Origin of the sequence: Micromonospora sp. NPDC126480 (assembly GCF_040302465.1) — a bacterium.
Classification (GTDB): domain Bacteria; phylum Actinomycetota; class Actinomycetes; order Mycobacteriales; family Micromonosporaceae; genus Micromonospora.
This window is the reverse complement of record NZ_JBEORU010000028.1, coordinates 54,879-96,887: the sequence shown is the minus strand read 5'-3', so window position 1 is coordinate 96,887 and position 42,009 is coordinate 54,879. Positions and strand designations below refer to the sequence as shown.

Sequence of the window (42,009 nt, the reverse complement as noted above, 5' to 3'; positions counted from 1 at the left end):
TTGGTCGTCTTGAAGGATCGACGCGATGGCCGTCTCTTATCTACGCAACACGCCCATCACGGGCAAGTCGTACACCACTTCCGTGGACGCAACCAACCTGCGGGGCGCTGACCCTGGATATCGAGAGAGGCGCGTGGCGGTCGCGGTGATCGACGAGGATGATCGTCTCGTGGTTCGCCGGCGGGCTGAGCCTTGGTCAGTCGCAGGCCTGGAGCCTTGCGCGAGTTCGGGCGCCGCCGGTTGCGGGGCGAACGGCTTGTGAGATGTCGTGCGGCAAGCACTGTCCATTAGGGCGTCGCGCCTCGCTGTGATTCATGACAGGGAGGAGCAACGGTGGTAGCGGTGGCGTGTGGCATCGACTGGGCCCAGGATCACCATGATGTAGCTGTCGTTGACGAGATGGGCGTGGTGCTGGCATCGGTCAGGATCAACGACGACGCCGCCGGCCTCAGCCACGTTCTGGCGCTGCTGGCCGAGCATGATCCGGCTGGCGGACGGCTTCCGGTGGCGATCGAGACGAGCCAGGGACTCCTGGTGGCTGGTCTCCGGGCCGCGGGCCGCCAGGTGTTCGCGATCAATCCCTTGGCCGTGTCGCGTTATCGGGACAGGTATCGGGCCTCGCGGGGCAAGTCGGACGCGTTCGACGCGATGGTGTTGGCGAACATCCTGCGCACTGATGCGACCGCGCATCGGCCGCTGCCCGCCGACAGCGAGCTTCTGCAGTCACTGCGGGTCCTGACCCGGGCTCAGCAGGACGCCGCCTGGGACCAGGTCACGCTCACCAACCGGATCCGGACGCTGCTGCGGATGTTCTTCCCCGCCGCCCTGGCAGCGTTCGAGCGCGGCGGACGGCACCGGCTCGACTCGCCGGCAGCCCGTGCGATCCTCGCCGCAGCGCCGACGCCGACGGTGGCCGCCGCGCTGACGCCCACCGAGCTCGCGGAGTTGCTGCGCACCGCTGGCCGCCAGCGCGGCATTGCCGCCGAGGCGGACAAGCTGCACGGCATCCTCCGCAGCGAGCAGATGCGCCAACCAGCCGCCGTCGAGCAGGCCATGGGCCTGCACCTTCAAGGCCTGGTGCGGCAACTCGACGCGGTCTGCCAGACGCTTCATCAGCTGGAGCAGCGCATCGACGAGGTATTCACCGCCCACCCCGATGCGAAGATCGTCACCAGCATCCCCGGTCTCGGTGCGCAGCTCGGCGCCCGGCTGCTGGCCGAAATCGGCGACGACCGCAGCCGCTTCGCCGACGCCCGGGCGCTACGCGCCTTCGCCGGCGCCGCACCAGTAACCCGCGCCTCGGGCAAAAGCAGCTTCGTGCACGCCCGCCGCGCCAAGAACGACCGGATCGCCGCCACCGGATACGTGTGGGCGCTGGCCGCGATCAGGCATGACTCCCACTGGAACGCCCGCTACCGATCCCGCCGCGCCGCCGGCGACAGGCACGTCGCCGCCCTGCGGCGCCTGTTCCACCTCATGCTCGGCAAGCTGCACCACTGCCTACGCCATAACACCCTCTACGACCCCGGCAAGGCTTTCGCCGCGACCACTGCCTCCAAGGCTTGACAGCCACCGTTGGTGAGATGTCTCGATCCACTCGAAGATGGCGTTGGCCAGTTCCTGGCGGGTTTGCCAGGGCTGGCGGTCGAGCAGTTCGAGTTGCATCGAGCCGAAGAACGACTCGACCATGCTGTTGTCGTAGCAATCGCCGATGGAGCCCATGGAGCCGAGCAGCCCGGCGGTGCGCAGCCGCTGCCCGAAGGCCCAGCTGGTGTATTGACTGCCGTGGTCGGAGTGGACCACGGTCTGCCCCTCCGCGGGGTGCCGTCGCCAGCGGGCCATGTCGAGGGCGTCGATCACCAGCTCGGAGCGCAGGTGATCGGCGATCGACCAGCCCACGACTCGGCGGGCGAAGACGTCCAGCACCACGGCGCAGTACACCCAGCCGTTCTGGGTGCGGTGCTGGGTGATGTCGGTGACCCACAGCGCGTCCGGCCGGTCGGCGATGAACCGCCGGTTGACCAGATCCGCCGACGGCGATGCGTGCGGGTCGCGCACGGTGCAGCCTTTGCGGCGGCGCCGGTAGACGCCCTGCAGACCGGCATGGCGCATGAGCCGCTCGACGCGCTTGCGGCCGCACCGCACCCCGGCGGCCATGCGCAACTCGGCGTGCACCCGCGGCGACCCGTAGGTGCCCCGCGACATCTGATGGATCTCACCGATCAGCTCACCGAGCGCCTGATCAGCCGTTTCACGCGGTGAGACGGCCGGCCGCGCCAGTCGTAGTAACCCGACGTCGACACCTCGAGGACCCGGCACGCCACCGCCACCGCGATCCCGCCGGCGGCGAGATCGGCGACGACCGGGTAGATCATTTTGGGAGGACGTTCTCCCGCGCGAAGTAGGCCGCGGCCCGGCGCAGGATCTCGTTCTCCACCTCCAGGCGCCGCTTCTCCTTACGCAACGCCGCGAGCTCTTTGCGCTCGTCGCTGGTCAAGCCCTCGCGCTTACCGTCGTCGGTGTCGGCCTGGGCCAGCCAGTTCCGCAGACACGACTCGGAGATCCCCAAGTCCTTGGCGATCTTCCGGATGGGCTTGTCCCGCAGCCGAGCCAACTCGACCGCGCGCTGACGAAACTCCGGCGGGTGTGGTGCGGGCATCCGAACTCCTCCCTCGGCGACCAGTGTCGCCTCAGCTCAGGCGTCCGGGAAACCGGGGGAAGCTCACAGCCGGCTATGGGGCTGGCCTAGGTATCGGCTCGACCTGTCTGGCCGGTTCTTTATCCCCCGAGCGCCCTGGTATCCCTTGTCCGCGAGGGTAATCACGTCCGCGTTGGTCAGCGCGTCGATGATGCCATGGATGCGGGCGGCGGTGAGGTCGTGTGCCGAGCCGGGTAGCGCCGCTGAGGCCCACACGAGCCGACCGGCGGCGTCGGTGAGGACCTGGACGTTGACGCCATGGCTTGTGTTTGCCTGAGGAGTACGGCTTCTGGTCCGCCACGCGGCCGATCGGAATCAGCGTGCCGTCCGATCACGTACGCCAGGCGGCGGATGCGCCTCATCGCGGTGGCCAGGTCCTCGGCGCCTGCGGCGAGCAGCATGATCGCCTCCCGGACGTAGCACCAGGCGGTGGCGACATCGACGGCCATCCCGGCGGTGAGCCGGGCGTAGGTGTCGCCGTTGCGCAGGTGCGCCAGGGCGAGCAGCGCCTCCCGGCCCGGGCCGAGGCGCCGCCACCGGCTTCGGTGCTGGGTGCGGTGCGCTCGGATGCGTTCGGCGAGGTGGTTCAGGGTGCGGCTGGACAGCGGGATCGTGGAGAGGTAAGACAGCACAGGCGAGGCTCTCAGTCGGGGCATCTAATCTTGGTCGACTGCTGTCTTACCTAGCGCCTCACCCTCATCGATCTCCGAGCTCGCCGCACCCGCCCTGAGCTGCAAGATCAGCTTGGAAAGGCTCCAATGGTTGATCATTCCGGCCTGGTGTGAGTCGCTGGGCGTGCGGTAGCCGCCGATCGGTGGTCGGCTTGCTCCCGTAGCGGCGACGGGGACACTACGGATCAGATGGTTAGGGGTTCCAGCCCCTTTGGGCCGCCCCACACGATCAAAGCCGTGACGAGCGGAGACGCGGGCGGGTCACTGTCTGCACGTGGGCGATGCCACCCTGGTTCAAGCAGTCAAGCACCAGGTCGTACACCTGCTGGTAAAAGTCTGCCGAGTCCGCGTCTGCTCGTACCGTCACCTCGATGGGCGTGTACTGGGCGAGGGGAATGGTGCTGCCCGCGTACGAGAAGTTCATCCCGTCGGTGGTCCAGATCTGGAGCCGCTCGGTCTTGTTCCACTCAAACCGGACCCTGACCTCGTACTCACCGAGTCCCAGACGGTCGCTTGCCTCACGGATCAGGCCCATAAAGTCTGCGATCGCCACCTCGACGTCTCGCGACTCGACGACATGGTCATCGTTGTACTCCGTGCTCGAACGCCGGTGACCGCCGACCGCTGCCGCGAGGCTCACTGAGCCGTTGTCGTGGATGCTGATCCAGGCTTCCTTCCAGCGTTGGCTGTCGCCGTCGATCATGGGTCTTGCCGTCCATCGGCGGAGCCCGGGGCGGGGGTTGTTCCGGTCGACGTTCTCAATCGGGTGCGGGCTGCCTCGCCCGACGTAGACGAGGGCGTTCTTGCTCGCCTCCTCGAACGCCATCCTGGCTGCCGTCTGATCTGGCCGGTTCGTGAGCGCCGACGGCAGTCGCGGGTGCGCTACTGCCACGATCCAGGCGGGGCTGTCGGGTGAGCGCATGGCGGCCGACTCGGCGTAGAGCTTGTCGAGCACCTCGGTGGATCGCCGGCGTTCGTCGAAGCGCGCTCGGTACATCGCCTCGATCTGACGCTCTTTCATCCAGACGGTGTCTGCGTCGTTGCGGATGGGTGCGCCGAAGTACTCCTTCTTGTAGATCAGATGCGGGCCGTCGACACTGGGCGGGATCACGACCACTACGCACTGGTTGCCCGGTTCGCCGAGCTGAAGTACCTCGAGCCCGAAGACCGGCGGGCTGATCGCCGTCACGGCGGCGCTGCGCAGGCCGCGCTCATAGACCTCAGTCAGCTCGCCGGTGTCCTTGCGTCCGGTGGCTGTCTTCTGTACTTCGGTGACGCCGAAGACCAGTGTGCCGCCACCGCTGTTGGCCATGGCAGCAACGTCCTTGGGGAAGTCGGAGTTCGGGATCGCGCCGAGCGGCGGCAGCTCGGATTTCCAGTCCAGGTCGTCCGTTTCGCGGAGGCCCTGAGCGATGGCGCGGTCGATCATCTCGCCTGTGAGCGGACCGGACGGATCGCCGAGGTAGCGATGGAGCGATGTGAAGGTCATCGAGGTACACCTACCAATTGCGGCTGGTCAGGTAATCCGAGTCCGGTGTGGTCACCAGCGACCTCTGCGACGTTTCGAACTTGTCGAGGATCTTCTTAAGCCTCTCGATGGTGTGCTCGGACTTGGACTGTCGGGCGTACGCGAGCACCAGCTCGCGGTCGTAGGCACCAGCTGCTGCGAGATCCTTGAGGAAGCTGAGGGTCACGAGCTCATCGGTGCCCTTGGTCCAGCCGTTGTGTCCCTCGGACACGATGCCCTCCAACACCTTGGAGATCTCGGCGCTCAGACCCGCGTCCATGACCTCGCCAGTGACGACGTTGTACGCGCCACGAAGCCTCGCCCAAGCGTCAAACTCGCTAGGGATCCACTCGACGAGCACCACCACGCTCCGATCCAGGCGCTGGATCTTCTCCATAACCTTGTAGGTCGGGCACCAGGCAAGGACCACGCCGCCATCTTGTGGGTGGCCGCTCCGCTCGGTCACGATGTCGAGCTTGGCGAGTTCGGGGTGGTGAGTCGCCGAGTTCTTGTCGGGCGCTACGACCGTCAGATGGGCGCTGCGCTCGCGCGCTACAGCAAGGCCGAGCCGCTTGCCAGGCTGGATCGTGTCCGTTTCGGTGCAACGCGGCACGTAGATGTAGCGATGCCTAAGCACCTCTTCCAGCTGGCCCGACACAGCAGCTCCCTCCAGGTCGTTCTGCTCAGGGAGGCTAGACGGCACCTCCGACAGTTCCAGCACAGCCCCGAACAGGCCCGGAAACCGTCACCGACCAGCCGCCTCGGTCGTCCACCTCAACGGACTCGCCGTCAACGCCGCCCTCACTGAGCTCGTCGCCTGGCTCACCGGTGCGCGCCCGCCCGCCGCCTGGCTCGACATCGACCTGCTCGGCACCACCAAGCGGCCCGGCATGCAGATCGGCCCGCGACCACCGGCGATCGCGACCCTGGATGCGTCGACTGCGGCGGTTCAACCACATGAAGACCGCCGTCGCGAAGCTCAATGACACACCCACATCGTGACCCGGCATGACGCCATCATCGACGGACATCAAGGTGGCCGTCATCAGCCGACTCACGTCGGCCAGGCAAGCGCGAAGCCGCCGGTCGAGCAAGACGGACATTGGAAGGAGGTGAGAGACATGGCGAAGAACACCGGACGCGGACACCGCGTCGGCGCGGTCAAGAAGCGTAGCGAGTTCAAGGTCGGCACGACCTGGTTCAAACGCGACACCACCACCGGCCGCATCCTCAACGGCAGCGCGAAGCAGCACAAGGGCGTCCGCAACGAGAAGTGACAGGCCGCCGGCGGCGCTTCCGGGTGCCGTCGGCTGCCTATCCGCCGACGGCACCGCGCCGCCACCTGTACCGATCGACTCTCTCTACAGATCGGGGGACGGGCGAGTCCGGCGATGAGCCCGAGCACGAGGCCCAGCACCAGTAACGAAGACCACTTCAGCTCGAGACCCGGTTATCCCAGGTGCAGCCGTTATGCCACGCCAGCGCAGCAGAACTTGTACTTGCGACCGCTGGCACATGCGCACGGCCGGTACGGTCCCTCCTGGTACGTCGAGGCGTTCCCGTCCACCGATGGCCCGCCGGGGACGAAGTCGACCAGCATCGAGCCGGAACTGACGACAACGTTCATGCCGGCCTCCGCCGGGATGCCCCAGTTCCGGTCACCCGGTTGGTCCGGCCCGGGGATGGCCGGCTGGTCACGGGCGGGCAGTTCGCGCGCTGCCCGGCGACCGTGCCGCGCCAGTGTCGTCCAAACGGTGGCGGAGGTCTGGTTCTGGCCGGCTTCGAGTTTCCGCTTGACCATTTCGATGATCGTGGTGGTGGCGACGGCAGCCGCGCCGCCGGTGGGAAACATCGTCTCCGCGACGATGCCGGCACCGAGGGCGAAGGCGTCTCCGCCGTACCGGACGCCGATGCGCGACAGCGCTCCCCGGTCGGCGTCACGGCGGGCGGCGTCGACCAGTGGCCGCAACGTCGCATCCTCGCGGTCGCGCAGGTACGTCGTGCGTTCCTGCGGCGGGGCGGCGGGCAGCTCGCCGTACGTCTCATAGAGCTGGCGGCGGAACTCGCCGAAGTTGTCGTCGTCGTGGACGGCGGCAACCACCTTCGCGTTCAGACCGTGGAAGATCGGGACGTCCGAGGCGATCAGCAACTGGGCCACCCGTGCTTCAGCGGGGGCGAGGCCGGCACCCACCCGATCGCACAGGAACTCCTCGAACGGGAATGGGGCACAGTACGTCGCACCGGTCTGCGACGCGAACATAAACTCCCGTGCGAAGTAACGCACGCCGTGCTCGATGGCGGCACGCAGCTGCGTCTCCCGGTCACCTCCGGCGAAGACGAACGTTCCTCGCAGGTTGTCCGCCGTCGCCACGTCAGCTGGGGAGAAGCGGCTCGTTACGGCGTAGGGATCGGTGATCTGCTCCATGATCGCGGCGATCAGATCGCGCACCTGCGCGTCCTCGCATCGGTGCAGCGCAGCGGCCGGGACGATGCTGACGATGCCGCGCTCGACCAGCGGCTTGAGAGCGAGCAATCCCGGTACGGCATTGCCGAGGAAGGCCCGCGTCTCCGCGACGTTCGCCCGGCCGTCCTCGCTCAGGTATCCCGGCCGCCCGGCCATCGGACGCTCCAGGTAGTACTGGTCGGCCGAGAACCAGTCCGAGATCGGATCACGGACGACGACGTGCCGGGCGTAGAGCAGAGACGTCAGGATCAGATCGCTGGACTCGACGTAGAACGGGTTAGCCGACGGCCATCCGCCAAGGTAGGTGGCCTCACGCGCCGGTGCGGCGACGGCCGCGTCGCAGTAGCGGCGGACCTCCTCGCCGAACGCCATCAGCTCGGTGCCGGGTACCCGGGAGAAGTCCACGCGGCCGTCGCGGCCCGCGTAGTTCTCCACCACATCGATGATCGAGACCACGATGACGAACATACGTTTGATCACGGGGTTCAACCAATACCAGGTACGGCATCGCATACTCACGGGTGATCGCCAACCGGAACGGCGACGCGCACCGGCGACCACGAGCAGCGTCGAGAATCGGCGGCCGCGCCGACGCTGCTCTCCGGTGCCCTCGGGCGGCTCACGGCGTATGCCGCCACCATATGGTCGGCCGTCACGGCGGGCACGGGCCGGGCGACGACGCCAGGGGGACAAGCCAGCCGTGAGCGTTTGACCGTGGGTCAGGAGCGGGCGCACTCGACGGGGTGGAGACGACCCGCCGCACCCCGTCGGTCCACAGGTCGGTGTCCGCGGCCACCGCCCGGATCGCTCGCTTCAGTAGGGGTAGCGTCCCGCGTAGTCGCTTGTTGTACCCGGAGTGGCCCGGCAGGCAGGGAACCGCCCTGGGCAGATGCGCGGGCACGAAACGGAGCCAGCGAGCCTCGGACCGCACTCCGAGCAACATCTGCGCCACGGCCAGCACGAGTATCCGGGTCCCAGATTCGGGTACACCTCCCTGCGCTGCCGCACCAGCTAGCCCCTGAGGCACTCAGCCGCTTCTAGAACAAATGTACTAGTTGCCCTTGAATACTCCTCTCGTCGGTTTCACCCCTTGCGAGATGAGGTCTTCACAGGGTATCGTTGCGATTTTCTCAAGATCGGCTTAAGATGGACGCATGGCCGTCAGTCGTGAGCTCCTCGCCGACCGTATCCGTGCGGCAATGAATGAGGCTGGGATGACCCAGCAACAGCTCGCGGATTCCATCGATATCGATGCATCGGCCCTCTCCCGGGCTCTGTCCTGTCAGCGCAACTTCAAGTCCCTGGAGGTCGCACTGATTGCTGAGACGCTCCGCGTCTCAGTCCAGTCCCTCCTGTCAGAGCAGGAGCAGCCAGCCGTCCTCTTGGCGGCTCGCGCTCAGCCAGACACCTCACCGGCGTTGGCGTCAGCCTTGGCTCGGACAGAGGAGTATGTCGAGCTCGATCGCCTTCTGGCTGACCTTGGCTTCGCTTGGGCGGCTGCCCTAGGAGGTACGCCTGAGGAGGTCATGGGTAGCCCGCACCAGCAGGGCGCCGTGCTGAGTGTTCAGTTGAGGTCCCAGCTTGGGGTGGGGGATGAAGTCTTTCCCTATGAGCTGTCCGACTTCGCAGATCTACTTGAAAAGCGGCTTGGGATAGACATCGGATTCGAGCCACTTCCTGCCGGGCTTGATGGGCTTAGCGTGTCAAGTGGCGGTTTCCGCCTCGCACTAGTCAACAGCGGCATCTCCGCCACTCGACAGCGCTTCACCTTAGCTCACGAGATCGGTCATCTTTTTACGGGCGATTCCCAAGCTCTGCGAATCGACGAGAACGTCTTTGGCCGCAAGAACCCGGACGAAGAGCGCGCAAACGCTTTTGCAGCTGCATTCCTGATGCCAGAAGATGCGCTCAAGGCTGCGGTCCCCCGAGGCTATGTCTCTGAAGACCTGGTGGCGGAGCTTTTGAGCCGATATGGCGTGAGCCTGGACGCACTTGCGTTTCGCCTACACAATATCGGAGTAATCAATGCTGCGGGCCGGGATAGGATTCGTTCCATGTCCTCGACTCGCATCGCGCTGCGCAGCGGACGAACCAGCGACCTTCAAGCACGTGGCGATAGACGAGTACCGGGTAATCTGCTTTACAGGTCGGTTGAGGCTTATGTCCAAGGCAAGATCAGTGTAAAGCCGCTCGCCAGGCTGCTTTCGGTCGAACCTGATCAGTTGCTTGACGAACTTGCCCCGTTCCGACGGCGCGATCGAAAGGCGACCGAATCGCTGGAGCCTGCTCTGTGAGTGCCAGGGTTGGGGACGTCTACTTCGATACGTGCACCCTTTCCAACTTCGCGGCCGTCGATCGCCTCGACCTGCTAGAAGAACGGTACGGCTATAGGACGCGGTGGACTGAGACTGTCCGCCTCGAAGTGAAGAGGGGCGTGCGCTCAAGCCCGTACCTTCAACGCGTTTTGGACGCGACATGGCTCGGCGATCCTCTCGAAATCGAAGGAACAACTGCAGCCTTGACTGAAATTGACAATATTCGCCGAGGGCTTGGCGGCACAGCAGACAAACCATTGGAACATTTGGGCGAGGCCGAGATCATCTATTATATTGAAAGCGTGGACCCCTCCGGCACTTTCATATCTGACGATTATTCAGCCCTCGATTTCGCCGCAGCCAGGGGCATCGCCACCATAGACACGCGCAGGATCCTTGAGGAGTGCCACTCCTTAGGAGAAATCGGCTGCCCTGACGCTTTCCGCCTTATGCAGGAGATGCAGTCGCACGATCGTATGGTCCGCGTTCCTGCAAGCCATATGGCGGTATGCCCCAGCTAACGAATAGCAGCCGAAGCGGATCCTTCCCGCGTCCGTGGTCGGGCCGACCGGCAACTCCTCGCCGGACTCGTCGTCAACCAACACCCCGCAACACCACGCGACGAGTACGGCCGGCTCCACACCATCCTCTACAACTCCGCCCGCACCGGCCTCGCCGCGCAGAACCGGACCGGCCATCCCGACATCGCTCAATACCTCATCGGACGAGTTAGCTGGGTCGGTCATCACCAACCGGCACCCGCAGCCAAACTCGCCACGCTGCTGGCCCAGCACTTGCGGCACCGTAAACTGACGCGGCGCGGCAACTTCACCTGATCACGGCATGGACGCGTCGCACCGACCGAAGCATGTCCTGAGCAGGACTTACGCCCGCCCTGCTGATCTTCAGCAAGCGAGCACAGCAACGCCCGCGTGCGACCCATTAACGCGAATACGAAATAGGAACCGGCAGGTCATCAGCCTATGGGTACAGATAGAGCGTCGTCTTAGGAAACCGATGCTCTATCCCCTGAGCTACGAGGGCGTGAGGGCCTAGTCTAGCGACCTGCGGGTTCACCCGGGTGGCAGGGAGTGGCCAGGGTTCACCTGCGTCACCCGGACCTGGGTTCGCCCAGCCCACAAGCACACGGCGTACACATCAGCAAAATCGGTACCCCGGAGCGACCTTGAAGCACGCCGGTGGCCTGTCCGGGCTGCGATGCGGTGACGGGCCGGGTGCTCGGGTATCACCAGCGGACCCTCGCGGACCTGTCGGTCGATGCCCGGCCGGTGGTGCTGCTGGCTGCCTGCATCGCTGTGGTGCTGGCCGTCCCAGGGGTGGCGCCGGCGTCGATGTCGGCCTGGCGCAGCCACTTGAACAAGGTCATCGGGTGCACCCCGAAGTCCTTCACGATCTGCTCGACCGTCACGCCTGGCTCGCGGCCACGAGCGACACGCACCACGTCATCCCGGAACTCTCGGGGGTAAGGCTTCGGCACAGCGACATCCTTCCAGCCCGCCACCAGGGCAACCCATCTCAGATGTCACCTATCGGTGCAGCAGACCCGCTCGTCGTAGCGGCGGATGATGTGGTGCAGCGAAAACTGCGACGTGAGTAAGACGGCCCCTGATCTGCCAGCTTGACAAGGACATGCCGATGACGGCCGTTCGGCCGCGACGGTCAGGTGCCGAGCGCAAGGGCTCTCGACCCGTTGCGGCGCCGCCTCGTCGGATTACGTTCACCGAGACGGCGCCGCAAACGCCCCACACCGCTCGGGTCACGCTCGCTTCGTGAAGGCGGAACGCGCCCACAGGTAGCCGACGAGGGCGATCGCCACGCACCAGGCGACGGCGACGGCCGCGTCGTTGGTGTCGGGCGCGCTGTCGAGCAGCCCGCGCACGGTCTCGATGATCGGCGTGAAGGGTTGGTACTCGGCGAACTGCCGCAGGCCCGGGCCCATCTTCTCCGCCGGTACGATCGCGCTGCTGAAGAACGGCAGCATGACCAGCGGCACGGCGGCCATGCCCGCTGTCTCCGGCGACTTCGCCGACAGTCCCAGCGCGACCGTGAACCAGCCCGCCGCGAACGCGAGCAGAACGACGACGCCACCCACGGCGAGCCAGTCGGTCAGACTCGCCTCCGGGCTGAACCCCAGCAGGAAGGCCACTCCGACGAGCGCCGCGATGGCGATCAGGTTGGTCAGCACGCTGGTGATGACGTGGCCGGTCAGCACCGCGCCGCGGGAGACGTCCATGGCCTTGAACCGGTTGATGATGCCCTTGGTCATGTCGGAGTTCACCGCCGTCGCGGTGGCTCCCAACCCGTAGCAGACGGCCAGCAGGATCAGGCCCGGCGTCGCGTAGTCGATGTAGTCCACGCCGACGCTGAAGGCGTCGCCGAACATGTACACGAACATCAGCATGATGATGATCGGCATCAGGACGGCGTTGAACACCGAGGTCGGGTTCCGGGTGAGGTGTTTGAGGTTGCGGCGCAGCATGACCAGCGAGTGGGACTGGGTGCTCATTTCGTGTCGACCTCCGTGGCGTGGCCGGTCAGGGCGAGGAAAACGTCGTCGAGGTCCGGGGTGCGCACGGAGCACTCCTCGGCGCTGAGGGAGTGCTCGTCGAGCCGGTCCAGCAGGGCCCGCAGTGACTTCGTGCCGCCGTCGGCGGGCACCCGCAGGGCCAGCGCGTCGTCGTCTCGGGTGGCCTCGGGGAAGATCCCCGCGGCGGCGTCGAGTTCGGCGGCGGTGGAGAACCGCAGCCGTACGTGTGTTCCGGGGATGAGGCGCTTGAGTTCTTCCGGCGTGCCCTGGGCGACCAGGCGGCCCTGGTCGAGCACCGCCAGGCGGTCGGCGAGTTGGTCGGCCTCCTCCAGGTACTGCGTGGTGAGGAAGATGGTCGCGCCGTCGTCGACCAGGTCACGCACGATCGACCACATGGTGCGGCGGCTGCGCGGGTCCAGGCCCGTCGTCGGCTCGTCGAGGAAGATGATCCGCGGATCGCCGACCAGCGTCATCGCCAGGTCGAGCTTGCGGCGCATGCCCCCGGAGTAGGTGGAGGTCGGCTTGTCCGCCGAGGCGGTCAGCTCGAACCGGTCCAGCAGGTCCGCCACGATCCGCGCGCCGCCGCCGGCGACCCTGCGGTTGAGGTCCACCATCAGCTGGAGGTTCTCGCGTCCGGTCAGCAGCTCGTCGACGGCCGCGAACTGGCCGGTGACGCCGATGGCCGCGCGGACCGCCTTGGCGTCGGTGGCAATGTCGTGGCCGGCGACCCGGACCGCGCCGCCGTCGGCCTGCACCAGCGTGGTCAGCACGTTCACCGTCGTCGTCTTGCCCGCGCCGTTGGGGCCGAGCAGACAGAACACCGTGCCGGCGTGGACGTCGAAGTCGACGCCGTCGAGGACGGTCTTGTCCTTGTACGCCTTGCGCAGGCCGGAGACCGAGATCGCCGGGGTCGTCACGTGGTCACCTCCGGGGTGGCCTCGGCGGCGTCGAGCGCCGCGATGATCTTGTTGGTCATGTCGGCGACGGTGGGATCGGGTGCGCCCTGCCGGGTACGGACGGCCGCGTCGAGGGCGACGACGACGGTGCGGCGGAAGTTGTCGGCCTCGGCCGGAGCCTGCTCGGCGAGCAGGCGCATCGCCTCGGTCAGGGCGGGCAGAACGCGGTCGGCGATCTGGGCCACCGACCTGCCGCCCAGGTCAATACGCGTGGACTTCTCCGCGAGCACGTGCCCGACCAGGCCGGTTGCCGAGGCCAGGGCGATGGACCCGCTGGTGGCGATCTTGTGGGGTGAGCCGCCGGCGGCTCCGGCGGCCGACAGCAGTGTGACCGCACCGTACGCGGCCGTGCGAAGCGTGAGTTTGTCCTGGGTGGAAAGGTTGACGGACACGGTGGTGAGCTCCTTGATGTTGACGTGGGCAGGTGGCGAACGCCGGGTGGCGGCTCGGGATCACCGGGCGGGTCTCGGCTCCCGACCGGGGCGGCCCACGTCCGGGGGCGGACAGGATCTTTCATGACAAACCTCTCTTCATCGGGCACGGATCGGCCCGGACGTGCCACTGGATCGGAGTCAGGGCCGCCGGTTACGGCAGGGTGAGTTCGTAGCGGAGACGCCGTCCGAGAGGGCGGAAGCCCAGGTGTCGACGCAGGGCGACCAGGTCGGAGTCCTCGTCGGCGGTGCGGGTCTCGATCTCCTCGACGTGTGGATGGATCTCGCGTAGTCGGGTGAGCAGAGCGGCGTTGACCCACAGCCCCAGCCGCCGTCCGCGATGACCGACGAGCACGGCAGGGCCGTACTGGCGAGCGCGACGCTGCGACGGTGCTCCCGTCATTGCCGCTACATAGGCGACCACGCCGCCGTCCGCCTCGGCGGTGCTCACCACCGCGTTACCCGGTCGGCTCGGATACCGGAGTAGTTGCTCGACGCTGTTCGCGCCAGTCGGGCCCCCGGTCCAGTGACGCAGCCGGTATCCGGGGTGCTCGACGTCGACCAACTCACCCAGCCAGGCATGGTGAATATCTCGGTAGGCGAGCAGGCCATGGATCCTGGATCCGGTGCGCCGAAATCCGTGCCGCTCGCAGAACGACTGCGCGGCGGAATCCGGGGCGGTCTCAACGATCAGCCGCCGTCCCACGGCGTGTGCAGCGACGGCGGCCAGCAGCCGCGATCCGATCCCCCGTCGACGCCACTGTGGCTGTACATACAGGTTCAGATCAAGGGTGCCCGGCTGCAGGGCGGTCGGCGGTGGCAGTTCGTACTCGAACGGCATGACCGGACGTAGATCGGCGACCCCGGCCACCGAACCGGGCGACGTCACAGCGTGCCAGTGTGGGGTCCCGAGATGATCCGGCGCCGCCACGATGTCGATCACGCTTTCGCTCATGCGTCCACCATCGCCCGGCCGCCCCGGCCGAACAACGCAGAAGATTGCATCGCCGCATTAGCCAGCGGTGATCGATCGACGACGGACCCGCGACGGCCGGTGGTCCGAGCCACGCTCGTGCCACCCGTTCTCGTCGCGGCCGTAGACTGCCCAGTTCGAGGCCGCGATGATCGGAGATAGGGCCATCTGGTGGAACTGCGCGACATCGAGATCTTCCTGACGCTGGCCGAAGAGCTTCACTTCGGGCGCACGGCCGAGCGTTTGCACGTGTCCCAGTCGCGGGTCAGTCAGTCGATCAAACAGCAGGAACGCCGGATCGGCGGGGGCCTGTTCGAGCGTACGAGCCGCGCCGTTCGACTCACCCCGCTCGGCGAACGGTTACGCGACCGCCTCCGCGCCGGCTACAGCGAGATCATCTCCGGCATCGAGGAGGCCGCCGCCACCGCACGCGGCCAGGCCGGCACGCTGACCGTCGGCACCATGGCCACCCACTACCGGTCGGTCGAGGCCGTCCTCGACCTGTTCCGGCAGCGGCACCCGCAGTGCAAGCTGCGCCTGCGCGAAATCCTGCCGACCGACCCGCTCGGGCCGCTGCGGGCCGGTTCGGTCGACATCGGGATTCTCTGGCTGCCCATCCGCGAGCCCGACCTCACGGTCGGGCCGGTCCTGCACCGCGAGGAACTGGTGCTGGCGGTGGCCGCCGGTCATCCGCTGGCCAGCCGGGGCAGCGTCGAGTTGGAGGATCTCGGCGATCACCCGGTGGTCTACCCCGAGGGACCCATTCCCGACTACGTGTGGGAGGCGCACACCCCGTCCACCACCCCGGCCGGGCGGCCCGTCCGGCGCGGACTGGGCATCGTCACCCTCGAGGAGGCCTTCCAAGCGATCGCCGGCGGCAGCGTCGTGTCCCCGATCGGATCGGACGTGGAAGCTACCCGGCAACGAGGCGACATCACCTTCCTGCCCATCACCGACGGACCGGTGCTGCACTACGCGCCGGTGTGGCGCAACGACGGAGAGAACGCTCTGGTACGCGCCTTCGTCCAGGCCGCCACGGAGGCACAGCGAACGACATAGCCGGCCCGACGCCGCCCTTTCCACCGCCAAGCCGTGACTGCGGCTCCACGCCGGCCGAGCGCTGGACAATCTCGTGCCGCCGTCCACGAACCGCAAATCGAAAGCCAAGGTCCCCGCAGATCGATGCTGGTACGCCTGCTTGCGGCCAGGTCCGCGACCATCATCACCGCGAACTCCCTCGAATCCGCCCTCGGACTGAGCCGACCGACGATCGCCCGCTACCTCCAGGCCCTGTAAGAAATCTTCCTGATAAAGCGGATCCCGGGCTGGTCCCGCAACCTGGGCACCCGCGCCACCGCCGCGTCGAAACTGATCTTCGTCGACTCGGGCATCGCCGCCAACGAGATCGCGACCGACGCCCGGGCAATACTCCGGCCGGGCGCACCGTTCGGCCCGCTGCTCGAATCATTTGTCCTGTCCGAGCTGTCCCGACAACTCACTTGGTCCGAGCAGTTCGTCGACCTGTCCCACTACCGCGACCAGAGCAGGTACGAAGTCGACGTGGTGCTCGAGAACCGAGCGCTGTTCGCCCAGCCCAAGACCACAACCGGAGCACACGACCCCGGTCTGCGACCGGCGGTCGGCCGCAGTGACTGCGTTGGCACCGGTTGACCCGGTTGGCATCCGCTGGAGCACGCACAGCCATCCCCCACTCCCGATCCTGCGGGCACGGCAACTCCAGCCTCTCGCCATCGCCGGCAGTAAGGTTCTCCCGGTTTGCCGGAGGGTTACCTGGCTCCGGTGGGCTCAGGCTGAACGATACCCGTTTCGTCCTGTCGGGCCTGGTGGGTGTGCCAGGCGGTCTCGTACTCGTCTGGGGATCGCCAGCCGAGGTCTTCCTGTATGTGGCGGGTCTGCACGGGCATGGGTGCGCTCTCATGAGCGCCATTCGCCCGCATGTCGCATCCGGGACACAATGCGGGGCTGGTGCAGTGATCCACCTAGACTGAGGTGGACAGATCGACGTGCACCTAGCTTGATGCCGAGGATGCAGGGCGAGGCGAAGCTGTCATGAAAGCAGAGGACCTGTTCAAGTTCGTCGCTATCCGTACGCCGCGGGCTACCGCGACGGATAGCCCGATGTCGGCGGGCTCGGCAGCAGACACCTTCGTCGCGCGAATTCGCGCGCAGATGACCGGTGACGTTTCTTTGCCTCAGGCGCGAACGCTGGTTGCCAACTCCACCATGGACTCCGATGGCTACGTCATGCGGGACCCGCGCTGGAAGCCGTTTCTCGCGGTCGAGCCGCAGGCGCGGCAGTTGCTGCGCGACGACGCCGTCGGCCTGCCCCTGCGACCGGCCGTGGACGCGTTGATCAGCACGGCCACCGGCGTACCGACGGTGGTGAGCGAGTTTGTCGAAAGCTCGGCCTTCGATCAGATGCACGGCACGTTGTGGCACAGCTACTACAGCAATCTCGCGTTGGTCGACCGCCGTGCGGGAGACCGGCCGCGACTGCTGTTCTGGCTGCGATTCTGGCGTTTCCTGGAGTCGCTGACCGTCGGCGAGCCCGAGGCGGGGTCGTTGGCCGGCTTCGATCGCTGGATGCCCGTGGTGCCACATGAGCTGATGCAGGCCGAGCCGACCAAGGCCGACCCGGACCAGCCGCCGCCGGCGCGGGTCACGCCGCGCGGGGCCAAGGTGGCGGCCTCGCGGCGGGCGGTGCGTGATCTTCGGGCCGCGCGGGGCAAGGTGAGCACCGTGCTGGCCGCCAAGCTGGCGGCGACGAATGTGGAGCCGAGCGCGCGCGGTCGGGCGCCCGTGCCAGGAAACACCGCGCTGTCTGCGCCGACGCCGCCGCCTGCGAACGTTTCCTCGGCGGCAGTGGTCACCACGTTCGAGGCGATGGAGAACTTCGGCTTCGACGATGAGTTCGTGTCGTGGAGACTCGCAGCCGAGGACCTCGACTCGGCCGTCCTGGCCACACTGGAGCACCACCACATTTCGGTGACCGCACACGACGCCGCTGAGATCATCGCCATGCTGGACAAGGCACTGGCCGAGGAACGCAGCGCGCTGCAGAGCCTTGAGCAGGTTGAACACGTCGCCATCGTGCGTGGCGTTCCGGTGCGGCGGAAGCGCCGGCTCAGCGAGGCAGAACTCGGGCTGGGCGGTTCCGATGAAGCCTGAGTTCAAGCCGATCGGCGTCGGCGACCTGCTCGTCGTCAAGCAGAAGCTGGTGCGGTACGCGGCTGGCGAGATCGCGCACATCGAAAATGTGATGGCGACCGAGAGCCGTGGGCGGCGCCACCGCCGGTTGCGACGGTTGGAGGAGACCGTCGAGTTCGAGTTCGAGCGCACCGAGGAAAACCAGCGGGATCTACAGTCCACGGAACGCTTCGAACTGCAACAGGAGACCCAGAGGACGATCCAGTCGGACACGAAGTTCCAGGTCGGGGCCGAGGTAGCGGCCGGGTTCGGCCCCGTTCAGATCGGCGTCTCGACCGAGTTCTCCACTAGTACGTCCAAGACTGAGTCAGATCGCAACGCCACCAACTATGCCAAGGAGATCACCGACCGATCCTTGAACAAGCTCGTCGAGCGGGTGCGCGAACAGCGCACCACCCGGACTCTGGAAGAGGTAGAGGAAAAAAACTTCCACACGTTCGAAAACGCCGACGGAGACAATCGGACAGGTATCTACCGGTGGGTCGACAAGTACTATCGAGTCAAGGTCGTCAACTATGGGCGCCGCCTGTTCTACGAGTTCATCGTGGGCGAGCCGGCGGCGTTCTACGTGTTCGCGCGCACGCACAACATCGACAGCAACCTGCTGCCTCCGGAGCCCCCGACGCCGGCGAATCCCGATGACCCGGACCAGGATCTCCTGCCAGAGCACATCACGCGCGAAAACTATCTAGCGCTTGCCAGGCAGTATGGCGCGGGAATCGGGCCGCCGCCGCGGGAGACCGTCCGGATCTCGCGCATCATCGGCCGCGACTTCCCCGGTGACGCGGAGTCGCACTGGTCGTTTGTGGATAGCGAGATGGAGATCCCGGAGGGCTACGTATACGGCGGCCGGGCCGTCTACTACAGCAGTGTCAAGTCGGGCGGCGACTACTGGTTCGGCATCCACCTGCCCCGTCGTGCCTATATGCGTCAGGACGGTGTCGCCGGCACGACGATGGGGCCGACTGAGATGCCGCAGGTCCAAGGCATCTTCCCGATCGGCGCCCACGGCCGCGGTCTGCGCAGCCTGATGATCAATGTGGTCATCTGGTGCACGCTGACCGGCGAGGCGTTCGCACAATGGCAACTCAAGACCTACAACACGATCATGAACGCGTACAAGAAGGAGCTGATGAACTTCGAGGAGCAGCTGGCCGCGGCTCAGATCCAGCAAGGGGTCGAGATCGGCGGGAACCCACCGCAGATCAATCGCGCCATCGAGCGCGAAGAGCTGAAGAAGGGCGTCGTCACGCTCTGGACCGGCTACCGGTACGACGGGCCAGCCATGATCACGCATCACCCGGACAAGGAAATCCCTGAGAACTATCCAGACGTGCTCATCAACCCCACCGTCGAGCTCAGCCCGGAGATCAAATTTATCGAGCAGGCGTTCGACTGGAAGAATATGAGCTACGAGTTCTATCCGTACTATTGGGCGCGCAAGAAGCAGTGGCTGGACATCCACTCACGGACCGACACCGACCCACTGTTTCAGGAGTTCCTCAAGGCCGGTGCGGCGAGGGTGCTCGTGCCGGTCCACCCGGCTTTCACGCAGGCCGTGCTGTTCTACCAGCTGACCGGCAAACTGTGGACAGGCGGCGATGTGCCGATGTTCACCCCACCTGACCCTGGTGGGACCTTGATGGCGCCCGGTGTGGCAGACCAGACAGAAGAAGAGCTGGCGCTCTACCAGGATTATGTCGCCGAGATGCAGGATGCGGGCCTGATCGAGGAACTCGACCGCGACGTCGATATCAGCCCCGACGATCCGCAAGCCTGGATGATCAAGGTGCCTACGACGCTCGTGTGGCTGCAGTCAGATCCGGAACTTCCCGACCTGGAAGCGGAAGGGCCGGACAATGGCTAAGTACCGTTCGTTCTCAGGACCCAACGGAACGGTGAGCATCGAAGTGGGGCCGGGCACAGGCGGTGGCTCCAACGGCGGGCTGTCGGAGTCGTTCGGCGTACTCGCCAGCGTGGCCGGGGCGTGCGCCGACGCCATCGCCAAGGTTGGGCAAGACAAGCGGCCGAGCACGATGGAGGTCACCTTCGGACTGGTGGCGTTGGAGGACGGCGCGCTGGTGGTGGGTATGGATTCGGCACAGGCGAGTTTCGCCGTGAAGCTGACCTGGACCGGCGGTGGCGACGCCGGATCGGCCGCCGAGTTCGCCGAGGACTTCGACTGATGTCACTGCTCGCCGGAGCCGTCCGCTTCAATGGCCGCACGGCGTGCAACCTTGGCGACGATCTGGGCCGCCAACCAGTCGAGCTGGGCTGAGGAGACATCCTCGACATGCTGCGGTAGCCTCACGAAAACCTCCTCGCCCGACTTGGGCGGTCTGACCCGGACGACGAGTCTGGTTGCCTGCTCCAGCTCCTCCGCGGTCATCGTCGCCTCCTGCCGGATGACACCGGTGGCGATCTGATCGGCTGAGTTGATGCCCAGCAGAGACTTGCCCTTGGCGGTGATCATCACCCGCCTGGCGTTGTTGAGACCGACCACATGCCGCTTGGGCGCGGCAGCCGGGTCGTAGATGTACCGCAGCTCCGTCTCCAGCAGGCGCGTGGTGCCATCCGGCAGCGTCTCCCTCGCGCCCTTGGGGAACACCAGCACGCTGCCGTCGGCATCGGTCAGGCGCCCTTCCACCCAGTCGAACGTCTGTTTGGTGGCTTCCTGTCCACCCCGGTAGCCGGATTTGGATTCGAAAACAATGATGGCCTGAAAGCCGCTGCGCCCGTGATATCCGATAATGCCGTCGGTGAACTGCCGCGGCGGCCCGAGTTTCCCGGTGGCCTTGTCGCGCACGCGGATCATCACGTCCTGATACAGGCGGGCACGGCGATAGTTCGGCTTCAGTCTCACGGCGTCGTCGAGATGCTTCAGCATGAGGTCGCGGGACATGATCTCCAGCAACTCACCCTTGATGGGGTTGAGCAGGCCCAGCTTGACGACCGGATTCACGGTCGGCAGCTGCTTGAGCACCAGGTCGGGATCGAGCCCCCGCACGGACACGCCGAGATATCCCTCAAGCTTGCGCAGGTCATGCTTCGGGCGGCTGAAAACATCCCGGAGAATCGTGGCGGCCTTGTCATCCGGCAGGTCGGCGGGGCGCGGGACCTCGAAGAGGTTGACGGCCCGTCCGGCCTGCGACCTCAGTGCGCTCTTGGCGTAGCCCTGCCCGAGGACCGACCGGAGTAGCCGCATTGCCGCAGGGTTACGGGTGCGGATGACCCAGGTCAGCGGATCGACCTTCCGTGTGCCCGGGCTTACCAGGTAGGAGCGGTAGGCGGCCTGCAGATCCGCATGGGTGAAGCCGGTCTGATCTACATTGAGCAGTAGACCCGCCGATGGTGGCGTCCCTTTCAGCTTCTCGCAGATCTTCACGTACTTCTGCAGCTGGGCCGTGGACACGTGTCGCCCCTTCTTGATGGCGTCTGCCACTTCCCGAGCAAGGTCGGCGTCCTGCTTGCTGAGCCGGGATATCCGTTCCAGTAGCGTCTGCGCCTTGGCGGTCTTGCGCCCGAAGACCTTCGCCGCGACCGCGCTGCCGGCGCGGCGCATACTCGGCACGGAATACGGCAAAAGCGCCCCCACACCCATCATGACGATGTCGCTCGTGGACAGCTTGCGACCGTAGAGGTCCCGTCCGGTGAACAGCGCGTCGGTGAACTCCATGATGTCGATCGCGTCTCCGAGGCCGGGGACGAAGCGCACCGCCAGGTCCATCGCGGCCAAGGCCGGGCTGACCACGACGGGCTGACTCACGCCGTCGACGCTGACGTGTCTCCACGATGAGGACGGCTTGAGGAAGCGTTCACCGAAATCGGGTACCCGCGAGATCTTGTCCGTCTCGTAGATCTGCCAGAATCGCTCAGTGGTGGATGCAGACGTCCCGGTCCATGCCGTCAGCGCAAACTCCTTCGGCATCCGGGCGACCTCGACCAGCACGTCAGGTGTCCGCACCACCTCGACGACGGGAAGCCAATCGCGCCCCTGGCTTGGGCTCCACACGCTAGCGCCAGGATTGACCTGGACATAGAACTTGGCGTTGCCGTTGTAGGCGCCCGGCTTGCCTTGGATATCCTGCGCACAGGTCGGCACGGTGATGATGAGGTCTTGACGGCTCCAGTGATGGCGCAGAATGACACCGTTGTGCAGCGGCACGACACTCAGGTAGTCCATCGGCGCCTGCAACTTGTGCGTGAAGTCGCGCACACTACCGGTCCGGCTGGCGTCGGGGTCCGGCCAGAACGGATGGCCCAGTTCGTATTCCGCCATGAGGTGGTGGTTGTTGAAGTCGAAACCGATCGGCGGCACCAGCTCCGGATCCTGCACCCTGATGATCTCCACCATCGGCAGCGTCGGTCTGGCGTCATAGGGCAGCGGCGGAAACCCATCCAGGGACACGCTGACCCCAGGGGCCGCTACGATCTTGATGATCGCGTATGGGCGGCTGTCCTTCAGCGACGGCTCCAAGAACTGGTAGCTCGCCGGCACGCGCCACGAGCCGTCCGCACTCACATCACTCAGGGTGATGGACAGTCGCGGCCCGAACAGGTGGCGATAGCGAAGCGTGATCCGCGACGGCGCGACCTCGGCGGAGAACCGCTCCCACGCGAATCCGGTGCCAGCGCTACTCACTCGATTACTCCGACCGGGGTGACAGCGTGGCGCGTTACCGCGGCCTCGGCCGTGGCACACCGTGAGCTGGCGGAGAGGCGCCTCACGCCCTCCACGGTAGGTGTGCCTCCGGCGGCCTGGGCCATCCCGGTCACCCAAACGACACCGGCGTGCCGCCGGTCGGTCCGCGACCGGAAGGGCTTTGCCGCTGCTCAGGAGGTTTGCGCAGGACGGCGAGGCAGTTGTCGGGCTCGTAAGTCGGTTGCTACGCCGCCGGGCGCACCGCCCCGATCTCGAACCGGCCGACCGGGTGGTGCTGGCCGTGTTGTCGCGGCTACTGCCCCGCCCACGCTGCGTTGGGAGAAAGGTTGGGCAACCCCGGTAACCCCTGTATCCGGGTGGGCCGATCAGGTGCGCAGCACGTTGACGTAGATCAGCCAGGCCAACGCGGACTTGGCGGCGAGGCTGAGCACGATGTACGAGACCTCGCCGTAGCGGTAGTCACGCCACCGGCCACGCTGGGCGTACTGCAACGCCATGTTGACCGCGAAGCTCGCGAAGAGGAGAAGCTGAACGATGATGATCGCCCACACGAAGCCGGGAATCTCCGGTGGCTGGGCGACGTAGACGGCGATCGCCAGCCAGGGTGCCAGGCCGACCAGCGTACCGAACCAGAAGGCGCTCCAGTCCGCGCGTCCCGGCGTCTGCTGCCGCTCCATCAACAGGCCGAACAGGATCATCGCGGTGTTCGCGGCGAAGATCCCGATGACCGCCGCGAGATCGCGGATCCCGACGAACAGGCCGATCAGGACGATCATGATCGAGGCGCTTACCGAATACTCGATCCAGCGGGCGTAGTTGGTTCGCCGGTCCAGGTTGCGTTCATACCAGCGGTGCACGCCCGGGGCGGCGGTGACGAAATGGTCGAGCGCGGCGAGCAGCAGGAAGACCGCCACCGCCGGCCCGACGGCGATCCGGAAGGCCACCTCCGGGAGCGTGGCGTCCCGCAGCGTCACCGGGTCCGCCGTCAGGTACGACGCGGTGACCGGCAGCGACAGGTCACTGCTGGCCACCCACATCCAGATGCCCTCGACCGCCAGCAACAGACCGACGAGCACGTTTATCGCTCGCAACCGCCGGTAGCGGTCGCGGCCTGCCACCGCTTGGTGCCCCATGGGCGCCACCATAGGGACCTGGGACAGCGGTTCGTCGGGGTTTGGGCACATCTTCTGAGGTCCGCCTGCGACCGGCGGGTGGGCCGGGACCGACCGGGGCGGGCGTATGACGAAGACGGGATGCACCAACGCATTGCTGTTCATCGATATCTGCCCATAGGCTCCCTGCCACCGCGGATGCGGCGCAGCCAGGAGGCTCGCCGTCGATGTCTTGGAGGGACCCATGGTGCGTTGGCGTAGATTCCTCGGCCGGTTGGCGGCTGTCCTGGTAGCGGTCACCGCAGGATCGGTCGCGATGGTGGCGCCCGCCGCCGCCGCGCCGACCGGGGACGTGACGCCGTTCGTCGTCGGCGGCACCCGTGCGGCGCAGGGTGAGTTCCCGTTCATGGTCCGGCTCTCCATGGGCTGCGGCGGGTCGCTCTACAGCCCGCGACTGGTGCTGACCGCCGCGCACTGCGTCGGCCGTACCGGCTCCAACACCAGCATCACCGCCACCCTGGGCGTGGTCGACCTGCAGTCCTCCAGCCGGATCCAGGTGCGTTCCAACTACGTCTACCGGGCCCCCGGCTACAACGGCAACGGCGACGACTGGGCACTGATCCGGCTCGCCACCCCGGTCACCTCGCTCGCCACGCTCAAGATCACGACCAGCACCGCGTACGACAACGGCACCTTCACCGTCGCCGGCTGGGGCGCCGCCCGGGAAGGCGGTCCGCAGCAGCGCTACCTGCTCAAGGCCACCGTGCCGTTCGTCGACGACACCACCTGCAACCGGTACTACCGCGGCCAGATCATTCCCAACGAGGAGATCTGCGCCGGCTACGCGAGCGGTGGGGTGGACACCTGCCAGGGTGACTCCGGTGGCCCGATGTTCCGTCGGGACGCCGCCAACGCCTGGATCCAGGTCGGCATCGTCAGCTGGGGCAACGGCTGCGCCCGGCCCAACTACCCCGGCGTCTACACCCAGGTGAGCACGTACGCCTCGGCGATCCAGTCCGCGGCCGCCAGCCTCGGCGGCTGACCGACCCGGTGGGGTGGCCCGGCCGCGCGAGGCGGCCGGGTCACCCAGTGCCGAGGCGCCGCCGGGAGGCGGCGCCTCGGAGGAACCCGGATCAGTTGCGGTTGATGGTGAAGGTCGACGTGGTGTTGCGGATGTCCTGCCAGTTGTCGTTCAACCGCAGGTTGACGAACGTGGCCGAGCCGACCGCCGGGCCCTGGCCCTGCTCCGGCATCTCGTTAACCCAGATGCCGAAGCCGGACTTGGCGTCGAACGCGTCGCCGCTGCGCCGGGCGCCGCTGATCGACACGTTTGTGAAGACCGTGTCGGTCACCGGATTCTCCGGCCGCCCCGACTGGTCGTACTTGGTCTGGAACATGATCCCGGAGTACGTGGGATCGACGATGTCCACGTCGGACACGCGGATGCCGCGGAACTCCTTCGACGCCGAGAACACCCAGATCGCGGGGAAGGTCTGCGCGCCCCAGAAGTGGCCGCCGGACCGGACCAGGGAGATGTTCTCGAACCGGGTCGGCGGGCTGGCCCCGAACCCGATGAACGGATATCCGAAGTCCAGCGAGCTGATCGTGATGCCGGAGTACGTCAGCTGGTCCGCGATGTAGAGGTTGCGGAAGACGTTGTCGTAGCCGCCGTACACCGCGATGCCCGCCGCCCGCCAGGTCAGCGTGGCGGTGAGGTTCTCCAGGACGTTGCCGTGGTTGCCGGTGCTGGCGCCCTGGTCGGTCGCCGAGAACAGCGCGAACGCGTCGTCACCGTTGGACCGCCCCTCCGAGTTGGCGATCCGGTTGTTCGTGCTGCCGTTGGTCATGTTCACCGCGTCGGCGAAGGTGTTGCGGAAGCGGCTGTTCGTGATGGTCAGGCCGCTGACGCTCACCCCCCAGTAGGCGCAGACCGTGTGCTCGACCCAGACGTTGTCCAGGGTCAGGTTGTCGACGTCCTTCAGTTCACCCCACACCTTCCCCGGCCCGTCCTGCCGGACGGTGTAGTTGCCGAAGAAGGAGAGATGGGCGAATGACGACCCGCTCGCCGAGGGCTCCACCCGGAATCCGGCGTCGGTGTTCTGCTGACTCGTCGGCGTCTGGAACCGGGTGAACCACATGCCCGCGCCGACCACCTGCACCGGCTTGCCGTAGACCTGGAACTTCTGGGCGGTCTCGTAGGTGCCGGCGGGCAGGTACACCCCGACCAGGTTGCCGCCGGTGTCCATCCGCACCCGGTCGAGCGCGTTCTGCACATCGGAGTGGCTGAAACCGGTCGGCTCCGCGTACCGGGCCGGGTCGGGGTTGGGCCGCGACACCACCTGCTCCAGGTTGACGAAGTCGATGGCGTACGTGGTGGTGTTGGCCGGGTCCTTCTGCAACCGGATCCGGCTGCCGGCGGGGATGGTGGCGTTCAGCAGCACGTTTGCCTCGTCGTAGATATGCCGCGGCGGGCCGGCGCTCGGCGAGTCGCTCGGGCTGCTCTCCGCGCCGTAGAGCCAGATGTGCCTGCTGGTCAGGTTGATCGGCTTGTGCAGGACCCCGTTGACGTAGATGTTCAAAGTGGCGTCGATGCCACCACCGCCCGGCGCGTCCGGGATGGAGAAGCGGGTGACCAGGGCGTTCGCCGGCGCCTTGGTGGTCCATTCGACGTACGCGCCGGTGCTGTTCAACGTCACCGCCCGTCGTCCGGACGCCTCACCGGCCAGGTCACCGATGGTCCGGTTCGGGCCGACCACCTGCGCCCCGCCGCCGACCGAGCCGTCCTCCGCCTCGTACATGTCGTACGGCAGGTTCGCGCCACGACCGACGAAGAGCGGCCGCTCGCTCGTGTTGTTGGCCCGCTTCACCGGCAGCTCGTTGGCGTCGTCGGCGAGCACGACCCGGACCGTGTACCGGCCGTTGGCCGCGGTCCAGGTGCCGAGGTTGACCGGGCCGGCCGTGGCGCCGGCGGCAATGGTTCCCGTGTACGAGCCGGTCAGGGTGCGGACCACGGTGCCGGCGTCGTCGACCACGGTGAGCGTGACGCCGTGCGCGCCGCCCGCCGAGGCCACCGTGCCCTGGTTGCGGATGGTCACCGCGAAGGTGACGGTGGCCCCGGCCGCCGGCGTGCCGGGCGACCAGGTGACCGTGGCGGCGACCAGGTCGGAGCTGGCGACCGGGTTGACGGTCAGCGGGCTCGGCGCGGTGCGCCGGTTGTTCGCCTCGCTCTGCTCGATCACCGTGTTCGCCGGGTCCACTGTCGCGGCGAACTCGTAACTGCCCGCGTTGCGGGGACCGATGGCGACCGAGACGGTGGTCGAGGCGCCGGCCGCGAGGGCGCCGACGTTGGCGGTGCCGACTGTGGTCGTACCCAGGTCGAAGGCGACCGTGGTGGCGGCGGAGGGTGCCGTGCCGGCGTTGCGCACGGTGGCGGAGAGGGTGACCGGGTCGGTCTCCACCGGCGTGGCCGGCGCGGCCGAGACGGCGGTGACCACCAGGTCCGGGTTGGGCGCCGGCGCGCCGATCACCTGGAGTTCGGCGACCTGCCCGTTGGGCGCGCCGGTGTTGGCGGTGAACTGGAGGCGGACGTCGGCCGCCGTGGCCGAGACCGGGATCGTCACGGTGTTGGCGCCGGCCGGGCTGAACGAGTACGCCGCCGAGCCGACAAGCGTGGTGAAGCCGCCCGCGGACTGCTCCCGCCCGAGCACCTGGAAGGTCTGGGTGCGCTGCCCCCAGGCCGGGTCCGGGTTCAGTTTGACCACGACGGCACTGATGCTCGCGTTGGCGCCAAGCGCGACGGTCAGGGTGCTCGGGTACGCGCCGGGCGCGCCCTCCCAGTAGGTGGTGACGTCGTCGTCGACGGCGTTGGCGGCGTTGAACACGTGCACCGTCGAGGACGCGGTGGCCGGCTTGCCGACGGCCAGGTTGGTACCGCCCGGTGTGCTGCCGGGACGGGTCACCGTGTTGCTGTTCGCCGACACGTTCCCCGCCGCGTCCCGCGCCCGGACGAAGTAGGCGACGGTGGCGGACGCCGGCTGGTTGTCGGTCCAGGTCAGGGTGCCGCCGGTGACGCTGGCCCGCAACGCGCCGTTGGCGTAGACGTCGTAGCCGGTGACCCCGACGTTGTCGGTCGACGCCGTCCAGGTCAGCCGGATCTGGCCGCTCGCCGGCTCGGTGTACGCCAGGTTGCCCGGCGCGGTCGGCGCGGTCGTGTCACCGGTGTCGCCGGTACGGGTCACCGCGTTGCTGTTCGGCGACTGGTTGCCAGCCGCGTCCCGCGCCCGCACGTGGTACGTGACGGTGGCACCGGCCGGCTGGGTGTCGGTCCAGGTCAGGGTTGAGCCGTTGACGCTGGTGCGGAGCACCCCGTTGGCGTAGACGTCGTACCCGGTCACCCCGACGTTGTCGGTCGACGCCGTCCAGGTCAGCCGGATCTGGCCGCTGGCCGGCTCGGTGTACGCCAGGTTGGCCGGCGCGGTGGGCGGCTGGGTGTCCCCGGTCGCCGGGCCGTAGACCTCCAGCTCGGAGAGCTGCCCGGCCGGCCAGCCGGTGTTGGCGGTGAAGAGCAGCCGGACGTGGCGGGTGGTCGCGGTGGGCACGGTGACGGTGACGGTGTTGCCGGAGCCGGGGCTGAAGGCGTACGCGGCCGAGGCGACCAGGGTGGCGAAGCTCGACCCGTTGGTGCTGCCCTGCACGGTAAGCGTCTGGCTGCGCGCCGGCCAGCCGGCGGGCAGCTTGAGCACCAGCCGGTTGACGTTCACCGTGGCGGCCAGGTCGACCTGGATCCACTGCGGGAACGCGTTGTTGGCGCTCTCCCAGTACGTGGCCGCGTTGCCGTCGTTGGCGTTGCCGGCGCCGTACACGTCGGCGTGACCGCTCTCGGCCATGGCCTTGCCGAGGGCGAGGTTGGTCGACGAGGTGGCGGCGCCGTACACCTCCAGCTCAGCGAGTTGCGCGGCCGGCCAGCCGGTGTTCGCGGTGACGGCGATCCGCACGAACCGGGTGCTGGTCGGCGGGAAGGTGATGGTGACGGTGTTGCCGCCGGCCGGGCTGAACGACCGGGCGGCGGAGGAGACGATGGTGCTGAAGCCGCTGCCGTCCGCGCTGCCCTGCACGGACAGCGTCTGGGTACGTGCCTCCCAGCTGCCCGGCAGCTTCAGCGTGACCTGGTCGATGGACTGGCTGGAGCCGAGGTCGACCTGGGCCCACTGCGGGAGGGCGGCGCCGCTCTCCCAGTAGCTGCCCTGATTGCCGTCGGTGAGGTTCGCGGCGACGTACGGCCCGTTGGTGCTGCTGGCCGAGGCGCTCCGGCCCGCGGCGAGGTTCGGGCCTCCCGCGGCGGCGGCCGGCGGCGCCGGCGCCGCGGTGACGGCCAGGCCGACCGCGGTGAGCACCGCGACCAGTCGGGTTCGGATTCTGGACATGGTTGTGGACACCTTCTTCCCGGGACGTGGAGAGGCGCGTGCGGTGGAGCGGTGTGCGGGGTGGAGCGGGTACGGGGTGGGACCGGATCGGCGGCGCGGTCCCACCCCGCACGTCTCAGGCGGCGTGGACCTCGAACTCGGCGAGCTGGCCGGCGGGCCAGCCGGTGTTGCCGGTGAAGGTCAGCCGGACGAACCGGCGCTCACCGGCCGGCAGGGCGATCGACACGGTGTTGCCGCCGGCCGGGTCGAAGGTGTAGCCGGTCGAGCCCCGGAGCGTGCTGAACGAGGAACCGTCGGTGGACCCGAGCACGGCCAGCGTCTGCGTACGCGTCTGCCAGGCCGGGGACGGTGGCAGCTTCAGCACCACCCGGGACACCGGACGGGCGGTACCCAGGTCGACGGTGATCGACTGGGGAAAGGCGTTGTTCGCGCTCTCCCAGTAGGTGGCGGCGTTGCCGTCCACCGCGTTGCCGGCGGCGTACACGTCGGTGTGGCTGGTCGCCGTGACCGGCCGCCCGGCCGCCAGGTTTCCGCTTGGCGGTGGGGTGGTCGGCGGTGAGGTCGTCGGTGGCGGGGTCGTCGGCGATGGGCTCGTGCCGCCGCCGTACACCTCGAACTCGGCGACCTGCCCCGCCGGCCAGCCGGTGTTGCCGGTGAAGGACAGCCGGACGAACCGGCGCTCACCGGCCGGCAGGGCGACCGTCGCCGCGTTCCCCGACGACGGGTCGAACGTGCGGCCGGCCGGCCCGGCGAGCGTGGCCCAGGATGACCCGTCGGTGGAGCCGAGCACCGCGATGGTCTGGGTCCGGCGTTCCCAGCCGGCCGGCAGCTTCAGCACCACCCGGTCCACGGCCCGCGCGGCGCCCAGGTCGACGGTGATCGACTGGGGAAAGGCGTTGTTCGCGCTCTCCCAGTAGCTGGCGGCGTTGCCGTCGACCGCGTTGGCCGCCAGGTAGGTCTGCGTGCTGCTGGTCGCGGTGACCGGCCGGCCCAGAGCCAGGTTGCCGCCGGTGGGCGGCGGAGTGGTCGGCGGCGGGGTCATGGGCGGAGTGCTCGGCGGCGGGGTGGTCGGGCCGCCGCCCCACCGGGGCTCCGGCCAGGGGCCGCAGTACGGGGCGGACGTGTACCACCCGGAGTTGCCCGGGCCCTGGTTTATCTGGAAGCCGCTGCCGACGCAGTTGTGGATCGGGTTCGACTGGGCGATCCCGGTGGCCCGCACGTTCGTGAACGAGACCTGGCTGGGCGCCTGCACCTGGAGCGCGTACGTTCCGGCGCCGTCGATACGGACGTTGCTGAAGCTGATCCCGCTGGTGGCGCCCTCGATCCAGTGCAGTGCCGCGTACGAGCTGTCCAGGATGTCGGTGTCGGTGACATTGATCGTCGCGTCCCGGATCGGCTCGTTGAGGGCGGAGAACCAGAGCGCACCCACCCCGAACTGCCAGTTGTAGTCGGAGTTGCCGTTGCGGATCAGTGTGTTCCGGGCGACCGTGATCGTCCCGGCGACGGCGGTCGCGCCGTGCACCCCGGGATAGCGGTTCGCGACGTGGATGCCGCCGCCGTTGGTGACCGAGTCGGCGGTCACGTTGTCGGTGATCCGGATGTCCCGGCCGCCGTACGTGACCAGGTGGTTGGCGAGGATTGTCACGCCGACCGTGTTGAAGGTGAACGAGTTGTTCACGTTCGGCACGTTCTGCGCCCACATGGCCAGGGCATCGTCACCGGTGTTGCGGACGAACGTGTTGGTCACCGTGGAGTTGGTGACTCCCCAGTGGAAGTTCACGCCGTCGGCGGTCTGGTCCAGGATCCGGCTGTCCCGGATGGTGAAGTTGTCCATCGGGCCGTCCATCCAGGCACCGACCTTCGTGTGCTGGAGCCAGACGTTGTCCACCACCGAGTCCGACATGGCCCCGCCGATGGCGTTGACCTGGTGCTCGTCCACCCGCTCCCGGATGTCACCGATGATGGCGAAGTCCCGCAGGGTCACGTTGCGGCTCGGACCGCCGGCCTCGTGAGGACGGATCTCGCCGCTGTAGCCGCCGCCCGGGACGTACTTGCCGTAGATGCCGGCGGCGCGTTTGCGGTCGGTGGGGTGGCGGCCGCCGAGCACCGAATACCACGGTCCGGCTCCGCGCAGGGTCACCCTGTCCACCACCACGTGATCCCAGAGCGTGAACGTGCCGGCCGGGATCCACACCTCCCGCCCCTGCGCCTTACCGGCGTCGACCGCCGCCTGGAACTTCGGGGTCGAATCCGTGGCGCCGGTCGGGTCGGCGCCGAAGTCGGCCACCACGTCCAGCGCGCCCGGGGGCTTGGTGATCTCCGGACCGACCAGCTCGAAGTCGGCCAGGTCGATGGTGAAGCTGGGGGACTGAGCGACCGACGAGACCTGGAGGCGGATCTTCGCGCCGGCCGGGTAGGTGGTCCCGAAAACGGTCCGGGTCTCGTCGTAGAAGTGGTGCGGGTTGGTGTCGCCGGGGTTGTTGTTGAACGGGTAGCCGCCGTAGTACCAGCCGTACCTCGAGGTCACCGGGACCGTCCTGACCAGGGTGCCGTTCGCCCGCACGTCGATGCTGGCGTCGCGGCCGGTGCCGGCGGCGTTGTCCGGGATGCTGTAGCGGAACGTGACCGCGTTGGCCGGCGCGGTCAGCGTGAACTCGACGTACTCGCCGACCGCGTCAAGCGTGACCGCCTCGCGGCCGGACGCCTCGGACGGCAGCGTGCCGTAGCGCCGGTCCGGGCCGATCTTCGTGCCGGTGTGCGTGACCTCCTCCGCCTCCTGCTCGACGAACGGGACGGTGGCGCCCCGGCCCGGAATGTCGAACGGGGACAGCCCGGCCGCCCGGGCCGGGGTGGCGGTGCTTGTCAACGAGATGACGGTGAGCGAGGTCGCGGTGAGAGCGACGCCGGCGAGGGCGGCCACCCCCGCGCGGGTCCGGGCTCTTCGGGGCGGGGTGGCGGTGGTGGTGTGGTCGGGCATGAGCGGAGCTCTCCCTCTCGTCGGTGGGTCCGAATCCCCCCGTGCTGTGGTGCGGTGGTGCCTCCGGTTGCTCGCGCCGGTCGGGGCCGGCGGGGTGAGGTGCGGTGCCGGCGGCCGGGACGGGACCGCCGGCACCGCGCGGGTCAGGCCGGTTCGGTGGTACGCAGCCAGACGGCGGTGTCCGGCGGCAACAGGTCGTCGTCGAGCGGGCCGCTGACGAGCAGCCGGCCGGTGTGCGGCGGCAACGGAACCGCCACGGTGGAGAGGTTGACCAGGCAGGTGAAGCCCGGGTCACGCCGGAACGCGAGCACCCCGTCCGGGGCGGGCAGCCAGGTCATCGTGCCGTCGCCGAGCGCCGGATCGGCCCGGCGGATGGCGATGGCGGCCCGGTACAACTCAAGCATCGAGTGCCCGTCGCCGGCCTGCGCGGCGGCGGTCCGGTCCTTCCAGTCGGCCGGCTGGGGCAGCCACGGCGCCGCCGCGCCCTCCGGGCTGAAGCCGAACGGCGGTGACTCGCCGGACCACGGCATCGGGACCCGGCACCCGTCCCGGCCCGGGTCGATCCGGCCGGAACGTTCCCACATCGGGTCCTGCCGCAGCTCGTACGGGATGTCCTCGACCTCCCAGAGACCCAGCTCCTCGCCCTGGTAGACGTAGGCGGCGCCGGGCAGCGACAGCGACAGCAGCGCGGCCGCCCGGGCCCGGCGGGTGCCCAGCTCCAGGTCGGTCGGGATCCCCTCGCGCTTGGCCGCGAAGCTGAAGGTGGTGTCCGCGCGGCCGTAACGGGTGACGTGCCGGGTGACGTCGTGGTTGGAGAGCACCCAGGTGGCGGGGGCGCCGACAGGCGCGTGGGCGCTCAGCGTCCCGTCGATGCTCTCGCGGAGCGCGGCGGCGTCCCAGGCGCAGCCGAGGAAGTCGAAGTTGAACGCCGCGTGCAGTTCGTCCGGGCGCAGGTAGTTGGCGAACCGCTGCCGGTCCGGCAGCCACACCTCACCGATCAGGGCCCGGTCGCCGGGGTACGAGTCGGCGATCCGCCGCCAGCCCCGGTAGATCTCGTGCACCCCGTCCAGGTCGTGGAACGGGTGCACCGCATCCGGCCGGATCTCCGGCAGCGTGGCGTCCTTGACCAGCAGCCCGGCCGAGTCGATCCGGATGCCGTCCACCCCGCGGTCGAGCCAGAACCGCAGGATGTCCTCGAACTCGGCGCGCACCCGCGGGTGGTCCCAGTTGAAGTCCGGCTGTTCCGGGGCGAAGAGGTGCAGGTACCAGTCGCCGGGGGTGCCGTCCGGGTCGGTGGTGCGGGTCCAGGTCGGGCCGCCGAACTCGCCCACCCAGTCGGTGGGGCGCCGGTCGCCGTCGGGGCCGCGGCCCGGGCGGAACCAGAAGAGTTCCCGCTCGGGCGCGCCGGGGCCACCGTCGAGGGCCGCCTGGAACCAGGGGTGCGCGTCGGAGCAGTGGTTCGGCACCACGTCGACGATGGTCCGGATGCCGAGCGCGTGCGCCTCCGTGATCAGCGCCTCCACCTCGGCGAGCGTGCCGAAGACCGGGTCGATGTCGCGGTGGTCGGCCACGTCGTAGCCGGCGTCGGCCATCGGCGAGGGGTACCACGGGCTGAACCAGATCGCGTCGACGCCGAGCGCGGACAGGTAGCCCAGCCGGGACCGGATGCCGGCGACGTCGCCGATGCCGTCGCCGTTCCCGTCGGCGAAGCTACGCGGGTACACCTGGTAGATCACCGCTCCACGCCACCACGGACCACTGTCTGCTGCGGACACGAGCACCTGCTTTCTGCGTCGGTACGTCGGCGAGGCCGCCGGGTCAGCCCTTGAGGCCGCCGGTGGTCAGACCGGACATGATGTTGCGTTGGAAGATCAGGAAGAGGATGACGGTGGGTATCGCGGCGATCACCGACGCGGCGACCACCACGTTCATCGGCGTACCGCCGGCGAAGGCGTAGATCCCGACGCTGACCGTCCGGGTCTCGGGCGACGGCATGACCAGCTTCGGCCAGAGGAAGTCCTTCCAGACCGCGGTCACGGCGAAGATCGAGACCACGCCGAGGATCGGGCGGGAGATCGGCAGGATGATCGACCAGAGGGTGCGCAGCGGCGTCGCCCCGTCCACGAGAGCCGCTGCCATCAGCTCCTCCGGGATCGAGTCGAAGAACCGCTTCAGCAGGAAGATGTTGAACGCGTTGGCGACCAGGGGCAGCCAGATCGCGAACGGTGAGTCGAGCAGGCTGAGGTTCAGGATCGGCAGGTCGATCACGGTCACGTACTGCGGGACGATGAGGACCATCGCCGGGATCATCAGCGTCGCCAGCATCAGGCCGAGGATCACGTTGCCGAGGACCGGCCGGAGCTTCGACAGCGAGTACGCCGCGGCCGTGTCGAGGACGAGTTGGAACAGCACCGCGCCGGCCGCGTAGTAGAACGTGTTGAACAGCAGCTTGGCGAGGTCGAGGTTGTTCCACGCGTCCGTGTAGTTCCGCCACTGCGGGTCCTGCGGGAAGAGCGACGGCGGGGTCTGCGCGATCTCCTGCCCGGACTTGAGCGCGCCGGTGACCATCCAGTAGAGCGGCCCGAGGAAGACGAGCGTGAACGCGATGATCGTGACGACCAGCAGGGTCCAGTAGATCGCCCGGCCGCGTCCGCGCCGTAGTTGGGCCGGGGAGATGAGGGTGCGGGTCCCGGAGTCCTGTGCCATGGCTCGTCCGTCCTAGTCCTGTTTCGCCGTCAGCCGCAGGTAGACGGCGGAGAAGCCGGCCAGCACGACGAGCATGATCACGCCGAGCGCGGCCGCGCCGTTGAGATCGTTCTGGAAGAAGCCGTGCTGGTAGATCAGGTACGCGACCGAGGTCGCCGAGTCCTCCGCGCCCGCGCCGTTGGCGAGGATCAGCGGCTCGATGAAGAGCTGCATGGTGGCGACGATCTGCAGCATCGCCAGGAGCGCGAGGATCAGCCGGGTCTGCGGGATGGTCACGTGCCGGACACGTCGCCAGATCCCGGCGCCGTCGAGCTCGGCCGCCTCGTAGAGCTCGCCCGGGATGTTCTGCAGCGCGGCCAGGTAGATCAGGACCGCACTGCCCATGTTCATCCAGGTCGACGCGAGCACCATGGCCGGCATCGTCATCTCCGGGGACTGCATCCACTGCGAGGTCGGCAGGTGCAGGGCCTTGAGGATCGCGTTGAAGAGCCCCGCCTCGCTGGGGTCGTACGCGTAGTACTTGAAGAGGAAGAGAGCCGAGGCGGGCGGCAGCATCACCGGCAGGTAGACCAGGATGCGGAAGTACCCCTTGGCGTGGCGGAACTCGTTCAGCAGGATCGCGACGAAGAACGGCACCGCGTAGCCGAGGACGAGCGCCAGGAAGGTGAAGTAGAAGGTGTTCTTCCAGGCGGTCCAGAAGCTGGGGTCGTCGAGGATCCGAAGGTAGTTGTCCCAGCCGACCCAGGTGGTTTCGCCGCGCCGGGTCCGCTGGAAGCTCATCACGATGCCACGGACCATCGGGTACCAGGAGAAGACCGCGAAGCACACCACCGCGCCGATCAGGAACGCGTGGCCGGTGAGGTTGTCCCGCACCTTGCGGCCGAGGCTGGTACGCCGCGGCCGCTCGGGTGACCGGGGTGCGGGGCGGCCGGGTGCTCTGATGGCCCCCGGGGCGGAGGTGATCGTCAAGGCGACTCCTGGTGTCGGGACCGGACGGTGCGAGGTGGGCCGGGTGGGGGCCGGCGCACCGGCCCCCACCGGCTCAGGTCAGCCCTGCGCGGCGAGGAGCTGGTTGACCTTGTCCTCGGCCGTCTTCAGCAGTGCGTCGATGTTGGCGTCCGGGTTCGTCAGGACCCCGGACATGGCCGCGTCGAGCACCGCGTAGATCGCCTGGGCGTTGCGGGGCTCACCCTTGATCGGAACCGGGTTCGCCTCGAAGACTGCGAAGTTCGCGGTGTCGACGTTCGCGTTGGCCTTGCGCAACTCGAGTTCCTGCTTCTGCGCCTCGGTGCCGTTGGCGAAGAGCAGCGGCTGCGGCAGGCCGACCGGGTAGTTCTGCGGCTTGGCGCGGACGTAGTCGAGCTGGCCCTTGCCCGGCGTCAACTTCTGGTACGCGATCCACTTCAACCCCGCGTCGACCTGCTCCGGGCTGAGGCCCTTCTTGAAGAAGTAGCCCTCGCCACCGCCGAGCGTCGCCTTCGCCGGGCCGTCCTGGCCGGGCAGCGGGCCCATCGCCCAGTCCTGGAACTTGCCCTGGAACTGGCTGACGATCGCCTGCGTGGTGTCCGGTGCGCCGATGAACATGCCGACCTTGCCCGCGGCGGCGTTTGTCAGCAGGTCGCCCCACTGCAGCAGTTGGCGGTCGCCCATGCTGTTGTCGCCGTAGCGCATGTCCCTGAGGTTCTGCAGGACCTGCTTGCCCATCGCGTTGTTGAAGTCGGCCTTCGTGCCGTCCGGCGTCAGCACCTGACCTCCCTGCGAGTAGAGCAGGGCGGTGAAGTGCCAGCCGCCGGTGTTGCCGGCGCTGTACTCGGCGTACCCGGCGATGCCCTCGCCGAGCGCGGAGATCTTCTTGGCGGCGGCCCGGACCTCGGGCCACGTCCTGGGCGGGTTGTTGACGTCGAGCCCCGCCCGCTGGAACAGCGCCTTGTTGTAGACCAGGCCCATCGAGTAGTTCTTCACCGGGACGGCGTAGAGCTTGCCGTTGTCGGTGAAGACCTCCTTGAGTGCCGGGTCGACGCTGTCCCAGGTCGGGACCGTGTCCTTGTCGGCGTACTCGGTGATGTCCATCGCCTGGCCGGAGTCCAGCACCTGCTGGAGGTCGGTCATGTACCCGTAGAACACGTCGGTCACCGTGCCGCCGGCGAGGCGGGCGGTGAAGTCCGGCGGGTTGTTGCACTGCTCGCCGACGCTGACGCTCTTGATGATGATGTCGGGGTTCTGCCGCTGGAACTCGGCGACGTCGTCGTTCCAGTTCTGCAGCAGCTCCTTCTGGGCGCCGACCGGCTGGCAGTCGACGGTGATGGTGACCTTGCCGCTCGCGTCGCCGCTCGCGTCGTCGCTCTTCGTGGAACAAGCCGTGAGGCCGAGCCCCAGGCCGGCCGCGAGCGCCAACGCCGCAGCCTTCCGGTACTGCGGTACGGACATCTGTCCATCCCTTCGGGAAACGGGTGTGTCGCCGTGAAGGTGCAAATGTGAGTGCGGTCACTGTAGCTACCAAGACTCATGACGGCAAGGTTTCGATCGAATGACGAAAGAAAGCGACTGCCGATGGGTAGCCGTCGACGGCCCGACGCGGTCCGATCGGTTCGCACGGCTTCACCCGTTTTGCACGCAACACGCGACGGCCGTCGACCGCGGGCAGCGGTCGACGGCCGTCGCGTCCGTCAGCAGGCGGGGGTCAGGGCCGGGCGCGGCCCGGTTCCGGGGCGGGCGCGGTCGAGCCGCGCACCACCAGTTCCGGCTCGAAGAGCAGTTCGTCGGCGAGCACGCCACCACCCTCGATCTGGGTCACCAGCAGGTCCACCGCCGCCTGGCCCATGGTCTCGATCGGCTGCCGCACCGTGGTCAGCGGCGGGTCGGTGCAGGTCATGAACGCGGAGTCGTCGAAGCCCACCACCGACACGTCGTCCGGCACCGATCGGCCGAGTCGGCGCACCGCGCGGATGGCGCCGAGAGCCAGCACGTCGCTGGCGCAGACGATGCCGGTGACACCCCGGTCGACCAGTTTCGTCGCGGCGACCCGGGCCCCCTCCATGGAGAAACTGGATCGCTCCACCCACCGGTCGTCGTCCTCGGCCCACCCCGCCGCCCGGCGCAGCGCGGACAGCTTGCGCCGCGACGGCACATGGTCCTCCGGGCCGAGCACCAGGCCGATCCGCTCGTGCCCGAGCGAGCGCAGGTGACCGTACGCCTGCTCCACCGCCACCGCGTCGTCGGTCGAGACGCGGGGAAAGCCGAGCTCTTCGACGCCCGCGTTGACAAGCACCACCGGCAGCCCCCGGTCGGTCAGCCGCCGGTAGTGCTCGTGGGAGGCGTCGGCCAGCGCGTACGACCCGCCGGCGAAGATCACCCCGGAGACCTGGTGGTCGAGCAGCATCTCCACGTACGCCGACTCGGAGACGCCGCCGATGGTGCGGGCGCAGAGCGCCGGCGTGAAGCCGCGCTGGGCCAGCGAACCGGTGACCACCTCGGCGAGGGCCGGGAAGATCGGGTTCTGCAGTTCGGGGAGGACCAGCCCCACCAGGCGGGCGCGTTCCCCGCGCAGTTTGGTCGGGCGCTCGTAGCCGAGCACGTCCAGCGCCGTCAGCACCGCGGTACGGGTCGCCTCGGACACACCACCGCGCCCGTTCAGCACCCGGCTGACGGTCGCCTCACTCACACCCGCCTTGCGGGCCACATCGGTCAGCCGCTTCGTCACCGTTGGAACGGTACGGCAAACAAACGAAAGAATCGAACCCCAATTTGCCGTGCGCAGTCCGAAACGGGACGCACCCTGGCAGCTATTTGCCCCAGGTTCGGGAACGACAGCACTCACGCGCCCCTTTGCTCTGCTTACCAATACGCACATGTCTGCTGAGCAGCGGTTGGGCGCTCGTCCACCCGGCAGTCTCCGCGCCGCGCGGACTGCGGAGCGTCACTGTTGCGTATGGGTAAGCAGAGCAAAGGCGTCGGCGGAGTTGTTCGGGGTTGCGAGCACGACTACCCCCGGTGTTCGCCGGCGTCAGCTCGGCGGCGCGTCGGTGCCCGGCCGTCCGGCGGCCAGGGCCACCCGGGGCGGACCGCCCGGCAAGTGGCTGCGGGCACCGGCTGGACGCCGGTGCCCGCAGCCGGGCCCGTCAGCCGGCCACGCCGGTGACGCCGCCCCCGTTCTTCGTGACCCGGTAGGTCACCCGCTCGCCGCTCCAGAAGTGGAAGGTCAGGGTGACCGGGCTGTTGTCGTTGACCTCGGCGAAGAACTCCGGGGTCAGGGTGATCACACCGGCCGCGTAGTCCGGCGCGAACGTCACGTCGAACTCCTTGTACGACGTCCAGTTGTGCGGCCCGGCGTTGCTCCCGTCGGCGTACCTGGCCTCCATCGTGGCGAGTTGATCGCCCCGGAACTGGGTGGGGATCGCGAACGAGCCCGTCGTTCCGGCGGCGTTCGACAGCACCGGCCGGTCGTACGTGATCACGTTGACCCGCCACGGCACGCCGGCCGAGAACCGCAGGTGCAGCGTGGCGTTCACGCCGTACGCCCGATTGCCGGTCAGGCGGGTGAGGGCGGCGGCCGTGAAGGTCAACTGATCGCCCGAGACGGTGTAGTCGCTGCCGCGCACCAGGTCGGTGCCACCCTGCCGTACCCCGACGAACGACGTGCCGTTCAGGTTCAAGGTCAGCGACTTGCTCGTGATCGCCGTGGCCCGTGCGTTGAACAGCAGGTCGGACGACGCGGTGCCGGAGCGGGTGGTCCAGCTCGACGCGATCTGCGCGAACAGCTCCGGGTCGCGCCACTGGAAGGTGGTCCGGTTGAAGTGCTGCCCGTTGTCCCAGAGCATCGTGGTCAGTTGGCGCGTCCGCGCGTAGTACCCCAGGAACTCGAAGAACTTCAGCTTCTCGCCCTGCTCGATGGTGCCGGTGTGCCGGTCGAAGCCGAGCAGGCCGTACTCGCCGATGATGACCGGTATGCCCCGGCTCACGAACGCGTTGTGGACCCGGTCGAAGGAGTCGGTCAGGTCCTTCTGCACGGTGGCGTCGAACCGGGTGCCGCCGGCGACGTTGACGCTGAACGGCCAGTAGCCGTAGAAGTGCACGGTGGCGATCAGGTTCCGGTCGTCGAGGGCGCTGAAGGTGGCCAGCAGCTCGTCGATCCGGGCCTGCTCGGACGAGGTGTGCAGGGTGGGCAGCACCAGCAGCCGGGTGGCGTTGTAGCCGCCGGACTGGCGCACGATCCGGTGGAACGACGTGTTGAGCTCGTTCAGCAGGCTGGCGTTCTGGGCGTCGCCGGAGCTGCCGGTGAACTGCGGCTCGTTGACGCTCTCGAAGACCAGCTTCGACGAGGAGTTGCGGAACGTGCTCGCCAGCTGGGTCCAGATCGCGTTGTAGCGGTTCAGCACATTGGTGCGGTCGGTGGGCATGGTGTTGATCCACTGCCACGAGTCGTGATGAATGTTGATCATCACGTAGAAGCCGTCGGCGAGGGCCCAGTCGACGACCTCCTTGACCCGGTTCAGGTACGCGGCCTCGATCGTGTGGTTCGGCGCCCCGCCGAGATGCGCCGACCAGGTGACCGGGATGCGGATGCTCTTGAAGCCCTGTGCCTTGACGTTCTCCAGCAGGGCCTCGGTCACCCGCGGGTTGCCCCACGAGGTCTCATCGGCACCGGTGGAGTCGAGGGTGTTGCCCAGGTTCCAGCCGGGCTGCATCGCGGCGACGGCCGCCATGGCGTCGGTGCCCGGCGGCGGTGTGGTGGGCGGTGGCGTCGTCGGCGGCGGCGGTGTGGTGGTGGGCGGCGGCGTCGTGCCGCCCACGGACCCGGTGCAGGTGACACCGTTGAGCGCGAACGTGCTGGGCGCGGTGTTCGTGCCCGACCAGGAGCCGTTGAAGCCGAACGACACCGAGCCGTTTGTGGGCAGGCCTGCGTTGTAGCTGACGTTGCTGGCGGTGACCTGGTCACCGACCGCGGTGATGGTCGCGTTCCACGCCTGGGTCACTCGCTGGCCCGAGGGGAACGTCCAGGTCAGGTTCCAGCCGTTGATCGGGTCCCCGAGGTTGGTGACGGTGACGTTGGCCGTGAAACCGCCCGGCCACTGCGAGGGCGCCGCGTAGGTCACCCGGCAGCCGGCCGCCGCGTGCGCGGTGCCGGCGACGGCCAGCGCGAAGCCCGCCAACAGCGTGGTGACTGCGGTCGCGACCAGGCTCAACCGCCATCTCGTTCTTCGTAGGGTGCCGGGCCGACCGGTCATGCGTGCCTCCGAAACGGTGGTGAGGTGCGGGGTCAGGTGCAAGGCGCCGGGCATGGTGACCCAGCTCGATCCCGAGATTAAGTTTGGATTCTAAACTTTGTCAATCGGCGGCTGCCGATGTCTGCGTGGTGGAGGCGGCGCGACGGAGGAGGTGAATGGATGTTCGACGAGTGGACAAATACAACGTTCGGCTCTTATCGGAAGTAACGGCAAGTGACGTTTCCTTCTCGGTGGGTGCCGGGTTGAACCGGATGTGACAGCCATATCAGCGGTCATCGACGGCTCGAACCCCGACGCCGCACCCCGCTGGCGGGTCGCCTGGGCCCGTCGCGAGGACGCCCGGCGCCGGTACGCCTACCACGAGGCGGTCGCCGCCTGGGACCGGCACCACGAGCACCTCCTCCGGCTGCGGATCGAGGCGGCCACCTTCGAGGGCTGCCACCCGGCGCGGGACAGCCTGCCGGTGCGGTTCGAGGACGACGAGGTGGTCTTCCGGGTCGTGCCGACGGCACGGCTGGTCGAGGTCCCGGCACGACACGTACGCGGGCTGCCGGTTCCCGACCTGACCGTCGGCGCGAGCGCCACGCCACTCGACGGACGCCTGCCGCGCGGCTTCCGGGTCGTGGCGGCGGGCGCGGCGGTGATCACGGATCGACGGGTGGCGTTCGCAGGGCCGGAGAGCCGACGTGAATGGTGGTACGCGGACACCACCGGCATCGCCCAACACCCCGGCGTGCCCCTGACACTGCTGCACACCTTCGACTGTCGCCGGCTCGCCGGGCTGCTCGCCGAGCCGGCCGGTGCGGTGAACGCCCGCTTCTACCTCACCCTCGCGTACGCCACCGCCACCGACCGGCGGGCCACCGTCGTCGCCGAGATCGACGCCCTGCTGGCGGAGCACGAGGCGACCCGGCCGAACCCGCCGGCACCGGCACGGCCGTCGGACGCCCCGTTCACGGCGCTGCGGCCGGAGCGCCGGTTCGGCACCGCGGTCGCGGCGGCGGCGACGCTCACCGCCCTGACGGCCGGATTCGTCGACGCGGAATCGGCTGAGCGACCGCACCGGACGGAGGTCGCCGCGACCCTGCCCGGCACCGCCGACCGGCCCGGCCC

General features: G+C 68.1%; 32 protein-coding genes and 4 pseudogenes (1 of these 36 cut by a window edge). 11 read left to right on the top strand and 25 right to left on the bottom strand.

Annotated features, from left to right (window positions below):
- Positions 1 to 333 precede the first annotated feature (333 nt).
- Positions 334 to 1,566, top strand: coding sequence for an IS110 family RNA-guided transposase (locus ABTW87_RS23450; protein ID WP_350653100.1), 1,233 nt, complete (start codon positions 334 to 336; stop codon positions 1,564 to 1,566).
- On the opposite strand, the gene ABTW87_RS23445 is transcribed toward ABTW87_RS23450, so the two are convergent.
- The 7 genes and pseudogenes from ABTW87_RS23445 to ABTW87_RS23415 form a co-directional block, all read right to left on the bottom strand.
- Positions 1,501 to 2,205 carry an IS3 family transposase gene (locus ABTW87_RS23445; RefSeq protein ID WP_350653099.1) on the bottom strand — a complete coding sequence of 235 codons (705 nt, stop codon included), beginning with the start codon at positions 2,203 to 2,205 and terminating at the stop codon, positions 1,501 to 1,503. The two genes, ABTW87_RS23450 and ABTW87_RS23445, sit on opposite strands and share 66 nt — an antisense overlap.
- A gap of 17 nt (positions 2,206 to 2,222) precedes the next feature.
- Entirely contained in the window at positions 2,223 to 2,375 is a 153-nt protein-coding gene (locus ABTW87_RS23440; RefSeq protein WP_350653098.1) for a hypothetical protein, read from the bottom strand.
- Positions 2,372 to 2,659 (bottom strand): transposase, encoded by a 288-nt coding sequence (locus ABTW87_RS23435; protein ID WP_350653097.1) that lies wholly within the window; start codon positions 2,657 to 2,659, stop codon positions 2,372 to 2,374. Before ABTW87_RS23435 ends, ABTW87_RS23440 begins: the two co-directional genes overlap by 4 nt.
- 90 nt (positions 2,660 to 2,749) lie before the next feature.
- Positions 2,750 to 3,330: pseudogene (locus tag ABTW87_RS23430) on the bottom strand (transposase family protein); the annotation flags it as partial.
- Positions 3,331 to 3,598: 268 nt separating this feature from the next.
- Entirely contained in the window at positions 3,599 to 4,858 is a 1,260-nt protein-coding gene (locus ABTW87_RS23425) for an AlbA family DNA-binding domain-containing protein (RefSeq protein ID WP_350653096.1), read from the bottom strand.
- A 10-nt stretch (positions 4,859 to 4,868) separates the two neighbouring features.
- Positions 4,869 to 5,534 (bottom strand): hypothetical protein, encoded by a 666-nt coding sequence (locus ABTW87_RS23420; protein WP_350653095.1) that lies wholly within the window; start codon positions 5,532 to 5,534, stop codon positions 4,869 to 4,871.
- A gap of 34 nt (positions 5,535 to 5,568) precedes the next feature.
- Positions 5,569 to 5,979 carry a hypothetical protein gene (locus tag ABTW87_RS23415; RefSeq protein WP_350653094.1) on the bottom strand — a complete coding sequence of 137 codons (411 nt, stop codon included), beginning with the start codon at positions 5,977 to 5,979 and terminating at the stop codon, positions 5,569 to 5,571.
- 18 nt (positions 5,980 to 5,997) lie between these two features.
- Between ABTW87_RS23415 and ABTW87_RS23410 the strand changes: the two genes are divergently transcribed.
- Positions 5,998 to 6,153, top strand: a complete 156-nt coding sequence (locus ABTW87_RS23410; protein ID WP_350653093.1) for a hypothetical protein — start codon at positions 5,998 to 6,000, stop codon at positions 6,151 to 6,153.
- Between the two features lie 191 nt (positions 6,154 to 6,344).
- Here ABTW87_RS23410 and ABTW87_RS23405 read toward each other — a convergent pair whose 3' ends face one another.
- The gene (locus ABTW87_RS23405) at positions 6,345 to 7,901 is read right to left on the bottom strand and encodes a hypothetical protein (RefSeq protein ID WP_350653092.1); all 1,557 of its coding nucleotides are present in this window, start codon (positions 7,899 to 7,901) and stop codon (positions 6,345 to 6,347) included.
- 161 nt (positions 7,902 to 8,062) lie between these two features.
- A pseudogene (locus tag ABTW87_RS30275) lies at positions 8,063 to 8,304 on the bottom strand (IS982 family transposase); the annotation flags it as partial.
- A 190-nt stretch (positions 8,305 to 8,494) separates the two neighbouring features.
- Here ABTW87_RS30275 and ABTW87_RS23400 point away from each other — a divergent pair.
- Together ABTW87_RS23400 and ABTW87_RS30270 are read left to right on the top strand one after the other, a co-directional pair.
- Positions 8,495 to 9,634, top strand: a complete 1,140-nt coding sequence (locus tag ABTW87_RS23400; RefSeq protein ID WP_350653091.1) for a helix-turn-helix domain-containing protein — start codon at positions 8,495 to 8,497, stop codon at positions 9,632 to 9,634.
- Positions 9,631 to 10,176, top strand: a complete 546-nt coding sequence (locus ABTW87_RS30270; protein WP_502891634.1) for a PIN domain-containing protein — start codon at positions 9,631 to 9,633, stop codon at positions 10,174 to 10,176. The genes ABTW87_RS23400 and ABTW87_RS30270 overlap by 4 nt, the downstream gene beginning before the upstream one ends.
- Here ABTW87_RS30270 and ABTW87_RS23395 read toward each other — a convergent pair.
- From ABTW87_RS23395 to ABTW87_RS23370, 6 genes and pseudogenes are all read right to left on the bottom strand, one after another.
- Positions 10,069 to 10,449 carry a hypothetical protein gene (locus ABTW87_RS23395; RefSeq protein WP_350653090.1) on the bottom strand — a complete coding sequence of 127 codons (381 nt, stop codon included), beginning with the start codon at positions 10,447 to 10,449 and terminating at the stop codon, positions 10,069 to 10,071. The genes ABTW87_RS30270 and ABTW87_RS23395 overlap by 108 nt on opposite strands.
- Positions 10,450 to 10,970: 521 nt before the next feature.
- A pseudogene (locus ABTW87_RS23390) lies at positions 10,971 to 11,153 on the bottom strand (transposase); the annotation flags it as partial.
- A gap of 279 nt (positions 11,154 to 11,432) precedes the next feature.
- Positions 11,433 to 12,182 (bottom strand): ABC transporter permease, encoded by a 750-nt coding sequence (locus ABTW87_RS23385; protein ID WP_350653089.1) that lies wholly within the window; start codon positions 12,180 to 12,182, stop codon positions 11,433 to 11,435.
- Complete coding sequence (locus tag ABTW87_RS23380; protein ID WP_350653088.1) at positions 12,179 to 13,120, bottom strand: ATP-binding cassette domain-containing protein; 942 nt, start codon at positions 13,118 to 13,120, stop codon at positions 12,179 to 12,181. The genes ABTW87_RS23385 and ABTW87_RS23380 overlap by 4 nt, the downstream gene beginning before the upstream one ends.
- Positions 13,117 to 13,551 carry a hypothetical protein gene (locus ABTW87_RS23375; protein WP_350653087.1) on the bottom strand — a complete coding sequence of 145 codons (435 nt, stop codon included), beginning with the start codon at positions 13,549 to 13,551 and terminating at the stop codon, positions 13,117 to 13,119. The genes ABTW87_RS23380 and ABTW87_RS23375 overlap by 4 nt, the downstream gene beginning before the upstream one ends.
- Positions 13,552 to 13,744: 193 nt before the next feature.
- A complete protein-coding gene (locus tag ABTW87_RS23370) occupies positions 13,745 to 14,545 on the bottom strand; it encodes a GNAT family N-acetyltransferase (protein ID WP_350653086.1) in 801 nt (266 codons plus the stop codon).
- A gap of 189 nt (positions 14,546 to 14,734) precedes the next feature.
- Here ABTW87_RS23370 and ABTW87_RS30265 point away from each other — a divergent pair, with 189 nt between their 5' ends.
- From ABTW87_RS30265 to ABTW87_RS23345, 5 genes and pseudogenes are all read left to right on the top strand, one after another.
- Positions 14,735 to 15,622: a LysR family transcriptional regulator gene (locus ABTW87_RS30265; protein ID WP_502891633.1), complete on the top strand. Its 888-nt coding sequence runs from the start codon at positions 14,735 to 14,737 to the stop codon at positions 15,620 to 15,622.
- Positions 15,623 to 15,748: 126 nt separating this feature from the next.
- Positions 15,749 to 16,144: pseudogene (locus tag ABTW87_RS30260) on the top strand (DUF4143 domain-containing protein); the annotation flags it as partial.
- Positions 16,145 to 16,633: 489 nt separating this feature from the next.
- Positions 16,634 to 17,752 (top strand): hypothetical protein, encoded by a 1,119-nt coding sequence (locus ABTW87_RS23355; protein ID WP_350653085.1) that lies wholly within the window; start codon positions 16,634 to 16,636, stop codon positions 17,750 to 17,752.
- Positions 17,742 to 19,658 carry a hypothetical protein gene (locus ABTW87_RS23350; protein ID WP_350653084.1) on the top strand — a complete coding sequence of 639 codons (1,917 nt, stop codon included), beginning with the start codon at positions 17,742 to 17,744 and terminating at the stop codon, positions 19,656 to 19,658. The genes ABTW87_RS23355 and ABTW87_RS23350 overlap by 11 nt, the downstream gene beginning before the upstream one ends.
- 31 nt (positions 19,659 to 19,689) lie before the next feature.
- Positions 19,690 to 19,977 (top strand): CU044_2847 family protein, encoded by a 288-nt coding sequence (locus ABTW87_RS23345; protein WP_350653083.1) that lies wholly within the window; start codon positions 19,690 to 19,692, stop codon positions 19,975 to 19,977.
- 2 nt (positions 19,978 to 19,979) lie between these two features.
- Here ABTW87_RS23345 and ABTW87_RS23340 read toward each other — a convergent pair whose 3' ends face one another.
- Both ABTW87_RS23340 and heR read right to left on the bottom strand, forming a co-directional pair.
- Positions 19,980 to 22,433 (bottom strand): hypothetical protein, encoded by a 2,454-nt coding sequence (locus ABTW87_RS23340; RefSeq protein WP_350653082.1) that lies wholly within the window; start codon positions 22,431 to 22,433, stop codon positions 19,980 to 19,982.
- A gap of 386 nt (positions 22,434 to 22,819) precedes the next feature.
- Entirely contained in the window at positions 22,820 to 23,587 is a 768-nt protein-coding gene (gene heR / locus ABTW87_RS23335) for a heliorhodopsin HeR (protein WP_350653081.1), read from the bottom strand.
- Between the two features lie 223 nt (positions 23,588 to 23,810).
- On the opposite strand from heR, the gene ABTW87_RS23330 reads away from it, so the two are divergent.
- Positions 23,811 to 24,608, top strand: a complete 798-nt coding sequence (locus tag ABTW87_RS23330) for a S1 family peptidase (RefSeq protein WP_350653080.1) — start codon at positions 23,811 to 23,813, stop codon at positions 24,606 to 24,608.
- A gap of 91 nt (positions 24,609 to 24,699) precedes the next feature.
- On the opposite strand, the gene ABTW87_RS23325 is transcribed toward ABTW87_RS23330, so the two are convergent.
- The 8 genes from ABTW87_RS23325 to ABTW87_RS23290 all read right to left on the bottom strand — a co-directional run bounded on the left by ABTW87_RS23325 (position 24,700) and on the right by ABTW87_RS23290 (position 40,896).
- Entirely contained in the window at positions 24,700 to 28,989 is a 4,290-nt protein-coding gene (locus ABTW87_RS23325) for a discoidin domain-containing protein (RefSeq protein WP_350653079.1), read from the bottom strand.
- 115 nt (positions 28,990 to 29,104) lie between these two features.
- Complete coding sequence (locus tag ABTW87_RS23320) at positions 29,105 to 31,966, bottom strand: discoidin domain-containing protein (protein ID WP_350653078.1); 2,862 nt, start codon at positions 31,964 to 31,966, stop codon at positions 29,105 to 29,107.
- Between the two features lie 143 nt (positions 31,967 to 32,109).
- Positions 32,110 to 33,741, bottom strand: coding sequence for a glycoside hydrolase family 13 protein (locus ABTW87_RS23315; protein WP_350653077.1), 1,632 nt, complete (start codon positions 33,739 to 33,741; stop codon positions 32,110 to 32,112).
- Positions 33,742 to 33,784: 43 nt separating this feature from the next.
- Positions 33,785 to 34,672, bottom strand: a complete 888-nt coding sequence (locus ABTW87_RS23310) for a carbohydrate ABC transporter permease (protein ID WP_350653076.1) — start codon at positions 34,670 to 34,672, stop codon at positions 33,785 to 33,787.
- A gap of 12 nt (positions 34,673 to 34,684) precedes the next feature.
- Positions 34,685 to 35,641, bottom strand: coding sequence for a carbohydrate ABC transporter permease (locus ABTW87_RS23305; RefSeq protein WP_350653075.1), 957 nt, complete (start codon positions 35,639 to 35,641; stop codon positions 34,685 to 34,687).
- A gap of 78 nt (positions 35,642 to 35,719) precedes the next feature.
- Positions 35,720 to 37,099 (bottom strand): ABC transporter substrate-binding protein, encoded by a 1,380-nt coding sequence (locus ABTW87_RS23300; RefSeq protein ID WP_350653074.1) that lies wholly within the window; start codon positions 37,097 to 37,099, stop codon positions 35,720 to 35,722.
- A 253-nt stretch (positions 37,100 to 37,352) separates the two neighbouring features.
- A complete protein-coding gene (locus ABTW87_RS23295; protein ID WP_350653073.1) occupies positions 37,353 to 38,372 on the bottom strand; it encodes a LacI family DNA-binding transcriptional regulator in 1,020 nt (339 codons plus the stop codon).
- Positions 38,373 to 38,790: 418 nt separating this feature from the next.
- Positions 38,791 to 40,896, bottom strand: a complete 2,106-nt coding sequence (locus ABTW87_RS23290) for a cellulase family glycosylhydrolase (RefSeq protein WP_502891632.1) — start codon at positions 40,894 to 40,896, stop codon at positions 38,791 to 38,793.
- 253 nt (positions 40,897 to 41,149) lie between these two features.
- Here ABTW87_RS23290 and ABTW87_RS23285 point away from each other — a divergent pair, with 253 nt between their 5' ends.
- Positions 41,150 to 42,009: the 5' portion of a hypothetical protein gene (locus ABTW87_RS23285; RefSeq protein ID WP_350653071.1), read on the top strand. The gene runs 370 nt beyond the window's last position; only the first 860 of its 1,230 coding nucleotides appear in the window; the start codon lies at positions 41,150 to 41,152; its stop codon lies off the right edge, out of view.

Excerpts from the sequence above, each read along its gene's own strand:
- ABTW87_RS23445 (WP_350653099.1), bottom strand. The coding sequence starts at position 2,205 with ATGTCGCGGGGCACCTACGGGTCGCCGCGGGTGCACGCCGAGTTGCGC.
- ABTW87_RS23440 (WP_350653098.1), bottom strand. The coding sequence starts at position 2,375 with ATGATCTACCCGGTCGTCGCCGATCTCGCCGCCGGCGGGATCGCGGTG.
- ABTW87_RS23435 (WP_350653097.1), bottom strand. The coding sequence starts at position 2,659 with ATGCCCGCACCACACCCGCCGGAGTTTCGTCAGCGCGCGGTCGAGTTG.
- ABTW87_RS23425 (WP_350653096.1), bottom strand. The coding sequence starts at position 4,858 with ATGACCTTCACATCGCTCCATCGCTACCTCGGCGATCCGTCCGGTCCG.
- ABTW87_RS23415 (WP_350653094.1), bottom strand. The coding sequence starts at position 5,979 with ATGTCCGTCTTGCTCGACCGGCGGCTTCGCGCTTGCCTGGCCGACGTG.
- ABTW87_RS23410 (WP_350653093.1), top strand. The coding sequence starts at position 5,998 with ATGGCGAAGAACACCGGACGCGGACACCGCGTCGGCGCGGTCAAGAAG.
- ABTW87_RS23400 (WP_350653091.1), top strand. The coding sequence starts at position 8,495 with ATGGCCGTCAGTCGTGAGCTCCTCGCCGACCGTATCCGTGCGGCAATG.
- ABTW87_RS23385 (WP_350653089.1), bottom strand. The coding sequence starts at position 12,182 with ATGAGCACCCAGTCCCACTCGCTGGTCATGCTGCGCCGCAACCTCAAA.
- ABTW87_RS23370 (WP_350653086.1), bottom strand. The coding sequence starts at position 14,545 with ATGAGCGAAAGCGTGATCGACATCGTGGCGGCGCCGGATCATCTCGGG.
- ABTW87_RS23355 (WP_350653085.1), top strand. The coding sequence starts at position 16,634 with ATGAAAGCAGAGGACCTGTTCAAGTTCGTCGCTATCCGTACGCCGCGG.
- ABTW87_RS23350 (WP_350653084.1), top strand. The coding sequence starts at position 17,742 with ATGAAGCCTGAGTTCAAGCCGATCGGCGTCGGCGACCTGCTCGTCGTC.
- heR (WP_350653081.1), bottom strand. The coding sequence starts at position 23,587 with ATGGGGCACCAAGCGGTGGCAGGCCGCGACCGCTACCGGCGGTTGCGA.
- ABTW87_RS23330 (WP_350653080.1), top strand. The coding sequence starts at position 23,811 with ATGGTGCGTTGGCGTAGATTCCTCGGCCGGTTGGCGGCTGTCCTGGTA.
- ABTW87_RS23325 (WP_350653079.1), bottom strand. The coding sequence starts at position 28,989 with ATGTCCAGAATCCGAACCCGACTGGTCGCGGTGCTCACCGCGGTCGGC.
- ABTW87_RS23320 (WP_350653078.1), bottom strand. The coding sequence starts at position 31,966 with ATGCCCGACCACACCACCACCGCCACCCCGCCCCGAAGAGCCCGGACC.
- ABTW87_RS23310 (WP_350653076.1), bottom strand. The coding sequence starts at position 34,672 with ATGGCACAGGACTCCGGGACCCGCACCCTCATCTCCCCGGCCCAACTA.
- ABTW87_RS23300 (WP_350653074.1), bottom strand. The coding sequence starts at position 37,099 with ATGTCCGTACCGCAGTACCGGAAGGCTGCGGCGTTGGCGCTCGCGGCC.
- ABTW87_RS23290 (WP_502891632.1), bottom strand. The coding sequence starts at position 40,896 with ATGACCGGTCGGCCCGGCACCCTACGAAGAACGAGATGGCGGTTGAGC.